The organism is Bacillus sp. TE8-1 (assembly GCF_008368855.1).
Lineage (GTDB): Bacteria > Bacillota > Bacilli > Bacillales > Bacillaceae_G > Bacillus_A > Bacillus_A cereus.
The window spans coordinates 1-57,671 of the sequence record NZ_QPET01000004.1 but is presented as its reverse complement, the minus strand read 5'-3'; the positions used below and the strand labels follow the sequence as shown (position 1 = coordinate 57,671).

Genomic DNA, 57,671 nt, shown 5'->3' with positions numbered 1-57,671 from the left:
CGGATGGTTATGATGGCGTTGTTGCCCATGTCATGCCAAGTATAGATGACCCGAGAGATTGGGTGCTTAGTTTAGACGTGCTGGATTCTGGGGTGAATATAGATGAAGTGATGAAAACATTAATTCATGAAACGGCTCACGTATTAACGATTGGACATAAACAAGTACCAGTGGATAGAAAGTATTTAGAGGCGTTTGATGAAGAGAAAGACATTTCATCATATCGAAATAAATGTAAAACGGTGTTCTTGAAAAATGGATGTGCGAGAAAAACTTCGTATATTAACCAATTTTATAATGAATTTTGGAAACCAATTGAGCAAGAGTGGACAGAAAAGAAAGTAGAAGAAAGTGAAGAGGCACAAATTGAATTTTATAAAGAAAAGCATGATGATTTTGTATCACTATATGGAACAACAAATGTAACGGAAGATATCGCAGATACATTTACAGCGTTCATTTTACAAGATTCAAAAAAGGTGAAAGAAGGAACAGAGTTAAAATATAAGAAAATTGCTTTCTTCTATCAGTTCCCTGAGCTTGTAAAAATGAGAGCGGAAGTGCTGTCGGGATTATATGATGTTTCAAAAACGATAGAACAACAAAGTGGAGACTAATGTGAGTTATGCTTTCGATATAGTTTCGTTAAAGAAAAGCGTGAAGAATTTTTAATTCTTTGCGTTTTTTTATGTTGATAAAATTGAAAATTCTGTATTTTTATCAAAAAGAAGAAGGAACTGGAGGCACAAAAGAGAATTAGTATAAAAATGTCACAATTTAGACACAATTATAATGCGCGTGTTGTAGGGACTATAAGTTTACTCTCGAGGAGGTAATGAAACGTATGAAAACGATTCTTGCTGTTGCTGGTCTCATTTGGGTAATGTCTCACGGTTTTCCGATTTTTGAAGGGGAGCAAATTCGTAGTGCTTTGAATGAAAAGTTTAATGATTATCATGTGATAGATCGAAAAGATAATGTCGTTACAGTACGTGTGAAAGACTGTTTCCATACAGTTACGGTTGCGGATGGAAACATTACAAATGAAACGAAAATGTGTGATAAAAGGTAAAAGAAAGAAGCTGACTATAGCGCACTGTTTTGAGTCAGCTTCTTTTTCTTTTTCCAATTAGAATTTTTTCAAATGCCTCAACAAATACATACATAAGAGTTGCAAGAACACATGTGAGTAGTACGCTAAGTAAGACGAGTGTGAAGTTAAAGACTTGGAATCCGTAGCTAATTAAGTAGCCAAGTCCTTGTTTGGAAACGAGAAGTTCTCCGAAAATAACACCGACCCAGGATAAACCAACATTTACTTTTAACGTTGAGATAATTGCTGGAAAGGATGCAGGGAGAACGACTTGCTTATAACATTGCCATTTATTTGCGCCAAATGTATCCATCACTTTTATATAGTTAGAATCGACTTCTTGAAATGCACTGTAAATAACGAGAATGGTAATGATGATGGAAATGATTACTCCCATTGCGATAGAAGATGAAATGTTTGGACCGAAAATAACGATGATGATTGGACCGAGTGCAACTTTTGGCATTGCATTTAGGACGACGAGGTAAGGATCAAGTACGCGGGCTAGAAGTGGCATCCACCAAAGAAACGTGGCAATAATAGCACCGAGTACCGTTCCGAGAATGAAACCTACTCCTGTTTCCAGCAATGTCGTCCATATGTGGACCCAAAGTGAACCGTCGATCCATTTCGTTAAGAAGAGATCCCAAATACTCGAAGGAGAACTAAAGAGTAAAGGATCGATCCATTCTTTTTTGCTAGCTATTTCCCATAGTGCAAAGAAAAGAATAAGTAGTAAAAGCTGTAGTGAGCGAGCAATCCAAGCACGCCTGCGTTCTTTCTTTCGAAATTGTTCATGTAGTTGTTTTATATTATCCAAGTCGTTCCAGCTCCTTCCATATATCTTGAAAGAGGGCTGGGAAATCGTAGTGATGGCGTGCTTCTAACGGTGATAAAGAACGGATACTTTCCGGGACGATAAAGGTTTTCGCGATTTTTCCAGGATTCGCTTGAAGTAAATAAATACGATCACTCATCGCAATCGCCTCTTCAATATCGTGAGTAACAAGTAGTGATGTTTTCTTATATTTATTTAGTAAGTTGAAAACGAGTTCTTCTAGTTTTAATTTCGTTTGATAATCGAGTGCGGAGAATGGTTCATCTAGTAATAAAATTTTCGGATCAGTTGCTAACGTTCGAACGAGAGCAGCACGTTGACGCATACCGCCGGATAGTTCACGAGGATATTGTCCTTCTACCCCATGTAGACCGACTTGCTTTAAAAGGTTTAAAGTATGTTCTTTCATTTGTTCATCATAAATTCTTCGAATATGAAGTCCAAGCATAATATTTTCTTCAATCGTTTTCCACGGGAATAAGTAATCTTGCTGCAACATATATCCCATAGATGATGTTTTCGTTGTAATTGGTTCACCATCTAAAAAGACAATACCATCAATTGGATCAAGTAACCCAGCAATGATTGAGAGGAGCGTTGTTTTACCGCAACCACTTGGGCCGAGTATAGAAATAAATTCGCCTTCTTCCACTTGTAAGCTCATATCTTCAAGAATAAGTTTGGCATTCTCTTTTGCAAAAAAGCAGTGAGAAACGTTACGTATTTGTAAAAAACTCATACACTTCGCCTCTATTTCTTAATAACGCTTTCGGCAATTTTTGTATTGACGAGCGCTTCATGTGGGACTTCTTTTTGTAATTCACCAGCGTCTTTCATAATCGTTTGGAGCTGTTTCCATTCTTCCGCATCTAGTAGTGGATTTGTCGCATAAGAATGTTGCTTTTTATACCGTTCAATTACTTTTACTGTAATGTCTTTTGAAGTGTCTTTAAATAGCGGGGAAACAGCATCAGCAATCTCTTCTGGACTATGTGTATCAACCCATTGCTGTGCTTTATAGAGCGCACGTGTGAACTTTTCAGCAGCAGCTTTATCTTTCTTTAAGAAACTTTCTTTTGCCATGAATGTTGTATAAGGAACAGTACCAGATTCATTTCCGAATGAAGCGACGATATAACCTTTACCTTCTTTTTCGAATATGCTTGCAGTCGGTTCAAAGAGCTGGACAAACTCTCCTGTACCAGATGCAAAGGCATTTGCAATATTAGCAAATTCGATATTTTGAATTAAGTTCGTATCTTTGCGAGGATCAATGCCATTTTTCTTTAAAACGTATTCCCCAACCATTTGCGGCATGCCGCCTTTACGCTGTCCTAAAAATGTAACACCTTTTACGTCATTCCAATTAAAAGAGTCTAGTTTTTTACGTGAAACTAAAAATGTCCCATCTGTTTGTGTAAGTTGTGCAAAGTTAATGACAGGGTCTTTCGCTCCTTGTTGATGAACGTAAATAGATGTTTCAGAACCGACGAGAGCAATATCAATTCCGCCAGATAATAGGGTGGTCATCGTTTTATCGCCACCAGCTGTTGTTTGTAGGTCAATATTTAGTCCTTCATCTTTAAAAAATCCTTTTTCAATCCCGACATATAATGGGGCATAGAAGAGAGAATGGGTAACTTCGCCGACGCGAATGTTTTGGGTTTGTTCTTTCGTACTTTCTTTTTTACTACTACAAGCAGCAAAAGTAAAAACAGCTAGTAATATGATGCAAAAAATCGCGATTAATTTTTTCACTATATAACACCTCCCAGAAGTCACTCTACAAGCATGATATGTAGGTAAGTGCCCATATGTGAGTGTAGATAGCAGGAATTTTTTTGGAGGTAAAGAAGTACAAATATAAGGGGTGATAAAATGGAGTACGAATACGATGATAGCGTACATTTACATCTTGATTATTTCGGGACAGAATGTGATATGGAATCGATTGCTTATAAGAGGAAGAATGAAGACGTATGGGATGTGTATTTTAATTTTGGAGTATACGGTATTCAGAAAGACGATGTAGAGTTAGGTAGGTTTATGGATGAATATGCCGGTTATTACGTTTTTTCTGTACATGCTCGCGACCTTAGTTGGGAATTTGGAAGTGCCCAGTTTGAAGAGTGGGTTTTGAAAAATCGGATAGTAGAAAAAACGCTACAAAAATAGGAGGAATTTTGTGATTGGATTTCTCATCTTATTATTTATTTTTGTGGCCGGATTTTTTATTATGCAAATGCTTATTTACCGATTTGTAAAGAAAAACATCCATAAATATACAAAAATAAAATGGTTTCATATGTGGCTACATATGAATATGAAAAAAAAGGCCCGAGATTAGATTTTTTTGATTTTGTAGTTACAGTACTCGTATGTATCGTATGGAAAATATGGCTGCTTCCTTTTATATAATACACATGCTAATCATCTTCTCTTTTATCATAAAATAACGAAAAGAACCTGTCTTGTGGCGGGTTCTTTTCGTTATAGTAATAGTTGTAAAAAACTTGCATTTATACATAAAACAGTGAGTGGTGTTGTGAAAGATATTTTGACAAATACAGAAACACATACATACGGAATTAAAGTGTAATTACAGAATGGACAAATTGGCCGTGTGTAAAGTGTGGGGAATAAGAAAGAGGTCGTCCAACGGTGGACGACCTCTTTCTTATTATGCTTGGTTAGTGCGGAAGAATGGAAGTTTCTGCACAATGTGAATTAATCCGTATGCAAGAATTAAGCACATAAGAGGATTAATGAAAAATCCATAGCGATTAATTGCTAAGAATAAGTTTGAGAAGATAATGTAAATAATAGAACTTGCTACTAGCATCATAACGCGTTTATGTTTAAATGAATTTAGCATGAAGCAGAAGCTGCTCAAGAATGTACCGATGATAAACACTCTATGACATAGTTGCATAAAGTTGTGAATACGGTATTGGTCTACAGCAGGAGCTGTTTTGAATAATTCAATTGTTTTACCGACAGTGAACCAAGAGAACCAATAAGTGAAGTCCGTCTTAAATCCGTTCTTGATTAATTCTTTTGCGTATGCACCTTTGTCATCTAAGCCTTTAGCTCTCATTTCATTTACTATATTTTCATATCCAATTTTATTAAATGGATCTGCACCGGCAATTAGTGGATCTGCACCTTGGGTTGAGAATAAAATAAATTGGTTGAGTGCTAAGTAGTTACGAACAACCCATGCGCCAATAATAAAGAAAGGTCCGATAAACCATAACAATCCGATTCGAATGGAGTCTTTAAATCCATATGTAAATAACACAACAAGAACAGGAATGAGCATCATTGGAGCTGGATTTGGACGGAACATAAGTAAAATTGAAACGACAATTCCAAACCATATATGGAATTTCACTTTATTGTATTTCCATGCGAGAACAAATACATATACACATAACGCCAATAAGAATATGGATGGAACTTCTGTTAGCAATGTACGGAAGTATGTATAGTTACTTGGATAAATAGCATATAAAATACTTGCAACAATTCCATAAATGTTTTTTTCGAACAATTCTTTTCCTATTAAGAATATTAATAGCACTGTGCAAAGGTTCATGATCATGTTAATAACAGTTGCTACGTAATAGTAAGGAATTGATGTAATATCAGAAATAATCATAGCGCCAGCTAATAGTAATGGCTGACCTGGTGTAATATATGCATTTTTTCCTGGAACTTCACTAGGTTCTAAATACACATAACCAAATACACCATGTTTTAATAGTTGTTCAGCTGTTAACGAATAGTTAAAGGCATCATTTGCACCATATGTTACTTTGACTAACTCTCCATCTAATCCTGGCTGTTTTACTAAACAAAAAACGTGCAACAGGAAAGAAAGCGCCAAAATTACATATACCGCTTTAGGCAAACTCTTAAACTTAGTAAGCAAAAATGAGCAACTCCTTTTTTATTAATTCTTTCGTATTTTTATGTGAAATCTTTAATAGTATTAAGGATTTCCAAAACATAGTTATTATATCATAAAGTGGAATGCTGAAATTAAGTTTTTCAAGAATGAGTAATTTGTATGCCACAATTTAACTGTTGATTAAGGGAATATTAAGACAATACATTTATGATAGAAACAAGTATGCAGACGAAATATGTAATATATGTTATTTTAATAGAAATAGTTCTTTCGATGCGGGGGAAATTAAGACATAGAAACGAGGGAATGAATTGAAGTATGGTTCTACACTTTTTCATCTTCCAAAAAGAAATATATTAATTTCTAGCATTATAAGTAGTATGGTGACTTTATTAGTAATAACTATGCTGTTTATGATTTTAAAGGTTTTCAATTTAGACATGATGAAAGATCATTTAAATCAAAAGCTTGTTTTAAGTGTTATGATGATTTTCGTATGGGGCATAACGTTTTATATTACGCATTTCAATAAAAAAGAGATGTCTATACTTAGAGCATCCCTACGAGTGCATTTTATATTATTTTTGCTAGCTCATACAGTAGCGTTATTTTATATTGTCATGCAAGTTAATATGAGTTTCATAGAGGCAATGAATTGGATTTACTTTTATAATATGCAGTTTATATTAAGTTTTGTAGTAATTTATGCAATATATATTCTTGTATATAATTTAATAGGTAAGGTTTTTCTAAGTATGGTTTTAACGAGCTGTACGTTAGTCATTTTATGTATTGTGAATTATTTGAAGCTTATTTTCAGAGGTGATCCGTTATATCCTTCTGATTTCACACAAATTACGCATATGCAATCTGTTATACCGATGGTGATGGACTATTTTAGTTGGAGTTATATTTTTGTCATTATCGTAAGTATCGTAGCTTGTATTGTAGCAGGGATATATATGAGAAGGTATATTCAAAATGTAAAGATTCATCTAGGAATAAGAGCCTTATTAGTAGTAGGATCTATTTTTGTTCTATATGCGTATGGTAATTTTGCGAATACATTTATGAATAAAGTATTTCAAAAATCAGGTGTAGATTTTGTTTTGTGGAATCAAAATGAGAACTATGCTTCAAATGGTTTTGTACTTGGTTTTATTAGCAATTTAGATACAACAGTTATGGAAAAACCAAAAAATTATTCTAAAGAAAATATGCTTCAAATAGCAAACGATATAAAAAAACAATATAGTGGAAATATAGGGAGCCAAAATAAAAAAGAGAAACCGAATATTATTTTTGTAATGAGTGAATCGTTTTGGGATCCGACGAAAGTAACTAACCTTTCTTTTAGTGAAGATCCTGTACCAAATTTACATCATTATATAGAAAACTTTCCTGGTGGACAAACTATTTCTCCTACATTTGGGGGGAATACGGCGAACGTTGAATTTGAGGCATTAACAAGTTATTCAATGAGTTTGTTAAAGCCAGGTTCTATACCATATCAGCAGGTTATTACAAATAAGAAAGAAATTCCATCAATTCCTACAGCGTTGAAAAAAGAAGGTTATTATACAAGTGCAATTCATTCATTTGGTCGCACATTCTTTAAACGTGATGATGTATATAAGGTGTTAGGGTTTGATAAGTTTAATGCAGAGGACACGATGGAAAATGTGGATATTGATGGAGATTATATTAGTGATTTAGCGATGAGTAAAGAGATAATTGCTGAGTTAGAGAAACAAAAACAACCTACATTTATTCATGCAGTTACGATGCAAAATCATTTTCCATTTACAGAGGGCCGATTTGGTGAAAACCTAATCGAAATTAGTGGTCTAGAAAATGAAGAATCAAAGGGAGAATTAGAGACGTATACAGAAGGATTAAGACGTTCAGATGAGGCTCTTCAATATTTAATAGAGCAACTAGATAATTTTGATAGACCTACATTATTAGTATTCTTTGGAGATCATCTTCCATCATTAGGAACAAATAAATCTTTTTATAAAGAAAATGGGTATATAACGAATGAAAAAACACCGAATGAACGTTTAGCGATGGCGCAAACACCGCTATTAATGTATGCAAACTTTGATATGCCAAATGATAATTTAGGTTTAGTAAGCCCAATTCATTTTTCTAATCTTATTTTTGATTATGCAGGATTAAATAAATCCTTATTTTATCAATTTTTATCGGAACTTTACAAGGAAATACCAGTGCTTAGAGATGAATTAAAAGTTGATAAAAATGGAGAAGTAATCAATGATTTAACAAAGAAACAAAAAGAAATGTTAGAGCAATATAAAATGCTTCAATATGATTTACTCGTTGGAAATCAATATAGTAAAGATATCCTCTTTAAATAAAAGAAACAAAAAGAACTTGTATAACGATACAAGTTCTTTTTTCATAGTATTTAACGGGGTAACCAGACAAGCTGGGTTTAGGGAGTATTACTTGTACATTTAGTATATATGAAAATGTAATCGTTTTATTTGTGTATTTGTGAGAAATATGTGAATTTTATGTTTTGTGAAAAATCGATTATGAACTTACTTTGTTAAGAAAATGATCATCCATCATAAAGGAGTGGTGAGCTTGTTAAGAAAATATCATTTACTTCCCACTGTCCATTTGGCGTTCCCTGCACTATGCCTAAGCGTTCGGAAACGATCACTGGCAGTTAAAGAGTTTTCATTGTTTGAAATTTTAACACCTGTATTTGTTGTCATTTCCTTTCCTTCGTTTTCACGCGTAAAAGATTGGAGTTGTTCGGTCTTTTTATTTTTTTTGCCATCCATAAAAAACACCTCCCATAATATACGTATTAATGATCATAGATTTTATGCTCTGTATATAGTCTAAATATATTGCGTTTTTGGTACGATTTTCCTCAAATGTTCGATTTATCTTTGTTTGTCTATGAAAATCATTTATTATAATAAATGGTATTCTTCGAGATATTATTTTGAAGGGGTGTTGAAGTGAAAGAAAGTTTTCTATCATATAAAGAAGAAGAAAGAAATGCAAAAATCCTTTTATGGGTGTTATATGTCATTGTTATTGTATATCAAATTTTCTATGCAATCGTATTAGAAGATAAATCAATAATGGATAAGGGATATAATATAATATGGCAAGTTATTTGCGGAGTAGCAATACTGTGCGTGAATATATATTTAATGAAAAAAGAGAAGGCAAACCTTGTTAAATATGCATGGATATTTGCATACATAGGGATAGAACTCGCTAATATATTTTCGTATGTTTTTTATAATAAGGCGGCGTTTGATGCGACAAATATAATAGAAATTATTCTCATTTTCTTTGTACCTATATTTTTAAATAAAAAATTCTATGTGTTTTTACTTTCCTCTATTGTAGGAAAATATTTAATTTATTTATTTGTATTAGAGGAAGTAAAAGCATTTATGTTCCTTATTATGTATACACTTATGTTAATAGCTGCATATATCATTTTAAACCGATTTTTACAATATCTTTCAGCTGTAAAGGAAAGTATTGCGATTGCTAGTGAATCACAGAAATTAGCAGTAATCGGAAAAATGGCAGCGACGGTTGGACATGAAATTAAAAATCCACTTGCTTCATTAAAAGGATTTACGCAATTACAACGAGAGAAGCATGAAGAGGATCCTATTTATAAACGTATGATTTTTGAAATAGAAAATATGAATAATATGATAAGTGAGTTAATGGAAGTTGCTACATGCAAACCTTCTATTTATAAGAAACATGATGTAGGAAAAATTGTATTACAAGTAATAACAAGTCTTCGTGAAAAAATAGATGAATTAAACATTCAGTTTATTTCTAATGTGGAAGAAAAAACAATAGAAGTTGAATGTGATGAACGAAAAATAAGAGGAGTCTTTTTATATACGATAAAAAATGCTTTAGAGGCAATGGGACAAGGTGGCATATTACATTTACAATTAGAAAATAAAGGGAAAGAATATGTAATGATCAGTGTGATCGATAATGGTCATGGTATTAAGCAAGAAAACTTACCCCGTGTTACAGAGGCCTTTTATACAACGAAACAAGATAAAATTGGTCTGGGACTGACGGTAGCGAATCGAATTGTCGCCGAGCACCTTGGTGAGTTGCATATTTCAAGTGAAAAAGATACTGGAACGAGAATAGACATCATTCTCCCAAGGAAGTGTGGAAATACTGAAATCCAAGTGGAAGAAAAGCTAGGAGTTACCATATGAATAAAGGCTATATATTTAAAAATGAAGAAATAAAGGCGCTGAAAGCATTTTTAAGTTTATTTTTTATTATATTTTTCGTATATGATCTTGCCTATGAATTTATCGTACCGTTAATCGGTGGAGAGCAAGAAGGTGTAGGAGAGTTTGAAGATGGTTTAGGTTTATGGCTTTACTTTTTGATGGTGGTATTGTTTTGCATTGGAATATACTTTATGAAATGGAAGAATGCTTTTGCGGTAAAATATATTATTCTAATTGGCTATAATGTATTAGATTGTATCCATAACATTATGATTTATTATGGTAGCGATGCAGAATTTGACGGTGGAAATATAGTAGAAGGATTTTTTATTTTGTTTGCACCAATCTTTGTGAATAAAAGATATTTCTGGTTAGTTCCAGCGATACTTATCGGAAAGTATGCTCTTACAGGAATCATTATTCAATCTTCTCTCGTTTTAATCCCAATGGCATTATATAGCGTATTTACTATCATATGTTGGATTATATTTTTAAGGGTTCAGTCTTACGTTCGTACGCTTGAGATGATGGACAAAGAAATAAAACAGACAGAAAAACTAGCAGCTGTTGGAAAGATGGCAACGGTTATTGGTTATAAGATTAGAAGACCTTTAGCAAACTTAAAAAAACTTGTGAATAAACAAGCAGACAAGCATCCAGAGGATAAAATTTATAGTGATATTATGAAACAAGAAGTAGATCGGATTCATATAATTGCTACAGAACTTAGTGGATTTGAGAAATCTAAATCACTAGAATCAGAAACTCATAACATACAAGAAATTATCTCTTATGTTATTCGAGTTATGGAAAAGCCAGCTTTAAAACAAGGAGTCTACATACAAGGTATTTACAGTAAAGACTTACCATCAATTATATGTGATGAAAAACGATTAAAACAGGTCTTTTTTAATTTAATCAAAAATGCAATTGAAGCAATGTCAGTTGGCGGAACAATTACGATTAAAGTTACTGTAAAAGATGGAATCATCGTTCAAGTGAAAGATGAGGGATGCGGCATTCCGAAAGATAAAATTCCAAAGTTAAATGAAGCCTTTTATACAACGAAAGAAACAGGAACTGGTCTAGGTTTAGTAGTTACAGAAAAAATTATTAAAGACCACAACGGTAAAATGAGTTTTGAAAGTGAAGTTGGGGTTGGAACGACAGTTGAAGTTATGTTACCACTGCATTAACTACAAAAAACATCACTTATTTGGAAGTGATGTTTTTTTATTTTATCTCGCTATTTGTGTATAGTAAAAATCTCATTTTATCGATAAAGAATGTATGATGTGTTTCTAACATCAAAATGTTTTTTGAAAGTTTTCAATATGGATTTCCTAAGAAAAATTCAGATTATAAAAATTAATAGTTTTTTTCTAAAAAAACTATTTTCTTTTTTGGGTTTTAATGGTATATTCAAAACACGATAAATAAATACCTATATTTGGCACACTATTCGAAAGGATAGGTCGCAAAGCTAAGAGTCTAAAGTAATGAAAATTACTATGATAGTCTGGTTGCAGTTTGGATTTTCACACATGTTGAGATGTATGAAAATCGAAGGGGCAACCGGATTTTTTATTGTCTCAAAAAGAAAAAATGAATGGGCACACTATTTGAAAGAATAGGTCGCAAAGCTAAGAGTCTAAGGTAATGAAAATTACTATGATAGTCTGGTTGCAGTTTGGATTTTCACACATGTTGTGATGTATGAAAATCCAAAAGGCAACCAGGCTTTTTATTTTCTAGGAATATACATTACGATTTGTAAATTTAGCTGAATAACAAATTAAATGTTCGAAATATTCTGTACATATAAAGTGAGGGAGGGAAGTACATTGCAAAATCAAATAGGGAAATTTGGCCGTATACTTCTCGCTGGAGGAATATTATTTACACAAATTGGTGTGCTAGACTACTCTGCAACAAAAGTTTATGCCATTACAAACGACGAGCAAGGACGTTTTATCGTTCATATGGATAAACAAGAAATAAAAGTTGATGAAAATGTAGTATTAAAGATTACAAATACAAATAAACAAGATGCTAATATCGAGCTGAAATTATCTAATGAGCAGCTGTTTAATGAAGCAGAAACGAAAAAAATGAATGAAAACAATAAAGCGATTCAAAACATTTCAGTAACAGAAGATCACATTGTAAAAATTGAAAAGAATGAACAAAGTAATTCTATCGGTGACGTATATGTAGTCATTCAAATGAAAAAAGCTGGAGAGTACAAATTTGAACCGATAGTGAAGTTTGAAGGGAATGAAAAGAAAATTGAATCTCCTTCTCTGCATGTTGGAGAGAAAAAAGAGGCTTTACATGTAGCTATTTCTGATGAAAATCCAAAGGTTTCAGAGGAAGTTGTGAAAAAAGAAATCAGTGAAAAAGTGAAAGTATCGGAAGAAAATAAAAAACAAGAAATAAATGCTACTAATGCTGAAATTCCAAAAGAAACGAAGGCTTTAGCGAAAGAAAAGGTTAATGAAGAACTCGTATCAAAGGAAAGTGAATTAAAAGAGAGCAATAAGGTCAACGAAAATAATCAGGAATTACCTGCTATTCAAGCTGAGAAGGTATTAAAGAGCCAATCTCTACTAGCTGCTAGTCCTGTTACAAGTATTCTTAAATATCCAAATGTAAAGGTAATAAATAATAGAACAGGTGAAGGGCCTTCTATCTCGGGTAAATATGCTTTTAGATTTGTTTGGAGCCCACAAGTAACATATGAGGTAAAGGGTAGTAGCGATGACAGAACTGGTCAAAGTCAATATACATTTAGAAATTCAAATAGAGAACAGTACGTATTAGTAAAAAAAGCTGGTGAATATCAAGGGAAATGGATTGATGTCCGTATTAATATTCACTCTATGACAGCTTCATCTGTAGATGTTAAAACACCAATAACTAAAGGTGATGCAAAAAACTTTTTACAATTATATGGGAACGGAAGGTCAGGACAAACTTATAATGCTTCCTTTGAATTTTATGAGCACGGAACAAGTAAAAAAGTACCATTAACGGCAATGTGGAATTTTAAAAGGATAAATAGTTATAAAAATGTTACGTTGCGTAATGATGGTAGTCATTTAACGAATTTATACGTGTATGATACGAGTTCAATTAGGTATCAAGATAAAGGGAATAATAAAATAGAGTTTTCTGGAACAGCAGGCCCAGTAGCTACTCCAGAAGCAGATATGACAATTACATTTGATAATTTAACAGAATTACCGCTAGAAGTTAGATTAAATGCTTCAGGTGTTAATGTAGCATACGACCAATTAGCGATCACACAAATTGAAATTCCAGCTCCAAGTGTAATAGGAGATATTGTGGAAGATAATTCCCGTCAACTTTCTTATAAGATATATCAAAATATGCCTGCTCAATCGAAAGATATTCACTATGCGAAATCTTTTGTATTAGAAAGTGAAGTGAATAAGGATTTTACTGTGAATGATGTTTCCATTCAAGATGTGGAGAGTGGAGATGATGTAAGTAGCTTCTTTGATATTAATAGGAAAAACAATAAAGTCACTGCAGTTGCGAAAGAAAATGCGCTAAAAACAGAAGAATTCAACGGGAAAATTTACGAGATGACAATTACAGGTTCTCCTGTAAAAGGTGCCGATGTAATGAAATATTACAAAGGTGGTTATCTTGAAATACCGGTGTCAGCTAAAAATTATTTAGATGGCGATAAGGATGGGCAAGATAGTAATCGAGATGGAATCGCAAAAATAAGGTATAAAGGTATTCCAACTGGGAAATCAGTCCCACAAAAAGTAGTGCAAGGAACAGATTTAACAAAAATGGATATTTCTAAATTTGTGACAGATTTATCTGTAGATACGAATTTGGATGTAGATAAACCAATATCAGTAGTGAAGTTAATCAATATTCCGGATACCAAAATAATAGGGAATCATACTGTAACGGTTGTAATTGAAACGAAGCAAGGTGTACAAGCGGAAATTCAAGTTCCAGTTACTGTTGTTGATGGTACTTTAAAGTTAGTAGACGTACCAAAAGAAATTACCTTTGGAGATTTAACAATTCCATCGAAAACAACGACATACGCACCGAAGGCGATTTCAAATTCTTTAAAGGTAACTGATGATCGTGTTAAAAAGCAAAAATGGAGTGTATATGTAAAGGAAATTACACCGTTAACTTCAGCACAAAATGACACATTGACAGGAGCATTGATTTACAAACGAAATGGAAAGGATACACCTTTAAGTACTTCTAGTATAGAAGCATTCTCGTATACTTCTAAAAACGACGAGGAGGTTTCACTAAATTGGAAGGAAAACGAGGGAATTCATTTACAAGTAAAACCAGGGCCGAATGTCAAAGCAAATACAAAATATTCCGGACAGCTAGAATGGACATTAACCGATGCTCCTCTCTAAAAATATATGAAATATATAAATTTTAGAAAGGAGAGAGTAATGAAAAAAATAGTTGGTATTATCGTTTCCACAGTTATATGTGTACCGTTTCTTATGGCAAATGTAGTAACGGCTACAAGTGCGAATTCAAAAGCAGGTATTACATTTTCGAATAGCTATACACCAAATACATCAACTGATCCGACAAAGATAAATACAAAAAAAGAGACAGTTGATAAAAATAAAAATGGAGATAAATATTTACCGAAAACAGGAGGCCAGACACGGGAATTCAAACAATATATAGGATTGTTTTCGATTGTTTTATCTCTATATGTATTCAAAAGAATTAGGGGAAAGCAAGTGTATTCAAAATAAAAAATAGATGAAAACAGAGAAAAGGGGAAGGTACATATGAAACTAGCAAAATTAGCATTAATCGGTGCAGTGTCATTAACATCAGTTGCAGCAGTAGGAACTTCAGCATTTGCGGAAGAGAAAGCAAATATGAAATCTAAAACAGATGTAACGTTTATTGAAGATACAAGCACAACAGATCCAAACAATCCAGAAAATCCAAATGAAAAAGTTACACCAGAGAACCCTGGTGACCATGAAAAAGGAACAAAAGGTCCATTAAGTATTAACTACGTTTCTAACTTACACTTCGGCGAGCAAGTTATCTCTGGTAATGATCAAACGTACTTTGCAAAATTGGACAAAGTGAAACAAGGGAGCAAAACAGTTGAAGTACCTAACTTCGTATCTGTAACAGATAACCGTGGTACAAATGCAGGATGGAAATTGAAAGTAAAGCAAAATGCACAATTTAAAAGTGGTAATAGTGAGTTAACAAATGCAGCTTTAAGCTTAAGTAATCCAGCTGTAAATTCTGTAACTGATGCACAATATGCACCTACCACATTTAAAAATAAAGTAACGTTAGCTCCAGGTGGAGATGCGGTGGAAATTACTACTGCCGCAAAGAATAAAGGTATGGGTGATTGGACGACTGCATTCGGTAAAGGAGCAGAACAAGGTAAACAGAGTGTGAGCTTATTCGTACCAGGTACGACAGCAAAAGAAAAAGGTGCGAAATATTCAGCTGAGCTAACTTGGACTTTAGAAGATACACCAAACTAAGGTTGTGTAAGATTGAAAATTAAGAATAAATGAATTTTTAAAAATAAAGGAGTATAAAACTATGAAACTAGCAAAATTAGCATTAATTGGAGCGGTAACATTATCATCAGTATCAGTAGGGACGTCTGCATTTGCAGCTGAGAAAGATGGCGGGAAATTAGATTCAAAAGCATTCATTAAATTCGAGAAAAATACAGATGAAATTGATGTTGTTAATCCAGAGAATCCAGATGAAACTGTAGATCCAGTTGATCCAGATAAAAAAGGTACAGATGGTCCACTAAGTATTGATTATGTATCTAACTTCAACTTTAAAACACAAAAAGCATCAGGGAATAACGAAATCTATTTTGCAGAATTAGATAAAGTAAAGAAAAAAGTAGACGGTTCTGTAATTGACGTGCCAAACTACGTTCAAGTAACAGATAACCGTGGTACAAATGCAGGATGGCATTTAACAGTAAAACAAAATGGTCAATTCAAAACTGCAGATGATAAAGCGTTGGATGGCGCGGCATTAACATTAAAAAATTCAGCTTTGAAATCAAATGCAGGTAGCGATGCACCAACAGCAGAACAATCTATCACATTAAATCCAAGTGGTGCAGCATCTGATTTAATCGATGCAAAAGAAAACCAAGGTATGGGTACGTGGGTAAATACGTTCGGTAAAGATGCAACAGAAGCGAAACAAAGCGTAGAGTTATCTGTACCAGGTAAAACGAAAAAAGAACAAACACAATACACAACTTCACTAACTTGGGAGCTAACAGACGCTCCTATGTAGGTAAGAGGAATTTTAAGATAAAAGAGGAAAATGAGAAGAGATAAGGGAATGGCTTTAACCTTATCTCTTTCTTGTCTATAAAATGGATATGAAGGGGACTACATAAGAGATGGTAAAAAAACTATTTACTAGCTTACTATTAATTACATTCTTCATGATAAACGCTTTTTCAGTATATGCAGCTGAAATGAAATTTGCTGTGACAGCAGTTATACCAGAAAATCAAATTGATAAAAATCAAACGTACTTTGATTTGAAAATGCAACCTGGACAAAAGCAAACAATTCAAGTCCAAATGAAAAATGATACGAATAAAGAAGTTGTGGTAGAATCGTTTGCTAATACAGCAATTACGAATAGCAATGGTATTACAGATTATAGTACAGTAGAACCAAAAACGGATTCTACTTTGAAATATCCGTTTTCTAAAATTGCTAAAATGCCAAAAGAAACGAAAGTCCCAGCTAACAGCATAGTGACAGTTGATATAAACTTGGAAATGCCAAGTGAGTCGTTTGATGGTGTTATTCTAGGTGGTTTATACTTTAAAGAAAAAGAAGATGAGAATGCAAAGAAAAAAGATGAAGGTGTGCAAATTGAAAATAAATATGCATACGCAATTGGTGTTGTTTTAAAAGAAACAGATGCTGAAGTAAAACCAGACATGAAATTAAACGAAGTAAAGCCAACACAAATTAACGGGCGTAACGTCGTTACTGCAAATTTACAAAACGTAAAGCCAGCAATGTTAAAAAATTTAAGTGTTGATGCAAAGATATATAAAGAAAAAGGTACGGACGTTTTATTTGAAGCGAAAAAAGAAAATTTAAGAATGGGGCCAAACTCAAACTTTGATTACGCTATTAGCTGGGAAAACAAAGCATTTGATCCAGGAACGTACCGAGTAGAAGTGAAAGCTACTGATGGCGATCAAAAATGGGAATGGACGAAAAAATTTACAATTGAAGGCAAGACAGCTGATAAGTTAAATGATACAGCGGTAGAAGCGAAAAAAGACTACACACTATATTACATTATCGGCGGAGTACTACTGTTAATTATATTATTAGTTCTTGTGTTCTTCTTAGGTAGACGTTCTAAAAAAGAGGACGATAACGAAAAATAATATATTGATAGGGTAAAAAGAAAATAATGGATGTTTTACTATGAAAAATATATAATGGCTTTGTCTGTTATTTGTTGTAGTTCATTTATATTTCTATTTGTTGACCCGAATTTCGGGTCTTTTTTTATGAAATGAATTGCTATATATCAGTAATTAGAAAAATAGAATATACAGCACTTGCAGTAATTCCAGGGGTAATATAAAGGGATATAGCATCTCCTCTTGCAACTGGGTTTCCAGTTGTAATACTAGTCCAAGTTACAGCAGCGGGACCTACTGCCGGAGTAGGATTAAATACTTGAATTTGTCCTGCTCTGCTATCCGTTGGTTTAATGGAAAATACCATAGTTCCAGTGTTTCCGTTAGAACTGCTGTTGCGTCTGCCGTCGCAACTAAAGCAATTAAGTGTTACATATAAGTTCTCCTTTCTATATTTTGAAAATCTAGTTTTTAAAATATAACTAATATATATATTATGAATTCTATATTTTTGTATGACAGATCGTATTTTGTGTCTAGATTTCAAAAATAGGGTGAGAGTGTATTGTATATCGAATTTTTTTCTATAAATACAGAATAATAAGTAGTTATAAAATATCTATTACTTATTTTGAAAATCTAGTATTTAATGAGACGAGAAAATCATCTGTTTTCTTAATAAAATCATCTGGTTGCACAGTAAATGTAGCAGATTGATAGTTTGGTAACCATTGTACGCCAATCGTTCGTACATCTGCCTGTTTTCCAGCAAGTATGTCAGCATCACTATCCCCAATAAAAATTGCTTCGTTTGCATTTACATTTAATGTATTTAATACAAAAAGAATACCTTCAGGGTCAGGTTTTGGCTTCATTACATCATCTCCAGCTACTATACAGTCGAAGAAAGAAACTAATCCTAATGCTTTTAGAGAGATGTCCAGGCTTCTTCTTGCTTTTCCAGTTACGATAGCTAACTGAAACCCTTGTTTTTTTAAATGTATTAAAAGGTCTACTATTTCATGATTTCGCTTTACGTAATCATGATGCTTTTCTTCATAACATTCATAGTATCTTTCAACTGCTACTTCTTTTTCTTCAGAAAGTAAGTTCTCATGAATAATACCAACTTCACTTGGACCAAACATAGAAAGAATCTCTGCTTCAGTAATTTCTTTATTATCAAATTGCCAAAAAACGTTTTGAAACGAGTAATAACATAAAGGTAAAGTATCAGCTAGTGTGCCATCAAAATCAAAAATAATTGTACGTAGCATTTTCTCACTTCCGTTTTAAGTTATTTTAAGGTTCATTTAAGTTAATTTGTTGTGATATACTTAAAATAACTTAAAAATACTTAAAAGTAAATAAAAATAGGTGAGAGTATGAATCAAGAGGAACGTTTAATAAAAATAATGGAGTATTTGAATGAACATAGGACGATGAGTTTGAAGATGATGTGTGAGCTATTTCAAGTTTCCAGAGATACAGCAAGAAGAGATATTGTAAAGTTAACAAATGAAACAACAATAATACGAACTCATGGTGGTGTAGCTTTATCATCTTTCCACCGTAAAATATCGGATTATGTAAATCGTGAGGAAAAAGAAATTGAATATAAGATATCTATTGGAAAGCAAGCTGCTTCTTTTGTAGGAGATAATGAAATTATTTATCTTGATGTTTCAACAACTGTTAACTGTATGGCTTCATTTTTGACAGCAAGTAACATAACGGTTGTTACAAATTCAATTGATACAGTAAATCATTTAATGGATATGGAGAATGTAAATATTCATATTTTGGGTGGAGAATTAAATAAACACTCACGTTATATGGCGGGTTTTTCTGCAATGGAGAAACTAAAAGATTATCATTTTGATAAAGTTTTTATTGGATCACCCGGTCTTACAGAAGATGGTGTTTATTATGCGTATGAGGAAGATATTCATTTTAAGCGTCAAATTGTTAAACAAACGAATGGAGTGTTTTTACTTGCCGATGAGACAAAAATGAATCAACGTCAAAACTTTAAGGCGCTGTCATTAGAATCAATAGATACAATTATTACGAATGGTGTTATTCCCGGCAATTTAGAAAGAGTAGTGAAAGAATATGGAATTGAGCTAATCACTGGAGTGAAGTAAAGGGGGACGTAAAAATGAAGGGAATTATATTTGATATTGACGGAACAATGTTAGATACGGAAAAAGCGGTTTTATATTCATTACAGAGAACGTTGCGAGATGAAGGGATGAATTATTCATTAGAAAAGCTACATTTTGCATTAGGTATTCCTGGTATGGCTGCGTTACAAGAAATTGGTGTGGAAAATATGAAAGCAGTTCATGAGAAATGGATACGTAATATGGCAGATTTTAAGAATGAAATTACAGTATTTAAAGGAATTGCGGAAGTGATTGAAATAGTATCTTCATATAAGATTCGAACAGGTATTGTTACTTCAAAAACACGCCAAGAGTTTATCAATGATTTCAAGCCATTTGGATTACATTCATATTTTGAACACTCTATTTGTGTAGAAGATACAATAAAACATAAACCACATCCAGAGCCACTTGTGACATGTCTAAAAAGATTGAATATAGATGCACAAGAAGCAATATACATAGGTGATTCAGTATATGACTTACAATGCGCAAAACAAGCGGGAGCAAAATTTGGTTTAGCCCTGTGGGGAGCGAAAACAAGGAAAGGATTCGAGGAGGCTGATTATATTTTTCAAACGCCTCATGAAATTTTAAGTTTAGTAAAAAGAGATAGCTAAATTAGCTATCTCTTTAAAAATTTATAACCACCATTTCTCCTGCGGAAGCAAAATAACATCCACATCAAAATTCTCTTTAAACCAATCATACATCAATGTCTCTTTCACTAAATATTCAGAGGCAGAGTGTGACACACCAATTAGAGACATATTCGTTTCTTTTACATAATCCATAATGAGCGAGTATTTATGTCTGCCGTAATTATTATCGATATGGCAATGGATTTCTCCTGTAATATATGCTTCAGCACCTTTTTCTTCTGCTTCCTTCATTAAAGATACAACATCGCCACATCCAGCGATAATTGCGATTTTTTTGATGGAATCATGTCGTTTACCTTCGAAGTCTGTGTAAGGAATCTGGAAGAGTTGTTTTAGATGTTTTTGGAGTGCTTCTGTTGATGTTTCATCTATTTCACAAATAAGGCCAACTGGTTCTTGTTCTGGACCTCCATATGCAAAGTCGTCCACTACAGTAGCGTTTAATGCTTTTGCAATTGAAATACTCGTTCCATGTGTTTGATGAAAATCCATTGGTACGTGACATGTATATATAGAAAGTTGTTTTTCTTTTATTCCTTGCAAATATTTTTCAGGAATTGGTAAGAAACCGCGGCCTGATCTTCCAAGCGGATCACCGCACTCCATTACAAGGGGATGGTGCATAAAGAGTAAATCACCGGGTGTGGATTGTGAAATGAATGTTTCAAGAACGTCATCTGTAGGGAATACAGCTAAAAATACTTTGTTTACATTTTCAGATCCGTGCATCATAAGGCCGTTAAATAAATCTACAAAATTTGCTTCGAAAAATTGTTGCCAAGGAAATTTGATAGGATCATATACGGCTGGGATAAATCGACTAAAGGCACTATCTTTTCCGTATTTTTCAATTTGGAATAAGTGATCGAGTGATTGCTCTATTTTTTTTAAGGCTGGCATGTTTGATAATCCTCCTTAAGATGATTCTTGCTTTATGAGTTGTTTGTATTCTTCGTAGCAAAATAAGAAGCGGATAGGAAACAAATAAAACCTAGAATCCAGCTAATAGAAGGAGAATAGGGAAGTACATGCTGTAATAGCATTCCGCTAGAAATGAAGAAACTACTAAATACACCTAATAACATGGGATATCGTTGTAGTTTGAACACAGATAGTAAACATCCTTTCTCCTGCATGAACTACTCATAAAAGCTCGATTGCTGAAACTTTATCACATACATTGTATATTAGTCTTAATTTTCTGTATATAACTTTTAAGAAAAATGGTGATACAATATATGAATGATAAGAGAAGAGAGGATGAAGATTAACATATGTACGTTACTGTAACAGAAGCAGCATATAAAAAGATTATGGATACGATTCCAAGTGAAGCGAAATATATAAAGTTATTTTATGATAATGAAGGTTGCGGTTGTGTTATGAGCGGAATCATCGATTTAGTAGCTGTAGCAGAGAAAGATGAGCGCGATGTGGATATTGAATCAAGCACAATGAACTTTATCGCTGATCGTACAAAGCTTGTATTTATGGACGATAAGTTAACGGTTGATTGGCATGAAGGTGGAGGAACTTTTCAGTTGAAGAGCCCAAGCCAGTTTTATAATCCAAATATGAAATTACACGTTCGAGTATAGTAAAGGTGAGTCCAAAATGTATTTTGGACTCACTTTTTTTATTTTATAAGTCGCTATTATTGTCGATAAGTCGATATATTGAAAAAATCGCTGATATAAATGGAGTTGCGCTGATATATTTGGGAAATCGCCGATATAATTTCATTTACCAAAACGTTTCATATAATAAAAAGATTTTTTCACATAATGAAATGTACATGTGATTGAATTTTCTGTATAATCTTCTTTGCGGAGGGGATACGCATGAGAAGATGGGGAATTGAGTTATTAATTTTAAGTGTTGTTATTATTTGGGGGATTAACTATACAATTGCGAAGTATGGACTTTTAGAATTTACAGCAATTGAGTTTACTGCACTTCGTATGATGGCGGCGGCACCGCTTCTGTTACTCCTTACCTTTTGTATTGAAAAGTCGGTTTATATGGAGCGAACGGATATACCTAGATTAATTATCGTTAGCGTTGTAGGTATTGTACTGTATCAAACGTTATTTATGGAAACTGTCAAATATACATCCGCTACAAATGCCTCTTTACTCATTTCTATTTCACCTATTTTTACAACTGCATTTGCGATTTTCTTGAAACAAGAAAAGTTTTCTTCTCGAAAGTTAATCGGTTCTATGACTGCCTTTGTTGGTGCAGCCTTAGTTTTAGTAGCAGGACATTCACTTACTAGTTCTTTTTATGGCAATGGAATTGGACTTATTACATCAATATGCTGGGGGCTTTATCCTGTTTTAGCAGGACCATTAATTAAAAAATATTCAGCATTACGTGTTACTGCATGGTCTGCATTAGTGGGTGCGATTCCGCTATTATTGTTAAGTGGTCCACATGTATTTGTCATGCCATTTCACATTACTCACGGAATGACACTATTTGCTTTACTATATTCTATTTTCTTTGTAACAGTATTCGGTTTAGTAATGTGGTATGTTGGAGTTCAAAAAATTGGGGCGTCACATACGATGGTATATATGTATATAACGCCGCTTGTAGCTGTTTTATTTGCAGCTGTCTGGGCAAATGAATATGTATCGTTTCAACAGATCATCGGTGGAATTATCATTTTTGTCGGTCTATGGTTTGTGAAATCGGAGAAAGTAAAAGTTCATTCTATTGCAGGGGAACCTATATCAAAATAGGAAAACAGATCACCTATGATCTGCTTTCCTATTTTTTTATTTTTGGTAAGAAGATGAGAAACAAGATAGCAGTAATAAGTGGAATTAAGTTTAAAAATGGAATACGGAAGAGTGTAATAAGAATAATACCTGGAAGAAGAACACCGAGGACAGCGTAAAAAATGCTATGATTTTTCGTGTACCAATACAATGAAAGTCCAATAAGTGCAGGGATAATGAGGTGAATGAGAGCCATTAAAAAATAAATCATTAGACGCCCCCTTTATTTGTGTGCTTATTACATCATATCCGTATGTTCATAGATTGATATCATTTTTTTCATAAATGGACGAAAAAAGTTTGAAAAACCGTCACAAAATATGAGAATATGATGTTTGAAATCTTGTATAATATTATTTTCTAAAAACATTTAAACAACATAAACATACTGTTTATGTTGTTTTTAATTTGAATGAAATGAATGTAAGGAATATGAATTTGAAAGAAATTTTTTGTTGGATAGATAAGAACGAATGAAGAGAGGTACAGCATGATTAGTATGTCACTAAGATCATTTAAAATCCAATCGTATTATATACTAGGTATTTTGTTACTAGGTTGGATGTTAACACCGTTTTCAGCACACTTTTTAGGCGCTGGAATTGGGCTTATTGTAAGTATGTATTGCGTTTGGCTTTTAGGCAGAAGAATTGAGAAGCTTGGAGATAGTATTGTAAAGAAGACGAAAGCACCGACACTCGGTATGTTTAACCGTTTTGCAGCTGCCATTTTGGGTGCTATTATTATGTACGAAATTGAGCACCACATGGTTATGTGGGCATTTGCAGTAGGGATTATGGGTGGGTATTTCTTAATCGTTGTGAATTTAGGTTACTATAGCATGAAAGATGAGAAAGAACTAACAAAGAGCTAAAAAGATAAAAGACTTCTTTTTAGATGGAATAGATGATCCAGTCACGAATAGAAGCGGTCAGGGCCTTTTTTAGCCCCATACGATGTGAAACCCGAGAGATGTAGTGAGTAGGGATATAATGTATATATTCGAAGCTGTAATTTTATAATCTAGGTCACAGATGAAGAGATTAGCGTTTCACTTTATATAAGATATAGAAAGAAGCTTACGTTTTCACGTAAGCTTCTTTTTTATGTAAGTGTGTGTAACCGTTAAGCCGCATTGGGTTTTGTCGGTGAGTACGCGAAACTTTACGGTTACACGACACTTATTCATATGAGTAAAGGGTTATTCCAACAGAAAGTTTTAATTTAAGCGATTGGACCGCCTAAGTTAATAATGTCTTCAGATACGCTGTCGAATTTTTTGAAGTTAGCTTTGAATTCATTTGCAAGTTCGATTGCTTTTGCTTTGTAAGCAGCTTTATCAGCCCAAGTTTGTTCAGGCATTAACACTTCGTCAGGTACACCTGGTACGTGAAGTGGAACTTCAAGACCGAAGATATCATGTTTAGCTGTTTCAGTTTTTGCAAGTTCACCGTTTAATGCAGCTTGAATCATTGCACGAGTGTAACCTAAGTTCATACGTTTACCAACGCCGTATTCGCCACCAGTCCAGCCAGTGTTTACTAAGAATACTTTCGCATCGTGTTTCTCGATTTTTTCACCAAGCATTTCAGCGTAGCGAGATGCATCAAGTGGTAAGAATGGTGAACCGAAGCAAGTTGAGAATGTAGCTTGCGGAGAAGTAACGCCGCGCTCTGTTCCTGCTAGTTTACTAGTGTAACCACTTAAGAAATGATACATAGCTTGCTCTTTTGATAACTTACTGATTGGAGGCAATACGCCAGATGCATCAGCAGTTAAGAAAATAATTGTATTTGGGTGTCCAGCAACACTTGGCAGTACGATATTGTCGATCGCATGCATAGGGTATGCAGCACGAGTATTTTCTGTTAAAGTAGTATCGTTGTAGTCGGCGATACGTGTTTGGTCATTAATGATAACGTTTTCTAAAACAGATCCAAATGTGATTGCATCGAAAATTTGTGGTTCTTTCTCGTGAGAAAGGTTTACACATTTCGCGTAGCAACCGCCTTCAATATTGAATACACCGTTATCAGACCAACCGTGCTCATCATCACCGATTAATTTACGGTTTGGATCAGCAGATAATGTTGTTTTACCTGTTCCAGATAAACCGAAGAATAGTGCTACGTCACCTTCTTCACCTACGTTTGCAGAGCAATGCATAGAAAGAATATCTTGTTCAGGTAGTAAGAAGTTCATAATAGAGAAGATTGATTTTTTCATTTCTCCAGCGTATTCTGTACCACCAATTAGTACAATACGTTTTTCGAATGAAACCATAATGAATGCTTCAGAGTTTGTACCGTCAACAGCTGGATCAGCTTTGAAGTTCGGTGCAGAAACAATTGTGAACCCTGACTCATGAGTTGTTAATTCTTCTTCAGTTGGACGAATGAATAATTGATGTACAAATAAATTGTGCCATGCATATTCATTAATAACTTGAATTGGTAGGCGGTAATTGCGGTCAGCGCCTGCAAATCCTTTGAAGACGAATAACTCTTCTTTTTCTTTTAAGTATTCTAAAACTTTAGTATATAATTTATTAAAATGTTCTTCAGAAATCGGTTGGTTTACAGCTCCCCAAGCAATTTTGTCAGCAACCGATGCTTCTTTCACAATAAATTTATCTTTAGGAGAACGTCCTGTATATTTTCCTGTTGAAGCAGAAACGGCACCAGTAGAAGTTAATTTCCCTTCATTTCGCATTAATACTTTTTCCACTAATTGCGGAACACTTAGTTGAATCTGTGCATTGCTTCCGTTCAATAATTCGTGTAAACCAATTTGGACATTCACAGTACTCATATTTATATACCATCCTTTTCATTTAATGAAATATTTCTCGTAATCCCCAACAAGAGTATAACACAATTATATAAATAATGTATACTATTTATTTCTTTTTGTTTGTGTGAATGCATTATTTCCCTATTAATATTTCATTTCAGGCGTATTGAGAAAAACTTTCAGGAAAATGTGAATATTAATTGACAAATGAATATCATTTCTTTAGTATAGGTTGGGACGGATACTCTCTTATCCCGAGCTGGCGGAGGGACAGGCCCGATGAAGCCCAGCAACCTCACTTGTATTGGTAAATACAGGTGAATAGGTGCTAAAACCTGTGCGAGGCTACAGGTCTCGAACGATAAGAGCGAAGGGCAAAAAGCAGTATGCAAGTAGCAAATTAAACCTTTCCTCTATGTAAAGTAGGAAAGGTTTTTCTGTATGCTTGTGTGGGAGAATAAATGTATGTCGCAGTTTGTGGCAAATTAAGGATGAGTTCCGTACAATATATACAATTACTGTAGGGAGGTTTACCACATGACAAAAAAACGTCATCTGTTCACATCTGAGTCTGTAACTGAAGGACATCCAGATAAAATTTGTGACCAAATTTCTGATTCAATTTTAGATGCGATCTTATCAAAAGACGCAAATGCACGTGTAGCTTGTGAAACAACTGTAACAACTGGTTTAGTATTGGTAGCGGGGGAAATTACGACTTCTACTTACGTAGATATTCCAAAAATCGTTCGTGAAACAATTCAAGGCATTGGTTACACACGCGCAAAATACGGATTCGATGCAGAAACTTGTGCAGTTTTAACATCTATCGATGAGCAATCTGCTGACATCGCTATGGGTGTTGACCAAGCGCTAGAAGCACGCGAAGGTCAAATGACTGACGCTGAGATTGAGGCAATTGGTGCAGGAGACCAAGGTTTAATGTTTGGTTTCGCATGTAATGAAACACAAGAGTTAATGCCACTTCCAATCTCGCTTGCTCACAAATTAGCTCGCCGTTTAACTGAAGTACGTAAAGATGATACATTATCATACCTACGTCCGGATGGAAAAACGCAAGTTACAGTTGAGTATGATGAAAATGGTAAACCAGTACGTGTTGATACTATCGTAATTTCTACACAACATCACCCAGATGTTACATGGGAAGAAATCGATCGCGACTTAAAAGAGCACGTAATTAAAGCTGTAGTACCAGCAGAATTAATGGATGGAGAAACGAAATTCTTCATTAATCCAACTGGCCGCTTCGTAATTGGTGGACCACAAGGTGATGCTGGTTTAACAGGACGTAAAATCATCGTTGATACTTACGGTGGATACGCTCGCCACGGTGGCGGTGCATTCTCTGGTAAAGATGCAACAAAAGTTGACCGTTCTGCAGCATATGCAGCTCGTTATGTTGCGAAAAACATCGTAGCAGCTGGTCTTGCTGAAAAAGCAGAAGTACAACTTGCATACGCAATCGGTGTAGCACAACCAGTATCAATTTCAGTTGATACATTCGGCACTGGTAAAGTATCTGAAGACGTACTAGTAGAACTAGTTCGTAACAACTTCGATCTTCGCCCAGCTGGTATTATTAAAATGCTAGACTTACGTCGCCCAATTTACAAACAAACAGCAGCTTACGGCCACTTCGGACGTACTGATGTAGATCTATCATGGGAGCGTACAGACAAAGCAGCAGCTTTAAAAGAGCAAGCTGGTCTATAATATATGAAAAAAAGCTTTGCGCGGTGAGCGCAAAGCTTTTTTTATTTATAATTACGTTGGAATAAAGCGAAGAGTTCAATGTCATGCCAATTGCCATTGCGGAATATAGCTTCTTTACAAGTTCCTTCATGTTGAAAACCGAGTGATTTATATAATTTAATTGCTCTATCGTTAAAAGAAAATACTCGTAAAGAAAGGCGATGTAAATTTAATTCTAAAAATGCATAATCCAATAATAAGGTGAAAGCTTCCTTCCCATAACCTTGCCCCCAGTAATCCTTGTTACCAATATCAATAATACATTCAGCGTTTCGGTTATACGAATCAATATGAATTAAAGAAGTAATACCAATTGAAAGATGCGTAGATTTTTCTTCAATGATATAGCTCTTAGAGTCCGAAGAATGAATAAATTGCTGGCAAAGTTTTTCTGTGTCTTGAAGGGAATATTTATCAAGAGTGAGAGTAGTTGAACTCATAACGTCTATATCATTATGCCATTTATAATATGTTAGAATATCATCTTCGGAAAACTTTCGTAACTGGATACGGTTTGATTTAAACAATGTAAGTCCTCCTTTTGTATTTTCTTTTCACATGATTTACAAAGGATTGGTTTCTTCTGGACATATGTAATCAACCTTTCATTTGACGTGCTTTACCTGCGCAAAAGGCACTACTTAGTAAAAATAGTGTCGCGAATATAATGCTTACTAATGTAGCGTATGGAATTGCGCCTTTTAAGGAAAAGCCGACAGTGATTGAAGCGATGAATAAGAGGATAAATGTTGTTGTTAATTTTTTATAAAGTTCCATACTATGTAGACCTCCAATTTATTTTTTAGTACAAGTTTTAAAATTGAATTCTATTATGTAGAAAATATAAAGAGTAGCTAAAGATGTGTAGTCTAGGAGTATAAGAAAGTGCACTTTCCTTTTTGTGGGTTAGTATACTTATATTGTATCATGGCGCATGATTGGCTTCATACATAATTGTGTAAAGGTATGTATGATAAAATGAAGAAAAGTCTTTAAGAAAGGAAAGATAAAAAATGAGTGTAACTGAACATAAAAAACAAGCTCCAAAAGAAGTGCGTTGCAAGATCGTGACGATTTCCGATACACGTACGGAAGAAACAGATAAGAGCGGACAACTATTACATGAATTGTTAAAAGAAGCGGGACATAAAGTAACTTCTTATGAAATTGTAAAAGATGATAAAGAAAGTATCCAGCAAGCAGTGTTAGCTGGTTATCATAAGGAAGATGTAGATGTTATATTAACAAATGGCGGTACTGGTATTACGAAACGCGATGTCACAATTGAAGCAGTATCAGCGTTATTAGATAAAGAAATTGTTGGATTTGGTGAGCTGTTCCGTATGATTAGTTATTTAGAAGATATCGGAAGCAGCGCAATGTTAAGTAGAGCGATTGGTGGTACAATTGGGCGCAAAGTAGTCTTCTCGATGCCAGGGTCTAGCGGAGCGGTTCGCCTTGCGATGAATAAATTAATTTTACCGGAATTAGGTCATATTACATTTGAGCTGCATCGCCAATGAGTAAGTATGCTGGAATTGTATTAGCAGGTGGTATGTCGAGTAGATTCGGTGAGCCGAAAGCGTTAGCAATTTGGAAGGGAACTACTTTTGTTGAGCATATTGTGAAAGTGATGGGAAATACTTTGCAAGACATTGTAGTAATTAGCCATACTGATATAAAAGAGCGAGTAGAGCAATTCGTACAAGTACCTGTTATAGAAGACATTCCGCACTATAAAGGAAATGGACCGCTTGCCGGCATTGTATCAGGTATGGAATACATAGAAGCAGATTGGTATGCTATTATGCCTTGCGATGCGCCAAATGTTTCGCATGAATGGTTTACCATTTTACTGGAGCAAACGAACAATGAATATGATGCGGTTGTACCTATTATTAATGGAAGAAAACAACCGCTACTTGCGGCGTATCATAACCGCATGAAAGAAAAGATTTATGCTTTACTTCAGGAAGAAAAAAGAAGTATGGGGCAGCTTTTATCACAATGTAATGTGAAGTATGTTTCTGGAGAAGATGTACAAGCGAATGCGGATTGGTTTATAAATGTAAATACGAAAGAAGAATATGGGCAGGCTCAAAAAGACCTTTCAAATGAATGAAAGGTTTTTTTGATATACAGAATTGGGGAACAATTGCTGTATAAAGGTATGTGAGTAAGTTGATTTTAAGGGGAATTCTTAAAATCATTATACAGTTAAAATACTGTATAACCATATATTAATTTTTATGGGTTTTTATTACAAGTCTGTTTAGTTATGTTTATTTTTGATATAATTAATATAGAAATAAAACAATGCTTAACCTTATGTATCATTTATTAAACTAAAATTTATGACCATGTAATAAACTCCCTTCGTTTTTTTGAAGGGAGTTTTTCTATTTAAGCAAGCAACTCTGATGCGTTATGCTGAAGGACTTCTTCATATTGGTTAAGCAAGCCACGAAAGATCTCATCCCAGCTCTTTGATTTCGCAAAAGATGAAGCTGCTATTCCCATCTGCTCAAGTTTTTCTTCATTTTGTAATAAAAAATAAATGGATGATAGAAATGCATCTTCATTTTTAGGCGGACAAAGAACTCCCGTTTTTCCATCTGTAATAATATTTTTAACCCCGCCACTATTTGCACCAATAACAGGTGTACCGCATGCGAGTGATTCAAGTACGACATTTCCGAATGTTTCAGTAGCTGATGGAAATACCATTATGTTAGAACAAGCATATGCTTCAGCTAAATCTGCACTTTGTAAATAGCCAGTAAAAGTGATATTTGTTTTCGGAACAGCTTCACGTAAACTTGTTGCTAGAGGACCGTCTCCTGCTATAAGCCAATGAATGTCGCTTCGAGTATGTGCTGATTTAACGATAAGATTTTGCAACGTATCAATATCTTTCTCAGGAGCAATCCGTCCAACATAGGAAAGGACGTACTTCGCTGTAATATTATATTTTTTTCGGAATAGGTCTGTATTGTAAGATGGATGAAAGAGATTGCAATCTACACCACGTCCCCAAATAGAGAGGGCCTGAAAGCCTTTATGTTTTAATTGATGTAATGTTTCAGGAGAGGGTACAAAATTTTTTTGCATATGACTATGAAACCATTTTAAATAGCTCCACAGCATATTGGAGAGGAATTCGATTTTGTAATAACGTAAATAGGCATCGAAATCAGTATGATAAGAACCGACAACTGGGATGTTTAACTTTTTTGCATAATACAATCCACAAAGTCCCATGTTGAAAGGTGTGGCAATGTGAATAATGTCAGGTTTAAAGGAAAGTAGTTCCCGTTTAATGCGCGGAGTAGGAAAAGAAAAACGACATTCTGGATATAATATTGTTAACGGGATACTTCTCATCTTATTCACATTCGCTACAAAATTATCTTCAGCTGTATGCTGAGGGGCGAAAACAGAATAGACGATCTGTTCTTTCTGAAAATATCGTGTTAATCGCTCTAACGTTTTCGCAACCCCGTTAACTTGTGGCGTAAAAGTATCGGTAAAAATGGCGACTCTCATCATATCACTCCTTTATGTGAAAAGTGGGATGAATTGATAAAAAGAGATGATGCCAGAGCAAGTGCCAAGGCACATACCGACGAATACATCTGACGGATAGTGAAGTCCTAAATAAATACGTGAAATACCAACGCATAATGCTAACGGTAATAGGAAAGCAAGTAAGCTTGGATTATAGCAAATAAATGGAATGAAGACAGAGAAAACGGCTGTTGTATGACCAGACGGGAAAGAGTGGTCTTTTAATGGATGGACTGGATATTTTGCATCCTGAATTGTTAAATAAGGACGTTTTCGTGGATACCATCTTTTTAATATTTGTACAGGAATATGGCTAATTGCTAAAGAAATAGCAGTTGCAATTGCTGCTTGATGTAAAGTACCTTTTGCAAAAATTAAAAAGAAAAGTGTGAGTGCGATGGAGAAAGTCGCGCCACCGATATGAGTAATATTGCTGAAAAAGATATTTAATGTTTTTTGATCAAAGTAGCGATTAATTCCTTTGAAAATGTAACATTCTATTTTATATAATCCACTGACCTTCATGAAAATTCTCCTCCCTCGTTTACATATATATGGAGATATTAGCTTTTATTTTAATAAGATTTTGTTGAGGGAGTAATAATGTTTTGTAAAGAAAAAGTTAGATTTTATATAAAAAAAGCTGCCAATCTTATGGCAGCGGAAATTTACTTCTGTAATGATTTATAATATTGACCTTTTTCAACGTATTGCGTGCGAATACGCTCCATATCTTTACGGTCTTCTGCTGTTAATTCACGAATGACTTTCGCGGGACGACCGAAAGCTAACGTGTTTGGTGGAATTTTCTTTCCTTGTGAAACGAGGCTTCCAGCGCCGATAAAAGCTCCTTCGCCAATTTCAGCACCATCTAATATAATGGATCCCATTCCAATTAAAGCATCTTTTTTAATATGACAACTATGTAAAATAACTTGATGCCCAACTGTAACATCATCTTCTAAGATAAGAGGATACTGAGGGCTTTGGTGGAGTGTACATTGGTCTTGTACATTTACTCGGTCTCCAATGATCGTTGGTGACACATCACCACGGATGACTGTATTAAACCAAATACTTGATTCCTCGCCAACGTAAACATCGCCTGTAATCGTAACATAGTCAGCGATAAAAGCACTACTCGCAATTTTCGGTTTTTTTTCTTTGTAAGGATATATCATGTAAAGTCTTCCTTTCCTAGAGACTAGTTTTAGTGTATCAAATTATGAGAAAGAGTGAAATGGAGGAGAGCCGTATGTGGAATTATGAAGCGGAGGAAGCAAAGGCTGTCATTGTTATTGTGCACGGCGCAATGGAATATCACGGACGTTACGAAGCCGTTGCGGAAATGTGGAATCATATCGGCTACCACGTCGTGATGGGGGATCTTCCGTCACATGGAACGACTTCAAGAAATAGAGGACATATTGATTCATTTGATGAATACATAGAGGAAGTTAAACTATGGGTGAAAGAAGCAAGAAAGTATAGGTTACCTATTTTTCTATTCGGTCATAGTATGGGTGGTCTTATTGTCATTCGTATGATGCAAGAAACGAAGAGAGAAGATGTAGAGGGTATTATTTTGAGTTCGCCTTGTTTAGGGGTAGTGACTGGACCCTCTGCTCCGCTTCAATTTGCTTCAAAAATATTAAATGTTGTGGCTCCAAAATTGCAATTTGCAACGAATCTTACGGTGGAAATGTCAACACGTAACCACGAAGTGAGAGATGCAATGGAGAATGATTCTTTGTTCTTGCGCAAAGTATCAGTACGTTGGTATAGTGAATTGATTAAGTCTATCGAAATCGCTCATAAAAAAATAGATGATTTTCCAGATGTTCCGCTCTTGCTAATGCAAGCTTGTGAGGATAAACTTGTAGATAAAACACGTGTCCGCACTTGGTTTGATAATGTTAAAATAAGTGATAAGGCTTTTAAAGAATGGCCGAATTGTTATCACGAGTTATTAAATGAGTATGAGCGTGATGAAATTTTGAGTTATATTCAGTCATTTACTGAAATGCATGTCAATAATATAGTAAAAACAAACAAATAAATCATTATTTGTACATTTAATAGAGGAGATGAAGGAAGAAGTGAACGTACCGAGTAATCCCATAACGCTCATGGCGAAAGTATACCGTGATGTGTTTCCGGTTGTACACCATGAGCTAGCGATGTGGAAAGAGCGTGCCTACCATATTCCGAATGATGAGCTTCATAGTCAGGCAATCGCAAGTATTGAGCATAAAACGTTTCATTGTGAGGGCGGTGGCATTTTAGCTCTGCTAGCAAATGAACACCGAGAAGAATGTATTCGTTTTATCGTAGCGTATCAAACGATCAGCGACTATTTAGATAATTTATGTGATCGCAGTACATCACTTGATCCAAATGATTTTGCCGCACTGCATGAATCGATGTTAATGGCATTATCACCTGAAGTAGAAGGTGGCGGTAATTATTATCGTTATCGTGATGATCAAGATGATGGTGGTTATTTAGATGAACTTGTTGAAACATGCCAAGATGTTTTAAAGAAAACGAAGCACTATGACAAAATTGCTCCTGTTCTTCATGAACTTGCTTGTTATTATTGTGATTTGCAAATTCATAAACACGTGAAATTAGAAGAAAGAGAGCCGCGCCTGAAAAATTGGTTTGAAGCACATAAAGAAAACTTACCTGAGATGAGTTGGTTTGAATTTTCAGCATGTGCCGGTTCTACACTTGGAATTTTCTGTCTTGTAGCATATGCATTTCATGATGAGTTACATGATGAAGATATTGCGAAAATTAGACAAGGGTACTTCCCTTACGTACAAGGACTTCATATCTTACTTGATTATTTCATTGATCAAGAAGAAGACCGTATAGGCGGAGATTTGAATTTCTGTAGTTATTACGAAAACGAGCAAGCGATATTAGATCGGATGAAACACTTTGTAGAAGAAGCGGAGAAGAGCATTGGTGATTTGCCTCATGCGAAGTTTCATCGTCTCATAAGCCGAGGGTTACTTGGTATTTATTTATCAGATCAAAAAGTATCAGCACAAAAGAATATGCACAAAATGGCACGGCGCATTGTAAAGTACGGAGGCCTCACTTCACGATTCTTCTATTGGAACGGGAAGATGTACCGAAAAAAAACAGCGCAGTGATGAAGAAAACCACTCATGTAGAGTGGTTTTCTTTTCATTATGATCGTATTTTTGAAAATACATATATAAGAAGTTCAATCGCAAAAATCAATAAAACAGATAGCCCGAATAAAGGCATGACAGCGCCTAGTATAACCATCATGATAAAGAAAACGATTATGCTTTTCTTATCTCTTTGCTTTGGTGGTGCTGCTAATTTTCCTTTCGGCTTCCTTGCTAACCACATTTTTATTCCGTAATAAATGAGAAGTAGTAGAGATAATGTCGTTAGTAAGCATAATATTTTATTTGGCCATCCGAATAAATGTCCTTCATGAAGTGGGATACCGTAAGTGAACCATTGTGCAAGTAATCCATAATCACGATAGTCCGTTTTGGAAATGAGTTCCCCGCTATATTGGTCAAAGTAAGCTGTTATCTCTTCATTTGGTGCAACATGCATACCTGTAATACCGGAACCGCTCGATTTCGAAACAGTGAATACACCTTTTGGATCAGCTGGTAGTGAAATAACATATGGCTTCTTTATTTCAATTCCTTTTTGTAATTCATGGACAGAAATTGCTTTCGGTTCATTTGAATTCGATTCAGGAGGAGCTTCTTTTCTTGTTGCCCACGGCAATTCTTTTACCTTTGATTCAGGCGGTGCCATGTAAAATTTTGGATATCCGAGTGATTCATTTGACGATGCAATTTTATAAATTTGGTTCCCCATAAATCCTGACCATGGCAATCCAGATGCGACTAGCAGAAAGAGAGGAATTGTAAATATAATACCGATAATAGAATGACGTCTTTTTGCTTTTTCTCGCTTATTGGATGATGGTGTGTTTTTGAATTGGCGTATACTCATGTACAATCCGGTTATGATTAAAAAGATTGTCCAGCATGCCGCAAGCTCCACAGTATAGTTAACGATAGTGCCGCCAACTAAAAGAGAACTATGTAATTCCCTCATGATATTGGCAAACGTTTCACTTGCATTTTGATCTCCAACAATTTGATTATTACTATCTAAATACACATATTTTTGTTGTCCAGTATACTCATTTGCAATCGTAAGTCTCGTATTATAATCCCCATTAAACTCACTAATTTTCGCCACGCTATAATGTGGATATTTTTTCTCTGTTAAGGAAATAGAATCAGACATCGAAATAGATTCTGTTTGAGCACTCTTCCCAAAATATAAATCTTTATAGATGAAATCTTCAACTTCCTCCCGAAATAAATACCCAATTCCGCTCAGTGACAACGTAATAAGAAGTGGCGTAATAAAAAGCCCAGCATAAAAATGCCAACGCCAAAAAATGTAATGAAGCGAACGATTTACTTTCATACTTTCAGTTCCCCTAACCTTCCCTATATGAATAACTACTTATTTAATATAGCGAGATTAAGTGTGATTACTTTGAAAGAATTGTGAAGAAAGTTAAAAGTTTGTGGGATTTTTATTAAACATAAAACACATTTTAGAAGGAGTGTTTTCTATGTTTATGAAGATCTCTTTATATTTGATAAGTACATCCTAACAACCGCTTTCGCAAGACATTGAGAAGAATCAACAAAATTCTCACTAGCCACAACATTCAAATCAGTACATGCGATAATTGCGGTATCTACTTCATCCTTCAACTGCACAACGAGCGCGCTCCATAATTTGCGAGCTTTTTCAATTTCTCCGCTTTTAATATATGTAATAATTTGATTAATCATCGTTTGCCATTTTTCATAATGAATGTATTCTATATTCCGTTTTGCAATCCCGTCTTGATAAATACCAGCTTGAACTGTCGCTTCTGTTGCGAGAAGAGCGACTCTTTTTGTATTTTTAGGAATTGCTTGTAACGTTTCATTGACTATATGTAAAATCGGGATAGAAAGAGAACGCTGTAATTCTTCAAAGTAAAGATGGGCTGTATTGCAAGGCATAGCGATAAAGTCTACACCAGTACTTTCAAGTTTTTGTGCTCCGTCAATAATCGCCTTTTTCATCGCTTCGTGATCAATAGGGCGATCCATGTAAAATGGTGTTGGGCACGAGTAAATCATCATATGAGGAAAGTCCATATCATGCTTTGCTCCGTATATTATTTGGCACCTTGCTACAACTGTATCGACGAATGGTCCAGTTGATTTTGGTCCCATTCCTGCTAGTATTCCAATCATTGTTTCGTCTCCTTTAATATGTAATTAAAAACGTTTTTTGCGAACGATAAAAAGAAATAAGGTAAATAATAAAAATGAATATACGATAGCCCAAGTTGTGAGCCATAGTGTGTGAGTCAGTATATTATATTTGTATTGGCCAAGCATTAGAAAGCTTTCGACAGGTGGTAAAAACCATAATAACTCTTTTTTAAACCGGATAGATGCGATCGTTATAAGCAATATAAAGGTAAGGCTAAGCCAAGCAGTGCCTGCTTTTTGAATCATATTTCTAGTAAATAATGTTGCGATTGAAATTCCTAGTATAGAGAAAGACATGTGAGAGAGAAATCCGACTAGAAATAAAGAAACTGTCATTTTTTCATTAAACATTTGCAAAATAATTGGATAGATTACGGATATAAAAGATAATACAGTACAAATGAGAAGAGCTGTAATATATTTACCAACGTATAATGCGGAAATATTATTTGTGTGAGAAATAGTAATTTGTTCTTGTACAGGGTCTTCAGTATGAAAGATTGTGACCGTAATCCAGGCAGATAATAAATAAAGCGCGAGAGCTGTTTCTAAATATGTCGGTACAATAGGAGTCGGTTTATATGTATATACAAAAAGCAAGCTCACAAAGTACATCGCAATAGGAGGGATATACTTATACGATTTTGTATAGTCGAGAAAATGGTAACGAATAAGCGCGAACATAATAAACCTTCTTTCGATTTAAAAGTTAGGTTGTAGCAGTGTGATAGATGCTTTTTTATGTAATAAAAACTGAAGCATTTCGTTTGTATATTCTTTTTCGATTTGTAATTGAATAAGGTTTTGATTTGATTTGTGTGTAACGTGTATAAAACCGGATTGCTTTTGTAGTTCTATCGCTGAAAATGTGTCGTGAACGATTGCTTCAATATAGACTTGTTCTGCCCCTTTTTGTATAAAGGTATCTGCTGTGATTGTATGGTTTGCTAACGTCACAATTCTATCGGCGAAGTTTTCTAATAGTTGTTTTTCATGACATGTGAAGAGTATAGATATACCTTGTTGTTTTAATGAGAGTAAAATATGTTCTAATTCTTGCTGAGAGTGAGGATCGAGCCCAGAAAGCGGTTCATCTAAAATTAATAAATGGACGTCCGTAAGTAATGCTTGCATAATACCTGTTTTTTGTTTCATACCTTTTGAAAAGTTTCGTACAACGGAATGTCTTGCATGATGTAAGTGAAAAGTCTCAAGGAGCATCGGAATTTTATTTCTTAAATATGTTGTTGATAAGCCGTGAATGCAGCCGAGATGAAATAAATAATCCGCTAATGTAAAACGAATTCCTTCAGGAAAATGTTCAGGTACATAACCAATTTGTATATGTTCTTTTCTTTTGAGCGTCCCTGCCGTAGGTGAAATAAATCCTGCAATTATTTTTAGCAGAGTACTTTTTCCAGTCCCGTTCCCGCCAATAATAGCGAGCGCTTCTCCTTCTGGAATGGATAAATCAATGTTGTCTAGTATAAGTGATTTGCTATACTTCTTTTGAATTCCCCTTAGTTCTACTAGCAAAGTTCTATCCTTCTTTCTTTAAATAGTGTATATATCCATTATATAGGAGAATAACAAAAAGACGTGCAATGAGTGCACGTCTTTTTTTGTTATGTTTTGTCGAACAATCGATATATCCGAGAAATCGTTGATATATTGTAAGTTATGATAGATATATCGAAAAAATCGTTGATATATCCCGAGTTACGATAGATATAATTGAAAAATCGTTGATATATTACCCCACATTAACGGGCAGTAAAACTTCCACCTTAAAATTCGGCTGGAGCAAAGAAGTTAGTTGGGAGATAAACTGCCCATAAATGCCCGATTGGTTCAACTAATAATCAGTGGGGATTCCCCCCACTGATTAAAGTTTCACTTTATCGTTTCTCAATCGCCACAATAAATGGCGGATTATTTTGCTGGTTAATAAAGCCATATCGCAGTACGTGAGCTTGTTTTTGGTCTAGTTCTTCTGCAAATTTAAGTACAGCGTCGCGTTCTACTTGTCCTTCTGGATGTCCGTGGTAAATGACAAGGACGATGATACCTTCAGGCGCCATTACTTCTAATAATTGCTCGATCGCCGAGATTGTTGAGTTCGGTTTTGTGACGATATGTTTGTCTCCGCCAGGAAGGTAACCTAAGTTGAAAATTGCACCTGTTACTTTTCCTTTTGCATCTTCTGGTAATATGGATAGAAGTGTATCGTGACTATCGTGAACTAAAACAGTACGTTCGAAAAGTTTTTTTTCTTTTAGACGAGTTGTTGAGCTTTCAATCGCCTCTTTTTGAATATCAAATCCAAATACTTTTCCGTTATTTCCAGCGATTTCAGCTAGGAAGCAAGTGTCATGCCCGTTTCCTAAAGTTGCATCTACAGCGTAATCGCCTTCTTTTACTGCCGTTTGCAAGAGAGTACGAGCAAACGGTAATACACGTTCTAATTTCATTTTTGTTTCTCCTCATTTGCATATTTTCCTTGCCAGCTTCCGCGGCGTACAAATTCTGCATCGATGGAATTTAAAACTTCCCATTTATTTAAGCTCCACATTGGGCCAATCATTAAATCAGGCGGACCGTCACCTGTGATGCGGTGCACAATTACGTCTTCTGGAATAATTTCAAGTTGGTCAACAACGAGGCTTACGTAATCCTCAAGAGAAAGGAATTCGAGTTGTCCTTTTTCATATTGCTTCACCATTGGCGTTCCTTTTAATAAGTGAAGTAAGTGGATTTTAATTCCTTGTACGTCAAGTTTCGCTACTTCACGAGCTGTTTCCATCATCATGTCGTAATCTTCAAGAGGAAGACCGTTAATAATATGAGAGCAAACTCGAATGCCATGCTTACGTAATTTATTTACACCTTCAACGTAAGAAGGATAATCATGAGCGCGATTAATAAGGTTTGCAGTACGTTCATGAACGGTCTGTAGTCCGAGTTCAACCCAAAGGTACGTGCGTTTATTTAAGTCCGCTAAATATTCAACAACATCGTCCGGTAAACAATCTGGACGAGTTGCGATAGAAAGACCGACAACGTCTTTTTCTGCTAGAAGCGGTTCGAATTTTTCTTTTAACACTTCAAGTGGTGCATGTGTATTTGTGTACGCTTGGAAATAAGCGATACATTTTCCGTCTTTCCACTTTGAGCGCATTTTTTCTTTCATTTCATGATATTGCGTTATAACATCATCGCGGCGATCGCCAGCGAAGTCACCAGATCCAGCAGCACTGCAAAATGTACAACCGCCATAAGCAACTGTACCGTCACGGTTCGGACAATCGAAGCCAGCATCTAATGAAACTTTAAAGATTTTTTCACCAAATTCATTTCGTAAATGGTAATTCCATGTATGATAACGTTTATTGTCGTTTGTATATGGAAAAGGGTTTTGAACCTTCATTACTTTCCCTCCTAAGCCGAGTCAAAATAACACAAAATCCATTATAACATACTCATAAGGTTCATAAGGAAGGGACACACTAAAGGGGAATTGAAGCAAGGAGGGACAATTATGGCAGAGCGTCAATCACTTGAATCGTATATTACACAAGCGGAACAAGCGGTGGAATATGCGAAAGAACAATTAGAACAAGGCATGAGACAAGAGCATTATAATACGATGGAGTATTCGGATGCGCAGTTGCAATTAGAACAAGCATATAACGATTTACAAACGATGCAACAACATGCGAATGATGAGCAACGTGAGCAGTTAAATAGAGCGCGTATGGCAATTCGCCAATTGCAACATCAAATGATTATTACACCGCACTAATAAGGAGTGAATGTAATGGCGAAACGTTCAGATCAAAATAACCCAGAACAAAAAACACAAAATGGACATAACGCTGAATTTTCGAATGAACTTGATCCGATTGTTCAAGTGAAACAGCGTAACAGTAAAAAAGGACAACCTCAAAGATCAAAGCAATCAGAGTAAACCAGGTCGCAATATGACCTGGTTTTGTTTTGTTATATGACAATAATGTAAGATTCCTGTAAGGTTTGCCGATAGTTGTAAGCTTACTTTTCCAGTAGAGTAAGGGAGGATTAAATTTTGGACAAGGAGCTGCTTTATGGGGAACAATATTACAAACAAACGAATTGATGAGTTAGATTACATTCGTGGCTTCGCATTACTGGGGATTATTTTAGTAAATATTTTAGCACTACTTCATATTAAAACTCCAGATCCTAATACAGTAGATGCTAGCTATCAAAGGTTTCTATACTTATTTGTAGAAGGTCGTTTCTTCTCGATTTTCTCATTCTTATTTGGAGTGGGATTCTATATCTTCATTACAAGAGCGATTGCGAAAGAGAAAAATGGATATGTTCTATTTTTCCGCCGCGTAGTTGCATTATTTATTTTTGGTTTGATTCATTACATGTTTCAGCCTGGAGAAGCACTAGCGTTATACGCAATTTGCGGATTAATCGTTTTACCGTTTTATAAAGCGAAAAAACAAGTGAACTTAGTAATTGGTCTTATTTTGACAATAGCCTTTAGTGTAATGGGTGTTAAAGAACTATTACCACTTGGTTTAATTTTATTAGGTCTTGCTGCAGGACAATATCGTGTATTTGAAAATCTTTCAAAAAACATAAAGCAAGTCGCTATTTTTACAGGCATTATGTTTGTTTTAAGTGTGGCAGCTGTATGGTATCAATATGGACACGTGCCTGCTGACCCATTTGTAAATATGATATTGATGAATGAAGACGGAACAATGGATGCTGCAAGCCATTTTCTGAAAATTGGTATTACTGTTGGACCAATTATTTCAGCTTTCTATGTAGGAGCATTAATTTTATTACTTCAGTTAAAACCAGTTCAAACATTATTAGCACCATTGAAATACTACGGTCGTATGGCTTTAACAAATTATATCGGACAAACGGCAATGATTTTAATTGCCGGTAGTGTATTTAACTTTGCAGGTAACTTAACATACATGCAGACGCTATATGTATGTATCGCAATTTATGCAATTCAAATTGTGTTTAGTGTAATTTGGATGAAAATCTTTAAAATGGGTCCATTAGAATGGATTTGGCGTGTTATTACGTACTGGACGGTAACACCTTTAAAGAAATAAAGAGAGAAGTGGGCTGTTCTTTTTGTGGAACAGCCTATTTTTATTTTCAGCTTTTGTAGTTGCGCCGATATATTTTGAAAATCGCCGATATAATTTCATTTACTGATTTACTATGCCGAAATGTGAACTAGTATTAACAGCCAAGCTTACAAGTACACCTTTTTTATATTACAAAAGTGTAAGGTAAATGTAATGTTAACAAATAGCAGTTCACTTCCAAAAGGCGCAAAATAGGTAATGGAAAAACAAGCGTAGGAGGATATATATGACGAAACCAGTTGTAGACGTGAAAAACGTTCAAAAAGTGTACGGTAAAAAAGGTGAGAACCAATCACACGCGTTAAAAGGTGTGTCATTCTCAATTCAAGAGGGTGAGTTTGTTGGAATTATGGGACCATCTGGTTCTGGTAAAACGACATTATTAAATGTAATTTCAACGTTAGATAAAGCAACGGGCGGCGTTGTTGAAATTGCAGGAACGGATATTACAAAAATGAAACAAGGTGAGCTTTCTGATTTCCGTTCACAAAAGTTAGGATTCATCTTCCAAGACTTTAACTTATTAGAGAATTTATCTATTTATGAAAACATTGCACTTCCACTCTCTCTTCAAGGTGTTCCATCACGTAACATTGGACCAAAAGTCGAGAAAGTAGCGGATATGTTAGGAATTACAGAAATACTTCAAAAGTACCCATCTGAAGTATCTGGTGGGCAAAAGCAACGTTCGGCAGCAGCGCGTGCTTTAGTGCATGAGCCGGCAATTATTTTAGGGGACGAGCCAACAGGAGCGCTTGATTCTAAAAATGCAACGAGTTTACTTGATGCGATGACAAACTTAAATAAAGATCAAGGCGTATCTATTATGATGGTTACACATGATCCATACAGTGCAAGTTACTGTCAGCGTATTTTATTCATTCAAGATGGTGAGCTATATAAAGAAATTCACCGCGGCGGTACACGTGAAGAGTTTTATAAAGAAATTTTAGATGTGCTTGCGGACTTAGGCACACAAAAAGCGTAAGAAAGGAGGTTCTAGAGCATGTTATTCAAACTTTCCATGTCAGGACTAAAGAGTAAGCTAAAAGATTATATCGTCTTACTTGTTGGTCTTGTCATGTCCATTTCAATTTTTTATATGTTCCAAACATTAGCGTTAAACGAGGCCTTCCTTAAGGAAAATTCTACTATTGGTCAAATTGGATTTGTATTCCAAGCAGGTTCATTTTTACTAGCTATTATAACGTTCTTCTATATTTTGTATGCGAACTCTTTCTTACTATCTCTTCGTCAAAAAGAGTTTGGTATGTATATGATGTTAGGAGCAAAAAAGCATAAAGTTACATTACTTATGTTTATTGAGACAATTGTATTAGGCGCCGCGTCTCTTGCAATTGGAATTGCAGTTGGTGTAGGACTTGCAGAAGGTATCGGTCAATTATTAATGAAACAATTAGAATTTGCTGGTGAAGGCTATAAAGCATTTTACCTGCCATCTATGACTGTTACGTGCATCTTCTTCTTTGCACTATTTGTATTATCGGCAATTATGAACAGTATTAAATTATCACGTATTTCTGTCCTGCAACTTGTACATGCAGACGCACAAACAGAACGTGTTGCAGTAAAAGGAAAAATGACAGGTGTAGTTGCATTCCTTGCGGTTATTTTATTAGGAATGGGCTATGCATCAATGATTTACATGGAAAAACTAAGAGAAATGGGAATCATTATTGCATTAATTACAACGACAGCTGGTACTTACATGCTGTTTGGATCACTTCTCCCGGTCTTTATTAAAAAGTTAAAGAGTAATAAAAAGCGTAGTGAAAAAGGACTTAACGCTTTTACATTTGCACAATTAAACTTCCGTATTAATAGTTTAACAAAGGTTCTTGCTACAGTAGCGATGTTAGTTGCTCTTGGAGCAGGTGCAATTTCAGGTGGTATGGCGTTTAAAAATAACGCTATCAAACTGTCTGAGGGTTTAGTAATCTATGACTCAGTTGTTCATAATCCTACAGCTGAAGAAAAGAAAATTTTAGACGGTATTACATTTAAAGAAAAAAATGAATATCGCTACAAAGTTGATGATAAATACGTTTATTATGTAAAAGAAGATTTAGAAAAAAATCGTCCTTTCGTAAAAGATATGACAAATATGAAGTCGATGAAGGATTTAGTGAATACAAAGAAGGTTTCACAGGAGCTACCAGTAGGTGCAGTTTCTAGAGAAATGAATGAAAAAGATGCGAACGCTAAAGAACTTCCAGAAGAATGGGTTGATGCTTTTAGCACAATTCATCCGTATTATATATATGAAGATCATGCAATTAAAATTGTAGATCAAAAAATGTACGATGGGATAAATGGTAAAGAAGGTATAGCATTTATCGGAAAAGCAGATGATTTCTTAGCATATACAAAAGAATGGAAAAAACTTGACGAGTTGCAGCTAGATAAATATAAAAATGTAAAAGCTGAAAGATTAAATAGTAAATATCAAACTTACGACATGTTATACGGCGTTGCGAGTGGAACAGTATTTATGGGATTCTTCCTTGGAATTGCGTTCTTAGCAATGATGGCAAGCTGTCTTATGTTTAAAATTCTTTCTGGTGCATCAAAAGATATTACGCGTTATCAAATGCTCCGTAAAATCGGTGTGCGCCGTGAGTTATTAACGAAATCAATTTATAAAGAGTTATTCTTAGTATTCTTATTCCCAGCAATTGTGGGTATCGCTCACGTATTAGTTGGTATGAATATTTTCGGATTTATTTTAATCGATCCGTACTTCCGTATTTGGGTACCAATCGTAATTTTCGTAGTTATTTATGCGATTTATTACTTCATTACAGTTCAATTGTATAAAGGAATTGTTCTTCCGAAAGAAGATTAATAATAAAAACCGAGCAAAAACGCTCGGTTTTTATTATTTTCAGAAAAAACACTTTAATGTTACTGAAATATATAATATAATGCAAGTAAGTAACGTAATATAAAAGTAGAAGTAGCTGTATAAGGAAAGGAGGAATCCAATCTGTAGAAAGAAGCTGAACTTTTATCCCCACATTTTTTACCGCAACGTATTTATACAATCGTAAGTTTCCACATTGAAAGTTTCCAGAACCACCTGAGTATATTGTGAAAATAATGGATAACACATGGAAATCTCATAGCATGATAAGGTAAAATGGACAACATAATGAGAAAATTACCGTTCATAAGATGAGGAGAATACATGTATGGAAGTTGTAGAGGCATTAAAAGATATAAGCCAAATTGAGGCTATGAAAAAATATTTAAAAGAGCACTCCCAGCGAGATTATCTTTTATTTGTTATTGGAATTAACACAGGATTAAAAATTACAGAACTACTTAGCATGAAATTTGAAGATGTATTAAATGAAGACGGGACTGTTAAAGAGTTTTATACTCTTCCTGTGAAAGATGAAAAATTTAAACAAGATATTTATTTAAATACAAAAGTAAAAGAAGCGCTTTTAGATTACGTGCAATCTATTGGCGTTAAAAGAGAAAATTACGTATTTCAATCTAATAAAACGCCAAATTCAATTACGCGTCAACAAGCGTATCGTGTAATTCATAATGCTGCAGAAGCAGTTGGAGTTGTTGGTAAGATCGGAACGAATTCAATGCGAAAAACGTTCGGATTTCATGCGTACAAAAGAGGGATAGCGATTGCGTTATTGCAAAAACATTTCCATCACGCGACTCCATCAGAGACGCTAAAGTATTTAGGCATCTCAAAGGATGAGACCTTTAAAACGGAGATTGATGTCGATTTATAAAAGCCGTAACTAAAAAATTAGGAGGCGGAAAATATGAATATTAGAGAGAGCGAACTGCCGGGTATTGGATGTAAGTTTGAAGTGATTACAAAAGGTAATGAAAAGATGGTTATCGTTATTCATGATGATGGTCGAAGAGAAATGTACCATTTTGATGCTGATCATGAGGAGAGTATTTCAAGCGTCTCTCTTCGTGATTCCGAAGCGAGACAAATTGCAGCTATATTGGGCGGAATGGTATATAGACCACAAGCTTTAGATACGATTGAAATGGCCTTTGAAGGATTATCAATTGAGTGGTTTAAGGTGGAAAATAATGCACCAGTCGTACAAAAAACAATTGGTAGTTTACATGTCCGAAACACATATAACGTAACGATTATTGCTATTTTGAAAAAGAATATGAAGAAGTTCTTTAATCCAGGCCCAGATTCTATCATTGAAGCTGGCGATATGCTCGTACTATCAGGCGAAAGACATGAAGTAAAAAGAATTATTAATGAGTTGCTTTCAGTAGGAGGGGATTCATAATCGATGGATACTTTAATCTTTGAAGTTGGGACTGCGTTAGTATTAGTCGCTTTTGCAGCTATTCTCGCTGCAAAGTTAAAGTTCTCGATTATTCCGTTTCTCATTATACTCGGTATGCTAGTGGGGCCCCATGCCCCAGATTTAGGGCTTATCGATTTAAGATTTATTGAAAGCGGAGAAGTTATTTCCTTCCTCGGCCGTGTTGGCGTTATATTCCTCTTATTCTATTTAGGCTTAGAATTCTCAATTAAAAAATTAATTAAATCAGGAAAGTCAATTGCTTTTGGGGGAACTGTTCATATATCGCTTAATTTTATATTAGGTTTACTTTACGGATATATAATGGGTTTCCCCTTATTAGAAACATTAATTATTGCTGGGATCATAACAATTTCATCGAGTGCAATTGTTGCGAAAGTAATTGTTGATTTAAGAAGATCTGGTAATAAAGAGACGGAGCTAATTTTAGGAATCATTATGTTTGATGATATCTTTTTAGCCGTATATTTATCGGTCGTTTCAGGATTAGTACTCGGAGGGGCAACGTCACTTGTAGGGGCTCTTACATCTATTTTAATCGCAGTAGGGTATATGCTACTATTCTTTGTAGTTGCTAGAAAAGCTACACGATTTTTAAATAAAATGTTAGATATTTCGTCCAATGAAATTTTTATTATCGTAATATTCGCTATTTTGTTCTTTGTAGCAGGATTTTCAGAAACGATTCATGTCGCGGAGGCGATTGGAGCATTATTATTGGGGCTCGTCTTTTCTGAAACAGAGCATAGTGATCGAATGGAACAGCTCGTTGTTCCGTTTCGTGATTTCTTTGGAGCTATATTCTTTTTCAGCTTCGGTTTAAGTATAGACCCATTTTCACTTGGAGGAGCAGTGTGGTTGGCATTAGGAGCAGTTTTCATTACTCTTATCGGTAATTTTACTGCTGGAATGGTTGCGGGGCGTAAAGCTGGGTTATCGCATAAGGCTTCTACGAATATCGGTTTAACACTTGTATCACGCGGAGAATTTTCCATTATCGTCGCGAATATTGGAATCGCGGGCGGCTTAATGGCAGCGATTAAACCGTTCTCTGCTTTATATGTTTTAATATTGGCATCGTTAGGACCCATTATTAACGAAAGAGTCTGGGAGAATATACTCGCTACTAGATAAGGTGTTTAAATGGAGTGCTAAAGAACGTGCGAAGCGAGAAAAGGAAGTTGGATAGTATAAAGAGGCTGCATGAAGTTCATGCAGCCTCTTTATACATTGTTACTGTTGTCATTTTTTGTCGGTAAGTCGATATATTTTAATAATCGCTGATATAATCCAAGAAACAATCAGTATAATTTCATTTACCGTCGAACCATTATCTGAATTTCATCAACTATTAATCAGTTGCCTTCCTATTTAAAAACGACTACAATTTTACTGTTATATATATGAACGAAAAAAATAGAATAGGAGGGGAAACTATGCCAAGGAAAGTATGGCTATTAGTAGCTGGGATGATTATTAATGTCACGGGTGCTTCTTTTTTATGGCCTTTTAATACAATTTATTTGCATGATCACCTAGGAAAATCTTTATCTGTGGCCGGAATGGTATTAATGATCAATTCGCTTACTGGTGTAATCGGAAACTTGCTCGGCGGTGTTTTATTTGATAAATGGGGCGGTTATAAATCAACTTTAGTAGGGATTGTGATTACACTTGTATCGATTTTAGGTCTTGTGTTCTTCCACGGTTGGCCGTTATATGTTGTGTGGCTAGCGTTAATCGGCTTCGGTTCTGGAATGGTCTTCCCATCGATGTATGCGATGGTTGGTACGGTTTGGCCAGAAGGCGGAAGACGGGCATTTAATGCGATGTACGTTGGACAAAATGTTGGTATTGCGATCGGAACAGCATGTGGTGGATTAGTTGCATCGTATCGTTTTGATTATATTTTCTTAGCGAACTTTATTTTATACTTTGTTTTCTTCTTAATTGCTTTTATTGGATTCCGCGGTATGGAAGACAAGAAAGAGCCAGGAGTGCAAAAAGAAGTCGAAACGAAAAAAGGGTGGTCACTTACACCTGGATTTAAAGCACTTCTTATCGTGTGTGTAGCATATGCTTTATGCTGGGTTACATACGTACAGTGGCAAGGAGCGATTGCAACACATATGCAAGAATTGAATATTAGCCTTCGTCACTATAGTTTATTATGGACGATAAACGGAGCGATGATTGTTTGTGCGCAGCCACTTGTTAGTATGCTAATTCGTTGGATGAAGCGTTCTTTAAAACAGCAAATTATGATTGGGATTTTCATTTTTGCGGCGTCATTCATTGTGTTAAGCCAAGCGCAGCAATTTACGATGTTCCTCGTTGCGATGGTAACATTAACAATAGGTGAGTTATTTGTATGGCCTGCGGTTCCAACGATTGCAAATATACTTGCACCAAAAGATAAATTAGGGTTTTATCAAGGGGTTGTAAATAGTGCGGCGACTGTAGGGAAAATGTTCGGGCCGGTCGTTGGCGGAGCAATTGTGGATTTATACAATATGGAAGTATTGTTTATAGCAATCATGGTAATGCTTGTAGTAGCGCTTATAGCAACGAGCATTTATGATAAACGAGTAAAAGTAGAAGAAACAGTTGAAGAAAAAATTGCAGTTTAGTTTGACGGAACATGTAACATGTTTTAGAATATATTTAAATAAAACAACCTTTAGAACAAGGGAGATAGCTCGGCTGTCTTAAGATGAATTCGTTAGTTATTAAGAGTAACGATTAACCGAGAAGTCCTCGCTTTAAGTAAGCTCTTAAGAGATACTAAGTGAAGGATAGTTCACTTAACTTATATGTGTAATAACAGTGAGAAGGAGTAGTAGTAATAGAAGCTGGTTTAGAGAGTTGACGGTCGGTGCAAGTCAATCCACGTTTCGTTATGAACTCGCCTTTGAGTTGCAGTTGTGAAACTAATAGTAGCAATTGCCGTTAATCCACGTTACGGATCTAAGCGAATGTATATTTGTACATTAATTTAGGGTGGTACCGCGGGAATCTATAACCTCTCGTCCCTTTCTAGGGATGAGAGGTTTTTTGTATTTTGGGCGGTGAAAATAAATAGAATTTCAAGGAGGGTATCTCATGAGCTTTAATCATCAAGAAATTGAGAAGAAGTGGCAAGGGTACTGGGAAGAGAATAAAACATTCCGTACGCCAGATGAGACAGAAAAACCAAAATTTTATGCACTAGATATGTTCCCATATCCATCAGGTGCAGGCTTACACGTAGGACATCCAGAAGGTTATACAGCGACAGATATTTTATCTCGTATGAAGCGTATGCAAGGATATAACGTTCTTCATCCAATGGGATGGGATGCATTTGGTCTTCCAGCAGAGCAATATGCACTTGATACTGGAAACAGCCCAGCTGAATTTACAGAGCATAATATTAATACGTTCCGTAACCAAATTAAATCATTAGGTTTCTCTTACGATTGGGACCGTGAAGTAAATACAACAGATCCAAACTACTATAAGTGGACGCAATGGATCTTCCTAAAACTATTTGAAAAAGGCTTAGCTTACGTTGATGAAGTACCTGTAAACTGGTGCCCAGCACTTGGTACAGTACTTGCAAACGAAGAAATCATTGACGGTAAGAGTGAGCGTGGTGGACATCCAGTTGAGCGTCGTCCGATGAGACAGTGGATGTTAAAAATTACAGCTTATGGAGATCGTCTATTAGAAGATCTAGATGAGCTTGATTGGCCTGAAAGCTTAAAAGATATGCAACGTAACTGGATCGGTCGTTCTGAAGGTGCAGAAGTACACTTCAACATCGATGGTACAGACGAGAAATTCACAGTTTTCACAACGCGCCCTGATACATTATTTGGTGCAACATACTGTGTACTAGCTCCAGAACATGCACTTGTTGCAGAAATTACAACAGCAGAACAAAAAGAAGCGGTAGAAGCTTACATTAACGCTGTAAAAATGAAGAGTGACCTAGAGCGTACAGAACTTGCGAAAGAGAAAACTGGTGTATTCACTGGTGCTTACGCAGTTAACCCAGTAAACGGTGAGAAATTACCAATCTGGATCGCTGACTATGTTCTTGCAACTTACGGAACAGGTGCTGTAATGGCAGTTCCAGCTCACGATGAGCGTGACTATGAATTCGCATCAGTATTTAATCTTCCAATGAAGGAAGTTGTAAAAGGCGGAGATATTACGAAAGAAGTGTACACAGGTGATGGTGCACACGTAAACTCAGCATTCCTTGATGGATTAAATAAAGAAGAAGCAATCGCAAAAATGATTGAATGGCTTGAAGCAACGAGCGCAGGAAATCAAAAAGTAACGTACCGTCTACGTGACTGGTTATTCAGCCGTCAACGTTACTGGGGTGAACCAATTCCAGTAATTCACTGGGAAGATGGTACAATGACAGCTGTGAAAGAAGAGGAATTACCATTAGTTCTTCCGAAAACAGAAAACATCCGTCCTTCAGGTACAGGTGAATCACCACTTGCTAACATTGACGAGTGGGTAAATGTTGTTGATCCTGAGACTGGTAAAAAAGGTCGTCGTGAAACGAACACAATGCCGCAATGGGCTGGTAGCTGCTGGTACTACCTACGTTACATCGATCCAAACAATAGCGAAGCACTTGTAGATCCTGAAAAAGTAAAACAATGGCTTCCAGTTGATATTTATATCGGTGGTGCAGAACATGCCGTACTTCACTTACTATATGCTCGTTTCTGGCATAAAGTATTATATGATATCGGTGTAGTTCCAACGAAAGAGCCATTCCAACAATTATTCAACCAAGGTATGATTCTAGGTGAAAACAACGAGAAAATGAGTAAATCAAAAGGTAACGTTGTAAATCCTGATGATATCGTAGCAAGCCACGGTGCAGATACACTTCGTCTATACGAAATGTTCATGGGACCATTAGATGCTTCAATCGCTTGGTCTGAAAATGGTCTTGACGGAGCTCGTCGTTTCCTAGACCGCGTATGGCGTCTATTCGTTCAAGATAACGGTGAATTAAGTGAGAAAATTACTGACGCACCAAATAAAGAGCTTGAAAAAGCTTACCATCAAACAGTGAAGAAAGTAACAGAAGACTATGCAGAGCTTCGCTTCAACACAGCGATTTCTCAAATGATGGTATTCATCAACGAGGCATACAAAGCTGAAACACTTCCAAGAGAATATGTAGAAGGTTTCGTAAAAATGATTGCACCAGTTGCACCTCATATCGGGGAAGAGCTATGGAGCAAACTTGGATACAATGAAACAATCACATATGCAAGCTGGCCAACATTTGATGAGTCTAAACTTGTAGAAGATGAAGTTGAAATTGTTGTTCAAGTTATGGGTAAAGTTCGCGCAAAACTAACAATGAGTAAAGACGCATCAAAAGAAGAAATGGAACAACTTGCACTTGAAGCAATTCAAGACCAAATTGAAGGGAAAACAGTTCGTAAAGTAATTGTTGTTCCTGGAAAACTTGTTAATGTTGTTGCAAATTAATTTATTCTAAATAAAAGCTCAGAGTATGTATACTCTGAGCTTTTTTGTGTAGAAAATAATCTCTGGATCACCCTAGTCTAAGTTTTCAATTATTCCAATACGTACAAATAAAAGAGCGGAATTCCAATACAGACAAACACCTATTTTTCTATAGGAAATATGATAAAAAAGGTAGGCTAAATTGAGTAGAAGAGGTGAAAGGAATGAAAGGGATGGACAATAATGCACCACATGGCTTTTTCGGAGGTGGATCGGATAGTTATGAACAAATGATGTTAATGGGAGGCGGACAACAAGGATATGGCGGAATTCCGAGCTGGATGGGTGGAACACCTGGAGGATTTTCCACATCAGTAGCTGGAGCACAAACTGGAATTCCAACATTAACAGGAGGATTTCCATCATCAGTAGCTGGAGTGCAAACAGGAATCCCAACATTTGTAGGCGGAGCAGCGGGAGGAGTACCAGTAGGCGTACCAACTACATTCCCATCTTTCGTTGGAGGAGTACAAACAGGATTTCCGGTACCGGGAGTAGGTGTTGTGGCAGGCGGAGTAGGTGGTTATCCACAAGGTTTTTACGGTCACCATGGCCACCACGACGGTCATCATGGCCATCATGGACATCATCACCACCAAGGTCACCATGGCCATCATGGACACCATCACCACCAAGGACACCATGGCCATCATGGACACCATCACCACCAAGGTCACCACGGTCATCATGGACATCATCAACAACAAGTACATCACCACGGCCACCATCATATACATCCGCAGGCTGTTCTTTATCAAATTCATCAAGATCAACATGGTCACCATGGCCACCACGGCCACCAAGGTCAACATGGTCATCATGGCCACCATCACCACCAAGGTCACCACGGTCATCATGGACATCATCAACAACAAGTACATCACCACGGCCATCAAGGCCACCACGGTCACCAAGGTCAACATGGTCATCAAGGTTACCAAGGCCAACAACACCAACAACACCAACAACACCAACAACACCAACAACACCAACAATACCAACAATACCAACAGTATCAACAACAACAATCTTCTCCTTGGACAGGTGGAATTGGAGCAGGAGGAGCGGGGGCAGCAGCGGGAGCGGCTAGTATTAGTGGAGCTGCAGGACATGCGGGACACGTGGGTCATTAATGATTGCCAGAAAAAAAGACATAATAAAAAACTGCTAGGAAATCCTAGCAGTTTTTTTCAGCTTCTTGGCGTTGACGTTCGATTTCAGCACGAAGTTGTGGTTCTGGTGCTTGCCAGCCTTCAGGTTTTAGAATTTTACCGTCACCTTCGCGGAATCGAGGTTTCCCGTCAGGGAATAGTTTTGCCATGTTTGCGTTATTTACAATTTCGAATCCTTTATCAGGACGTACGCCCATTTCGGCAAATGTTCCGAATGCAAAGTAAATAAGGTCAATTAGTGCATCGTATTGATCTTCAACAGTCGTCGCCTCTAGAAATTCTTCCAGTTCTTCCTGCATAAAACTTGCACGGATTTTTGCACGCTCTTCTGTTAATTTTGTTGGAGTATTTGTCACAGGATGTCCGAATACTTCATGCATTTTCGCAACAAGTTCGTATCCTTTATCTAAACCTTTTTCGTTTGTCATGTTGTTTCATCCTTTCTTACGTTATGCCGAAGTTTATTGTAACATAAGGTGATTGTGAAATGAAAAGAACATCTTATCGAAATAAGATGTTCGCTCGTTATTCTTCTTTTTTTATTAAAAGGGATGAAATAAGATCGATGCCAAAAATACCGACCAGTAACATTGGTATAACGACAAGTAAGTAACGTGTGAAGGAAACATTTTTTAAGTATGTATGAGCAAATAAAAAGACACCGAGAAATAAAATACCATTTAAAATAGGCTTTACTAATTTTTTAGACATAAGCTCCCCCATAAATATCTTCTCTCTCTATTTGATAATAAAAAACTCCTCTCTCCGTTGTATCATGCTGGAGAGAGGAGTTCAATCATTTCTCATTCAATGACACCAGAATTTGTAATATTTACGGTGTATTTTATATGAACCGGAACATCTTTATACATTTGTCTCCATTCTTCTAATTTGAATGGGCGATAATGTTGCTTATACTTTGCACCTAGCCCGAGAGGATCGACGCCTAAAGATTTAAGTTGCTTAATTAACTTAGCAGCTTGTTTATCTAATTGTTTTTGGATATCTTTTTCAATGTTTTTTGTGTTCTTGTTATTTTCTAAGTTAATTTGTTTTGATAGTTCTTGAATACGTGCATCAAGACGAACGTGAATGAAAAAGGAAGGCTTCCCGTTTTTAATTTTTATATCGTAAGTTGGAACAGAACGAATATTATTAATCATTACGTACGCAGAATCTGTTTTAAATTCATGTGAATCTAATTTATGTTTCTCTAATAGTCCTTTAAATATGAACATATCTTTTTCCGCAATTTTACCGATATATTTATCCTTTTTAAAAAGGCCAATTCCGGTAATTTTTATTTTATCACCATGCATCTTTAGAATGGGAATATAGTAGTCTTGCCCTTCTTGATAATAACGGAATGCTCCTACATGCAGATTATCAGTTGGTAAAGGACCGGTCTCCATATTATGTTCTAGCAACTTTTTTATATAAATGGCAACGTTGTATGAAGTCGAATATTTGCCTTTTAAAAGTTCAGTACCATTCCCCTCTAATAAACCAACATATAAAGCGTTCCCTATGTTTACATCTCGAAGTAATGTATCGAATGAAGTAGACATTCCTTTTTTTGCAAGTCTGATCGTATATAGAGCGACACGCATTTGCCCGCTAGCAAAAGGTTGAGAAGACTCTAAAGATGTGTTTGCTTTTACTTGTTTTACCGCATTTGCAGTTCCTTCAAAAACTTGAACTTTATTTCCTTTTTTCTGAATGGGACAAACGAATGTCACTTTTACTTTATTATCTTTTGCAACGTCAAATACGGTTCCTTGAATAAGTTGTACATCATCGATAATATTTTTTTGTAAACATCCAGTTAGACTGAAGAATGTTATACAAGAAATAAGTATTAATTTGCTTGTGCTTTTGATTTTTTCCATTTTCTTTTCACCCACACAATAATAAATAGAATTGGGATGTATACATAAATGAGCCAAAAACTAACTTTCGATGCATTACTAATAAAGTTATTAATATCTTGTCTGTTTGTTAAAAGTTGCGAAACAATGAGAGTGATAAAGATAAAAGCGATTAAAACACCTCTTTGTTTTACACGGAATATTTCGTGAGTTGCTCTCATTGACGCCCATAAAGGGAGGATAAAACTTGAAATAATAACGAGTGCATAGCCTGAAATTGCAATATATTCGAGTCTTTCTATAAATGGTAATTGAATGACTTGGGTCATAGAAAGTTGGGCCCATATCGTTTTTAACAATTGTTTCTCACTAAAAAATGCAAAGGCTAAAAGGGTACTAAATAGATATAGAAGATTTGAAAATAGTGCTCCAAGCTGAGCATATTTATGAGATTGCATAGGCTTTTTCACAAATGGATACACCATGAGGTAAATCTCAAAACCGGTCATACTGTAGATTGACAGTTGAGCGGATTTTAAAATGTCTGAAAAAGAATGTGTGAATATAGGCAGTAAATTATCCCAATGTGAATATTTCAAAACGAATAAGCTTAGAAATAAATATCCTAATGTACCACCAATAGAGATGACGCAAATACCGGTAATTACACGAAATCCAGAAGAGATAATGTAATAGCTAACTAAGCACAAAAAGAGTGTTAACATAAAGGTGGAAGCGGTAGGAAACATCCATACTTGAATAATTTCGACATACGTTCGAATAACCGAAATACTGACGATTAAAAAATAAGCTGCAAACATGATATTAAAGACATTCCCTATCCACTTTCCAAACGTTTGCCTTTGTAAATCAATTAAATTTCCATTTGTTTCTTTTAATAAAAAATACATCATCCATATAAGGAGATGGATACAGAGGCCTGTGATTAGAACGCCCATCCATCCATCGTATCCAGCGGCCTTTGCGATGATTCGAGCGAAGCCGAGAACGCCAGCACCGAACTGTGCACCGTGAATTAAGAAGAAAACGAAGATAGGAGATATTTGATATTTTTCTTTAACTTTACTCATCGAATGCACCTCATTTCTTAATCATCAAAGTCCGATCTATGTTTTGTTGAAATTCCTTTCGCTGCTTTTTTTACATGTTGTGGTCTTGCTTGTACATCTCTTGTATCAATCATTGTTAAAGGGAAACGAATCCAAGAATCTTTAACAGATTGTTGTCTTGTTGGGTAGAACAAAGCGTATGGCTTGCGTAAAGAAGTAAGTCTAAATAGATGCGTAAATAAGAAGATAAATCCAAGAGAAATCCCGAAAAGTCCTCCTATTTCTGCAAATATGAGAAATGGGAAGCGTAGTAATCGAACCGCATTACCCATTTTGTAAATAGGTGTAATAAAGGAAGCGAGTGCTGATAAGGCAACGATAATTAATAAAATATTACTCGTTAAACCAGCTTGTACAGATGCTTGCCCGATTACGATACCGCCTACAATACCGAGCGTTTGACCAACTTTCATCGGTAACCTCGCGCCAGCTTCCCTCAGTAAGTCGATTGCAAGTTCTAAAAAGAGTGCTTCAATTAAAGGCGGGAATGGTACTTGTGCTCTTGATAAAATTAAAGTTTCAAGTAAATCACTTGGAATGAGTTCATAATGATAATTTAAAACTGCAACGTATAACGGTGTAGCGCAAATTGAAAATAGAACGGCAATTAATCTTAAAATCCTTGAAAATGTAGCGTACATCCAGGAGACATTGTAGTCTTCTGGTGAAATGAAAAAATCAAAATAGGATACAGGTGTTAGTAAAACACTTGGAGAACCGTCGACAAAAATAGCGATTTTACCATCGATTAGTGCTTTTGTAACTCTATCAGTGCGTTCTGTATTGATATAGAGAGGGAAAATCGATTTTTCACCCATTAATTCTTGTAAATAAGCACTATCATTAATTTGATCATATTCAAGAGCGCGTAATGATTCCTCGAGAAAATCTACATTATCTTTTTCAGCGAGGTTGTCTAAATACATCATGACAACTTTTGTTTTGGAAAACTCGCCAATAATCATTTCTTTTGTTTGTAAATCTAAAACAGGAAGACGTTTTCGAACTAAATTAATGTTTGTATCAATATCCTCTACGAAACCTTCTTGTGGTCCGATAACAGTTGATTCGTTTAAAGGAGGGGTTGGTGCACGATAATTATCAATTGCAATGTTTGCAAGCATACATTTTTGATCTTGCTGATTCAATTGAATAATCGCATGCCCCTTTAAAACCATATCCTCAATTTTTTGTAAGTCGTTCGTAATTGTAATGCCGCTCATTGGAATATGTTCTTTCAGCTCTTCTAGTGAAGCATTAGGTCGTTCCAAAAGAGTAGGCATTAAATATTTTTGTAATTTCTCTCCATCAAGCGAAGGACGATAGTAAGAAATCCAATAAGGCATCGTTTCATCGTCGGATGTATGATAATTCACAAAATCACTAGATTTTTTCAGCTTCTCTATTAAATTTTGTAAAGAATGGATACGGTCTTTTTCTGGTTTCGTAAAATCATAAATACTATTACCTTTAGAGTTTTGTTGCTTACTTTGAGAAGGTTCATCTTGCTTAGCGTTTTGTTGTTTATCTTGAGACGAATCACCTTGTTTAGCACCTTGTTGTTTATCTTGAGAGGAATCCTCTTGTTTAGTACTTTGTTGCTTATCTTGAGAGGAATCCTCCTGTTTAGAGTTTTGTTGCTTATCCTGAGAAGAGTCCTCTTGTTTAGCACTTTGTTGCTTATCTTGAGAGGAATCCTCCTGTTTAGAGTTTTGTTGCTTATCCTGAGAAGAGTCCTCTTGTTTAGCACTTTGCTGCTTATCCTGAGA

Annotated in this window: 55 protein-coding genes, 5 pseudogenes, 3 riboswitches and 1 other annotated feature (1 of these 64 running past the window's edge); of the genes and pseudogenes, 34 read left to right on the top strand and 26 right to left on the bottom strand. The window is 35.5% G+C overall.

Annotated elements, in window-relative coordinates; all coding sequences use genetic code 11:
• Positions 1-617, top strand: partial view of a hypothetical protein gene (locus DN404_RS04575; RefSeq protein WP_000737819.1) — the 3' portion only. It extends 496 nt beyond the left edge of the window; only the last 617 of its 1,113 coding nucleotides appear in the window; its start codon lies beyond the left edge, outside the window; it ends in the stop codon at positions 615-617.
• A gap of 227 nt (positions 618-844) precedes the next feature.
• Complete coding sequence (locus DN404_RS04570; RefSeq protein ID WP_000849112.1) at positions 845-1,072, top strand: hypothetical protein; 228 nt, start codon at positions 845-847, stop codon at positions 1,070-1,072.
• A gap of 34 nt (positions 1,073-1,106) precedes the next feature.
• Here the strand turns inward: DN404_RS04570 and DN404_RS04565 are convergent, their stop codons facing one another.
• The 3 genes from DN404_RS04565 to DN404_RS04555 are packed head-to-tail and all read right to left on the bottom strand — an operon-like array spanning position 1,107 to position 3,689.
• Positions 1,107-1,913 (bottom strand): ABC transporter permease, encoded by an 807-nt coding sequence (locus tag DN404_RS04565; protein ID WP_000368771.1) that lies wholly within the window; start codon positions 1,911-1,913, stop codon positions 1,107-1,109.
• Positions 1,906-2,670, bottom strand: coding sequence for an ABC transporter ATP-binding protein (locus DN404_RS04560; protein WP_000009035.1), 765 nt, complete (start codon positions 2,668-2,670; stop codon positions 1,906-1,908). Before DN404_RS04560 ends, DN404_RS04565 begins: the two co-directional genes overlap by 8 nt.
• Positions 2,671-2,681: 11 nt before the next feature.
• On the bottom strand, positions 2,682-3,689 hold the full coding sequence (locus DN404_RS04555) for an ABC transporter substrate-binding protein (RefSeq protein WP_061113347.1): 1,008 nt from the start codon (positions 3,687-3,689) through the stop codon (positions 2,682-2,684).
• Between the two features lie 120 nt (positions 3,690-3,809).
• Between DN404_RS04555 and DN404_RS04550 the strand changes: the two genes are divergently transcribed.
• The 3 genes and pseudogenes from DN404_RS04550 to DN404_RS30875 form a co-directional block, all read left to right on the top strand.
• Complete coding sequence (locus DN404_RS04550; RefSeq protein ID WP_000455580.1) at positions 3,810-4,106, top strand: DUF3986 family protein; 297 nt, start codon at positions 3,810-3,812, stop codon at positions 4,104-4,106.
• 10 nt (positions 4,107-4,116) lie between these two features.
• Positions 4,117-4,349: pseudogene (locus DN404_RS04545) on the top strand (hypothetical protein).
• A gap of 109 nt (positions 4,350-4,458) precedes the next feature.
• Positions 4,459-4,530 (top strand): annotated as a pseudogene (locus DN404_RS30875) (DUF2196 domain-containing protein); the annotation flags it as partial.
• An 81-nt stretch (positions 4,531-4,611) separates the two neighbouring features.
• Here DN404_RS30875 and DN404_RS04535 read toward each other — a convergent pair.
• The gene (locus DN404_RS04535; protein WP_016123485.1) at positions 4,612-5,865 is read right to left on the bottom strand and encodes a glycosyltransferase family 39 protein; all 1,254 of its coding nucleotides are present in this window, start codon (positions 5,863-5,865) and stop codon (positions 4,612-4,614) included.
• 290 nt (positions 5,866-6,155) lie between these two features.
• Here DN404_RS04535 and DN404_RS04530 point away from each other — a divergent pair, with 290 nt between their 5' ends.
• Positions 6,156-8,225: an LTA synthase family protein gene (locus DN404_RS04530; protein WP_000873636.1), complete on the top strand. Its 2,070-nt coding sequence runs from the start codon at positions 6,156-6,158 to the stop codon at positions 8,223-8,225.
• Positions 8,226-8,516: 291 nt separating this feature from the next.
• Here the strand turns inward: DN404_RS04530 and DN404_RS04525 are convergent.
• A pseudogene (locus DN404_RS04525) lies at positions 8,517-8,660 on the bottom strand (catalase); the annotation flags it as partial.
• A gap of 183 nt (positions 8,661-8,843) precedes the next feature.
• Between DN404_RS04525 and DN404_RS04520 the strand changes: the two are divergent.
• The 7 genes from DN404_RS04520 to DN404_RS04490 all read left to right on the top strand — a co-directional run bounded on the left by DN404_RS04520 (position 8,844) and on the right by DN404_RS04490 (position 17,583).
• Positions 8,844-10,097, top strand: coding sequence for an ATP-binding protein (locus tag DN404_RS04520; protein ID WP_000664890.1), 1,254 nt, complete (start codon positions 8,844-8,846; stop codon positions 10,095-10,097).
• On the top strand, positions 10,094-11,314 hold the full coding sequence (locus DN404_RS04515; RefSeq protein ID WP_001032627.1) for an ATP-binding protein: 1,221 nt from the start codon (positions 10,094-10,096) through the stop codon (positions 11,312-11,314). The genes DN404_RS04520 and DN404_RS04515 overlap by 4 nt, the downstream gene beginning before the upstream one ends.
• 246 nt (positions 11,315-11,560) lie before the next feature.
• Positions 11,561-11,649, top strand: a riboswitch (cyclic di-GMP riboswitch).
• A 71-nt stretch (positions 11,650-11,720) separates the two neighbouring features.
• Positions 11,721-11,809, top strand: a riboswitch (cyclic di-GMP riboswitch).
• 153 nt (positions 11,810-11,962) lie between these two features.
• Positions 11,963-14,548 (top strand): WxL domain-containing protein, encoded by a 2,586-nt coding sequence (locus DN404_RS04510; protein WP_149214769.1) that lies wholly within the window; start codon positions 11,963-11,965, stop codon positions 14,546-14,548.
• Positions 14,549-14,587: 39 nt separating this feature from the next.
• Positions 14,588-14,905, top strand: a complete 318-nt coding sequence (locus DN404_RS04505) for a hypothetical protein (protein WP_000724867.1) — start codon at positions 14,588-14,590, stop codon at positions 14,903-14,905.
• A gap of 36 nt (positions 14,906-14,941) precedes the next feature.
• Complete coding sequence (locus tag DN404_RS04500; protein WP_000761534.1) at positions 14,942-15,670, top strand: WxL domain-containing protein; 729 nt, start codon at positions 14,942-14,944, stop codon at positions 15,668-15,670.
• Positions 15,671-15,731: 61 nt separating this feature from the next.
• Positions 15,732-16,457, top strand: a complete 726-nt coding sequence (locus tag DN404_RS04495) for a WxL domain-containing protein (RefSeq protein ID WP_006924843.1) — start codon at positions 15,732-15,734, stop codon at positions 16,455-16,457.
• 109 nt (positions 16,458-16,566) lie between these two features.
• Complete coding sequence (locus tag DN404_RS04490; RefSeq protein ID WP_149214768.1) at positions 16,567-17,583, top strand: WxLIP family cell surface protein; 1,017 nt, start codon at positions 16,567-16,569, stop codon at positions 17,581-17,583.
• A gap of 139 nt (positions 17,584-17,722) precedes the next feature.
• Here the strand turns inward: DN404_RS04490 and DN404_RS04485 are convergent.
• A pseudogene (locus tag DN404_RS04485) lies at positions 17,723-17,938 on the bottom strand (collagen-like protein); the annotation flags it as partial.
• 250 nt (positions 17,939-18,188) lie between these two features.
• A complete protein-coding gene (locus DN404_RS04480) occupies positions 18,189-18,839 on the bottom strand; it encodes an HAD family hydrolase (RefSeq protein ID WP_000946544.1) in 651 nt (216 codons plus the stop codon).
• Between the two features lie 108 nt (positions 18,840-18,947).
• Here DN404_RS04480 and DN404_RS04475 point away from each other — a divergent pair, with 108 nt between their 5' ends.
• Both DN404_RS04475 and DN404_RS04470 read left to right on the top strand, forming a co-directional pair.
• Positions 18,948-19,709, top strand: a complete 762-nt coding sequence (locus tag DN404_RS04475) for a DeoR/GlpR family DNA-binding transcription regulator (RefSeq protein ID WP_001070959.1) — start codon at positions 18,948-18,950, stop codon at positions 19,707-19,709.
• Between the two features lie 14 nt (positions 19,710-19,723).
• Entirely contained in the window at positions 19,724-20,350 is a 627-nt protein-coding gene (locus tag DN404_RS04470) for an HAD family hydrolase (RefSeq protein WP_000676032.1), read from the top strand.
• A gap of 21 nt (positions 20,351-20,371) precedes the next feature.
• On the opposite strand, the gene DN404_RS04465 is transcribed toward DN404_RS04470, so the two are convergent.
• Complete coding sequence (locus tag DN404_RS04465) at positions 20,372-21,292, bottom strand: Nif3-like dinuclear metal center hexameric protein (protein ID WP_001111126.1); 921 nt, start codon at positions 21,290-21,292, stop codon at positions 20,372-20,374.
• A gap of 374 nt (positions 21,293-21,666) precedes the next feature.
• On the opposite strand from DN404_RS04465, the gene DN404_RS04460 reads away from it, so the two are divergent.
• Together DN404_RS04460 and DN404_RS04450 are read left to right on the top strand one after the other, a co-directional pair.
• Complete coding sequence (locus DN404_RS04460) at positions 21,667-21,990, top strand: iron-sulfur cluster biosynthesis family protein (RefSeq protein ID WP_000289570.1); 324 nt, start codon at positions 21,667-21,669, stop codon at positions 21,988-21,990.
• A 243-nt stretch (positions 21,991-22,233) separates the two neighbouring features.
• A complete protein-coding gene (locus tag DN404_RS04450) occupies positions 22,234-23,139 on the top strand; it encodes a DMT family transporter (RefSeq protein ID WP_001255411.1) in 906 nt (301 codons plus the stop codon).
• 28 nt (positions 23,140-23,167) lie between these two features.
• Here DN404_RS04450 and DN404_RS04445 read toward each other — a convergent pair whose 3' ends face one another.
• Positions 23,168-23,389: a hypothetical protein gene (locus tag DN404_RS04445; RefSeq protein WP_000639042.1), complete on the bottom strand. Its 222-nt coding sequence runs from the start codon at positions 23,387-23,389 to the stop codon at positions 23,168-23,170.
• A 279-nt stretch (positions 23,390-23,668) separates the two neighbouring features.
• On the opposite strand from DN404_RS04445, the gene DN404_RS04440 reads away from it, so the two are divergent.
• On the top strand, positions 23,669-24,052 hold the full coding sequence (locus DN404_RS04440) for an ATP synthase subunit I (RefSeq protein ID WP_000624926.1): 384 nt from the start codon (positions 23,669-23,671) through the stop codon (positions 24,050-24,052).
• Between the two features lie 350 nt (positions 24,053-24,402).
• Here the strand turns inward: DN404_RS04440 and pckA are convergent, their stop codons facing one another.
• Positions 24,403-25,989: a phosphoenolpyruvate carboxykinase (ATP) gene (pckA, locus tag DN404_RS04435; protein WP_000108815.1), complete on the bottom strand. Its 1,587-nt coding sequence runs from the start codon at positions 25,987-25,989 to the stop codon at positions 24,403-24,405.
• 228 nt (positions 25,990-26,217) lie between these two features.
• Positions 26,218-26,339, top strand: a riboswitch (SAM riboswitch).
• 169 nt (positions 26,340-26,508) lie between these two features.
• Between pckA and metK the strand changes: the two genes are divergently transcribed.
• Complete coding sequence (metK, locus tag DN404_RS04430; RefSeq protein ID WP_000163123.1) at positions 26,509-27,708, top strand: methionine adenosyltransferase; 1,200 nt, start codon at positions 26,509-26,511, stop codon at positions 27,706-27,708.
• 41 nt (positions 27,709-27,749) lie between these two features.
• Here metK and DN404_RS04425 read toward each other — a convergent pair whose 3' ends face one another.
• Together DN404_RS04425 and DN404_RS04420 are read right to left on the bottom strand one after the other, a co-directional pair.
• Positions 27,750-28,274, bottom strand: a complete 525-nt coding sequence (locus DN404_RS04425) for a GNAT family N-acetyltransferase (RefSeq protein ID WP_149149958.1) — start codon at positions 28,272-28,274, stop codon at positions 27,750-27,752.
• 70 nt (positions 28,275-28,344) lie between these two features.
• Positions 28,345-28,524 (bottom strand): hypothetical protein, encoded by a 180-nt coding sequence (locus DN404_RS04420; protein WP_000424797.1) that lies wholly within the window; start codon positions 28,522-28,524, stop codon positions 28,345-28,347.
• A 236-nt stretch (positions 28,525-28,760) separates the two neighbouring features.
• Between DN404_RS04420 and DN404_RS04415 the strand changes: the two genes are divergently transcribed.
• Both DN404_RS04415 and DN404_RS04410 read left to right on the top strand, forming a co-directional pair.
• Positions 28,761-29,270 carry a MogA/MoaB family molybdenum cofactor biosynthesis protein gene (locus tag DN404_RS04415; protein WP_000117123.1) on the top strand — a complete coding sequence of 170 codons (510 nt, stop codon included), beginning with the start codon at positions 28,761-28,763 and terminating at the stop codon, positions 29,268-29,270.
• Positions 29,267-29,869 carry a molybdenum cofactor guanylyltransferase gene (locus DN404_RS04410; protein ID WP_149214767.1) on the top strand — a complete coding sequence of 201 codons (603 nt, stop codon included), beginning with the start codon at positions 29,267-29,269 and terminating at the stop codon, positions 29,867-29,869. The genes DN404_RS04415 and DN404_RS04410 overlap by 4 nt, the downstream gene beginning before the upstream one ends.
• A 281-nt stretch (positions 29,870-30,150) precedes the next feature.
• Here DN404_RS04410 and DN404_RS04405 read toward each other — a convergent pair whose 3' ends face one another.
• From DN404_RS04405 to DN404_RS04395, 3 genes are all read right to left on the bottom strand, one after another.
• Positions 30,151-31,293: a glycosyltransferase family 4 protein gene (locus DN404_RS04405; protein WP_149214766.1), complete on the bottom strand. Its 1,143-nt coding sequence runs from the start codon at positions 31,291-31,293 to the stop codon at positions 30,151-30,153.
• A gap of 12 nt (positions 31,294-31,305) precedes the next feature.
• On the bottom strand, positions 31,306-31,839 hold the full coding sequence (locus DN404_RS04400; protein WP_000868582.1) for a phosphatase PAP2 family protein: 534 nt from the start codon (positions 31,837-31,839) through the stop codon (positions 31,306-31,308).
• 143 nt (positions 31,840-31,982) lie between these two features.
• Positions 31,983-32,495 carry a gamma carbonic anhydrase gene (locus tag DN404_RS04395; protein WP_000640188.1) on the bottom strand — a complete coding sequence of 171 codons (513 nt, stop codon included), beginning with the start codon at positions 32,493-32,495 and terminating at the stop codon, positions 31,983-31,985.
• A 74-nt stretch (positions 32,496-32,569) separates the two neighbouring features.
• Here DN404_RS04395 and DN404_RS04390 point away from each other — a divergent pair, with 74 nt between their 5' ends.
• Positions 32,570-33,373, top strand: coding sequence for an alpha/beta hydrolase (locus tag DN404_RS04390; protein WP_000267421.1), 804 nt, complete (start codon positions 32,570-32,572; stop codon positions 33,371-33,373).
• A gap of 40 nt (positions 33,374-33,413) precedes the next feature.
• Positions 33,414-34,478, top strand: a complete 1,065-nt coding sequence (locus DN404_RS04385) for a tetraprenyl-beta-curcumene synthase family protein (RefSeq protein WP_001102461.1) — start codon at positions 33,414-33,416, stop codon at positions 34,476-34,478.
• A gap of 37 nt (positions 34,479-34,515) precedes the next feature.
• Here DN404_RS04385 and DN404_RS04380 read toward each other — a convergent pair whose 3' ends face one another.
• The 6 genes from DN404_RS04380 to mnmL form a co-directional block, all read right to left on the bottom strand.
• Entirely contained in the window at positions 34,516-35,817 is a 1,302-nt protein-coding gene (locus DN404_RS04380) for a PepSY-associated TM helix domain-containing protein (RefSeq protein WP_149214765.1), read from the bottom strand.
• Between the two features lie 155 nt (positions 35,818-35,972).
• Positions 35,973-36,647 carry an aspartate/glutamate racemase family protein gene (locus DN404_RS04370; RefSeq protein WP_149214764.1) on the bottom strand — a complete coding sequence of 225 codons (675 nt, stop codon included), beginning with the start codon at positions 36,645-36,647 and terminating at the stop codon, positions 35,973-35,975.
• A gap of 24 nt (positions 36,648-36,671) precedes the next feature.
• A complete protein-coding gene (locus DN404_RS04365) occupies positions 36,672-37,352 on the bottom strand; it encodes a hypothetical protein (protein WP_000457745.1) in 681 nt (226 codons plus the stop codon).
• Positions 37,353-37,370: 18 nt separating this feature from the next.
• Positions 37,371-38,204: an ABC transporter ATP-binding protein gene (locus tag DN404_RS04360; RefSeq protein WP_000959745.1), complete on the bottom strand. Its 834-nt coding sequence runs from the start codon at positions 38,202-38,204 to the stop codon at positions 37,371-37,373.
• Between the two features lie 362 nt (positions 38,205-38,566).
• On the bottom strand, positions 38,567-39,139 hold the full coding sequence (gene mnmM, locus DN404_RS04350) for a tRNA 5-(aminomethyl)-2-thiouridylate-methyltransferase MnmM (RefSeq protein WP_149214763.1): 573 nt from the start codon (positions 39,137-39,139) through the stop codon (positions 38,567-38,569).
• Positions 39,136-40,095 (bottom strand): tRNA modification radical SAM protein MnmL/YtqA, encoded by a 960-nt coding sequence (mnmL, locus tag DN404_RS04345; RefSeq protein ID WP_000868033.1) that lies wholly within the window; start codon positions 40,093-40,095, stop codon positions 39,136-39,138. The genes mnmM and mnmL overlap by 4 nt, the downstream gene beginning before the upstream one ends.
• Positions 40,096-40,206: 111 nt before the next feature.
• Between mnmL and DN404_RS04340 the strand changes: the two genes are divergently transcribed.
• The 11 genes and pseudogenes from DN404_RS04340 to DN404_RS04285 all read left to right on the top strand — a co-directional run bounded on the left by DN404_RS04340 (position 40,207) and on the right by DN404_RS04285 (position 52,865).
• Positions 40,207-40,470: a YtzC family protein gene (locus DN404_RS04340; RefSeq protein ID WP_000840871.1), complete on the top strand. Its 264-nt coding sequence runs from the start codon at positions 40,207-40,209 to the stop codon at positions 40,468-40,470.
• A 15-nt stretch (positions 40,471-40,485) separates the two neighbouring features.
• Entirely contained in the window at positions 40,486-40,635 is a 150-nt protein-coding gene (locus tag DN404_RS04335; RefSeq protein WP_001129341.1) for a hypothetical protein, read from the top strand.
• A gap of 136 nt (positions 40,636-40,771) precedes the next feature.
• On the top strand, positions 40,772-41,794 hold the full coding sequence (locus DN404_RS04330) for a DUF418 domain-containing protein (RefSeq protein ID WP_149149954.1): 1,023 nt from the start codon (positions 40,772-40,774) through the stop codon (positions 41,792-41,794).
• A 265-nt stretch (positions 41,795-42,059) separates the two neighbouring features.
• Positions 42,060-42,821, top strand: a complete 762-nt coding sequence (locus DN404_RS04325) for an ABC transporter ATP-binding protein (protein WP_000165844.1) — start codon at positions 42,060-42,062, stop codon at positions 42,819-42,821.
• An 18-nt stretch (positions 42,822-42,839) separates the two neighbouring features.
• Positions 42,840-44,699, top strand: coding sequence for an FtsX-like permease family protein (locus tag DN404_RS04320; RefSeq protein ID WP_006924867.1), 1,860 nt, complete (start codon positions 42,840-42,842; stop codon positions 44,697-44,699).
• 346 nt (positions 44,700-45,045) lie between these two features.
• A complete protein-coding gene (locus DN404_RS04310; RefSeq protein WP_000454210.1) occupies positions 45,046-45,612 on the top strand; it encodes a tyrosine-type recombinase/integrase in 567 nt (188 codons plus the stop codon).
• Positions 45,613-45,645: 33 nt separating this feature from the next.
• The gene (locus tag DN404_RS04305) at positions 45,646-46,143 is read left to right on the top strand and encodes a cation:proton antiporter regulatory subunit (protein WP_001026053.1); all 498 of its coding nucleotides are present in this window, start codon (positions 45,646-45,648) and stop codon (positions 46,141-46,143) included.
• A 3-nt stretch (positions 46,144-46,146) separates the two neighbouring features.
• Positions 46,147-47,371, top strand: a pseudogene (locus DN404_RS04300) (cation:proton antiporter).
• Between the two features lie 247 nt (positions 47,372-47,618).
• Positions 47,619-48,812: an MDR family MFS transporter gene (locus tag DN404_RS04295; protein WP_001137561.1), complete on the top strand. Its 1,194-nt coding sequence runs from the start codon at positions 47,619-47,621 to the stop codon at positions 48,810-48,812.
• Between the two features lie 187 nt (positions 48,813-48,999).
• Positions 49,000-49,219, top strand: a binding site (T-box leader).
• 65 nt (positions 49,220-49,284) lie between these two features.
• Positions 49,285-51,693 carry a leucine--tRNA ligase gene (leuS, locus tag DN404_RS04290; RefSeq protein ID WP_102955983.1) on the top strand — a complete coding sequence of 803 codons (2,409 nt, stop codon included), beginning with the start codon at positions 49,285-49,287 and terminating at the stop codon, positions 51,691-51,693.
• Positions 51,694-51,896: 203 nt separating this feature from the next.
• A complete protein-coding gene (locus DN404_RS04285; RefSeq protein WP_149214762.1) occupies positions 51,897-52,865 on the top strand; it encodes a hypothetical protein in 969 nt (322 codons plus the stop codon).
• A 44-nt stretch (positions 52,866-52,909) separates the two neighbouring features.
• On the opposite strand, the gene DN404_RS04280 is transcribed toward DN404_RS04285, so the two are convergent.
• The 5 genes from DN404_RS04280 to DN404_RS04260 all read right to left on the bottom strand — a co-directional run.
• Positions 52,910-53,332 (bottom strand): pyrophosphohydrolase domain-containing protein, encoded by a 423-nt coding sequence (locus tag DN404_RS04280; RefSeq protein ID WP_000180554.1) that lies wholly within the window; start codon positions 53,330-53,332, stop codon positions 52,910-52,912.
• A gap of 97 nt (positions 53,333-53,429) precedes the next feature.
• Positions 53,430-53,615, bottom strand: a complete 186-nt coding sequence (locus DN404_RS04275; protein WP_000038781.1) for a hypothetical protein — start codon at positions 53,613-53,615, stop codon at positions 53,430-53,432.
• Between the two features lie 92 nt (positions 53,616-53,707).
• Complete coding sequence (gene gerHC, locus DN404_RS04270) at positions 53,708-54,793, bottom strand: spore germination protein GerHC (RefSeq protein WP_149214761.1); 1,086 nt, start codon at positions 54,791-54,793, stop codon at positions 53,708-53,710.
• The gene (locus DN404_RS04265; protein WP_149214760.1) at positions 54,763-55,863 is read right to left on the bottom strand and encodes a spore germination protein; all 1,101 of its coding nucleotides are present in this window, start codon (positions 55,861-55,863) and stop codon (positions 54,763-54,765) included. Before DN404_RS04265 ends, gerHC begins: the two co-directional genes overlap by 31 nt.
• A gap of 17 nt (positions 55,864-55,880) precedes the next feature.
• Positions 55,881-57,671: spore germination protein (locus DN404_RS04260; protein WP_149214759.1), on the bottom strand; the 1,791-nt coding region annotated here is incomplete at its 5' end.

Coding starts and splice junctions, on each gene's coding strand:
- DN404_RS04395 (WP_000640188.1), bottom strand. CDS start 32,495: ATGATATATCCTTACAAAGAAAAAAAACCGAAAATTGCGAGTAGTGCT.
- DN404_RS04570 (WP_000849112.1), top strand. CDS start 845: ATGAAAACGATTCTTGCTGTTGCTGGTCTCATTTGGGTAATGTCTCAC.
- gerHC (WP_149214761.1), bottom strand. CDS start 54,793: ATGGAAAAAATCAAAAGCACAAGCAAATTAATACTTATTTCTTGTATA.
- DN404_RS04410 (WP_149214767.1), top strand. CDS start 29,267: ATGAGTAAGTATGCTGGAATTGTATTAGCAGGTGGTATGTCGAGTAGA.
- DN404_RS04460 (WP_000289570.1), top strand. CDS start 21,667: ATGTACGTTACTGTAACAGAAGCAGCATATAAAAAGATTATGGATACG.
- DN404_RS04305 (WP_001026053.1), top strand. CDS start 45,646: ATGAATATTAGAGAGAGCGAACTGCCGGGTATTGGATGTAAGTTTGAA.
- mnmL (WP_000868033.1), bottom strand. CDS start 40,095: ATGAAGGTTCAAAACCCTTTTCCATATACAAACGACAATAAACGTTAT.
- leuS (WP_102955983.1), top strand. CDS start 49,285: ATGAGCTTTAATCATCAAGAAATTGAGAAGAAGTGGCAAGGGTACTGG.
- DN404_RS04330 (WP_149149954.1), top strand. CDS start 40,772: ATGGGGAACAATATTACAAACAAACGAATTGATGAGTTAGATTACATT.
- DN404_RS04505 (WP_000724867.1), top strand. CDS start 14,588: ATGAAAAAAATAGTTGGTATTATCGTTTCCACAGTTATATGTGTACCG.
- DN404_RS04390 (WP_000267421.1), top strand. CDS start 32,570: ATGTGGAATTATGAAGCGGAGGAAGCAAAGGCTGTCATTGTTATTGTG.
- DN404_RS04480 (WP_000946544.1), bottom strand. CDS start 18,839: ATGCTACGTACAATTATTTTTGATTTTGATGGCACACTAGCTGATACT.
- DN404_RS04550 (WP_000455580.1), top strand. CDS start 3,810: ATGGAGTACGAATACGATGATAGCGTACATTTACATCTTGATTATTTC.
- DN404_RS04265 (WP_149214760.1), bottom strand. CDS start 55,863: ATGAGTAAAGTTAAAGAAAAATATCAAATATCTCCTATCTTCGTTTTC.
- DN404_RS04500 (WP_000761534.1), top strand. CDS start 14,942: ATGAAACTAGCAAAATTAGCATTAATCGGTGCAGTGTCATTAACATCA.
- DN404_RS04295 (WP_001137561.1), top strand. CDS start 47,619: ATGCCAAGGAAAGTATGGCTATTAGTAGCTGGGATGATTATTAATGTC.
- DN404_RS04495 (WP_006924843.1), top strand. CDS start 15,732: ATGAAACTAGCAAAATTAGCATTAATTGGAGCGGTAACATTATCATCA.
- DN404_RS04320 (WP_006924867.1), top strand. CDS start 42,840: ATGTTATTCAAACTTTCCATGTCAGGACTAAAGAGTAAGCTAAAAGAT.
- DN404_RS04275 (WP_000038781.1), bottom strand. CDS start 53,615: ATGTCTAAAAAATTAGTAAAGCCTATTTTAAATGGTATTTTATTTCTC.
- DN404_RS04340 (WP_000840871.1), top strand. CDS start 40,207: ATGGCAGAGCGTCAATCACTTGAATCGTATATTACACAAGCGGAACAA.
- metK (WP_000163123.1), top strand. CDS start 26,509: ATGACAAAAAAACGTCATCTGTTCACATCTGAGTCTGTAACTGAAGGA.
- DN404_RS04415 (WP_000117123.1), top strand. CDS start 28,761: ATGAGTGTAACTGAACATAAAAAACAAGCTCCAAAAGAAGTGCGTTGC.
- mnmM (WP_149214763.1), bottom strand. CDS start 39,139: ATGAAATTAGAACGTGTATTACCGTTTGCTCGTACTCTCTTGCAAACG.
- DN404_RS04335 (WP_001129341.1), top strand. CDS start 40,486: ATGGCGAAACGTTCAGATCAAAATAACCCAGAACAAAAAACACAAAAT.
- DN404_RS04310 (WP_000454210.1), top strand. CDS start 45,046: ATGGAAGTTGTAGAGGCATTAAAAGATATAAGCCAAATTGAGGCTATG.
- DN404_RS04465 (WP_001111126.1), bottom strand. CDS start 21,292: ATGCCAGCCTTAAAAAAAATAGAGCAATCACTCGATCACTTATTCCAA.
- DN404_RS04445 (WP_000639042.1), bottom strand. CDS start 23,389: ATGATTTATTTTTTAATGGCTCTCATTCACCTCATTATCCCTGCACTT.
- DN404_RS04560 (WP_000009035.1), bottom strand. CDS start 2,670: ATGAGTTTTTTACAAATACGTAACGTTTCTCACTGCTTTTTTGCAAAA.
- DN404_RS04405 (WP_149214766.1), bottom strand. CDS start 31,293: ATGAGAGTCGCCATTTTTACCGATACTTTTACGCCACAAGTTAACGGG.
- DN404_RS04370 (WP_149214764.1), bottom strand. CDS start 36,647: ATGATTGGAATACTAGCAGGAATGGGACCAAAATCAACTGGACCATTC.
- DN404_RS04450 (WP_001255411.1), top strand. CDS start 22,234: ATGAGAAGATGGGGAATTGAGTTATTAATTTTAAGTGTTGTTATTATT.
- DN404_RS04325 (WP_000165844.1), top strand. CDS start 42,060: ATGACGAAACCAGTTGTAGACGTGAAAAACGTTCAAAAAGTGTACGGT.
- DN404_RS04475 (WP_001070959.1), top strand. CDS start 18,948: ATGAATCAAGAGGAACGTTTAATAAAAATAATGGAGTATTTGAATGAA.
- DN404_RS04440 (WP_000624926.1), top strand. CDS start 23,669: ATGATTAGTATGTCACTAAGATCATTTAAAATCCAATCGTATTATATA.
- DN404_RS04470 (WP_000676032.1), top strand. CDS start 19,724: ATGAAGGGAATTATATTTGATATTGACGGAACAATGTTAGATACGGAA.
- DN404_RS04365 (WP_000457745.1), bottom strand. CDS start 37,352: ATGTTCGCGCTTATTCGTTACCATTTTCTCGACTATACAAAATCGTAT.
- DN404_RS04515 (WP_001032627.1), top strand. CDS start 10,094: ATGAATAAAGGCTATATATTTAAAAATGAAGAAATAAAGGCGCTGAAA.
- DN404_RS04400 (WP_000868582.1), bottom strand. CDS start 31,839: ATGAAGGTCAGTGGATTATATAAAATAGAATGTTACATTTTCAAAGGA.
- DN404_RS04420 (WP_000424797.1), bottom strand. CDS start 28,524: ATGGAACTTTATAAAAAATTAACAACAACATTTATCCTCTTATTCATC.
- pckA (WP_000108815.1), bottom strand. CDS start 25,989: ATGAGTACTGTGAATGTCCAAATTGGTTTACACGAATTATTGAACGGA.
- DN404_RS04285 (WP_149214762.1), top strand. CDS start 51,897: ATGAAAGGGATGGACAATAATGCACCACATGGCTTTTTCGGAGGTGGA.
- DN404_RS04280 (WP_000180554.1), bottom strand. CDS start 53,332: ATGACAAACGAAAAAGGTTTAGATAAAGGATACGAACTTGTTGCGAAA.
- DN404_RS04490 (WP_149214768.1), top strand. CDS start 16,567: ATGGTAAAAAAACTATTTACTAGCTTACTATTAATTACATTCTTCATG.
- DN404_RS04380 (WP_149214765.1), bottom strand. CDS start 35,817: ATGAAAGTAAATCGTTCGCTTCATTACATTTTTTGGCGTTGGCATTTT.